The sequence below is a fragment of the Desulfosporosinus burensis genome (assembly GCF_054657535.1).
Map to the genome: position 1 here is coordinate 172,760 of NZ_BAAHYN010000001.1, position 57,671 is coordinate 230,430.

A 57,671-nucleotide genomic window follows, 5' to 3' on the forward strand; every position below is an offset into this window, starting at 1 on the left:
GTAGGTAGTTGCAAATTCGGAATAAGCAGGTCTCCTGGCTCAAGATCTTCGTCAAATCACGTCTTCCCGGATAAATTCCAGTGACAACTATGTGAGTTAACTCCCTTGTACAGTGGCGGGCACCGCGTCAGCTTCAACTGACTTCCCTTTTCAATTCTTTCCCTCGGAAAAGAATCACTCATTCCTATATTTAATTGTCTTTTACAGTAACATAAAATATTGCATCTGTCTATTACTTAAAATATATTCAATATCAGTAGCGTTGCATAAAGCTTTTACGCAAAAGTCAAATTCTATGTTACAAAGAAAACCAACGGAAAATGGCGTAAACTGCAGATATCCCTGATTATTCCTGTCAAAACCATAAAAAAAGCCTTATAATTAGAGTTAGGGTAGTTCTTGCCCAAATCTCTAATCATAAGGAGATAAAAAATGCAAGGCAAGAATACTACAAAATCCACATTTATGCAACTGTTTCAACCGGTTTTTTCTAAAAATATTTGGACTAAAATTCATCAAGAAGTTCCAGACCTTGATAAGCGAGTCCAAAAACTTAAAACAAACCAACTCGCGTTACTTATCAGTAATGCTCAACTCCAAGAATTTAAAGCTTTACGAAAAATCAGTGCCAGTGTTCAAAGTAATGACTTCAGTCGTACCATTGGCTTAGAAAGCATTAGTCATAGTCAAATTTCACGAAGACTTAGAACTCTTCCTGTTAGAGTCTCGGAAATGCTTTTTAAAAACCTATTAAACGAAGTAGCTCAGAAAAAAGGGTTCGGACTGATCCAGCAACGCCTTGGAAACCTGTTCATGATTGATGCATCTACGATAAGCTTGTGCCTTTCTAAGTATCCTTGGGCTGTGTTTAGAAAAACCAAGGCCGGAATCAAAATGCATCTGCGACTAAGTTTCGACGGAATGGCTGTCCCTGACGCAGTGATTATTACTCCGGCAAAGACGGCAGACAAGAAGAAACTGGATGAACTGATTGTCAAAGATACTGACGCCCTTAATATTTTTGACCGGGGTTACGTGGATTACAAACTATTTGATGACTACTGTGAAAAGGGTATTCGATTTGTAACTCGCCTTAAAGAGAATGCTGTGGTTGAGTTTCTTGGACAACGAAACGTTGAAGAAGATGGTCCAATTGAAGAAGACGTTGATGTTATTCTTGGAACGAACAGCCGAAAAATGAAGCATAAACTTCGTGTCATTACCATTGATGATTCGGTCAACGAACCCTTTTCCATCGTCACGAATGACTTTAATCGAAGTGCCGAGGAATTTGGTGAGATTTACCGGTATCGCTGGCAAATAGAGCTGTTCTTTAAGTGGCTGAAACAACACGCTCAGATCAAACATTTTTACGGCACAAGTGAGACATCAGTTATTAACCAGTTACTTTTAGCACTCATGACTTATTGCGCACTCGTTCTTCTAAAACTTGAAATCGAGGATAAAAGAGACTTACTGAATTTGCAAAGAAGCGTTATCTCTTGTTTATTTGAAAGCTATGATTCGTTTCTAGAAAAGCTTCGGCGAAAATGGGGAAACGGTTCTCGGAGAATCAACTATGATCGTATTTACAAAATGACAGAGCATCAGATTATGAATGAAGAGACGGATTGGCTCAATGATTTAACCTACGATCCCGTTATCCCCTAAAGTTATATTATGTAAAAATGTGGAAAAGAACTACCTTCTATGTCAACGCTCCTTTGGCCTATGGGAGGAAAAACCACATGGATGTATACACCAATAATGGTATATTAAGTAATTATAGAGAAAGCATTTTCTTTATTGACATGACTCGATCTAGTTTGATGCAACGCTACTGATTCAATATATTTCTGAGAGTTTAACTGGGCTGCCTCAATTTGATTGCAAAATCACTTTTTTGATAGGGTTATGCTCATAATTCACTTATTTTTTTAGTTAATCTAGTGGTTCAAAGTGGATGTGAACATTCTCCAAACGAGCCACATTGTTTTTCAGTTCGCTTTTTATACTGTTTGATATCGTTTCCAGTTTATCCACAGTAAAATCGCCCCGAACTCCACAATGCAAGAACGTTGAAACCTTGTTCCCCTTGCGGTATAGCTTTATGTCATGGCAGTCTACATTGTCCCTTATTTTTAGGACTGCAGTTTTTATGTTATCGATAATATCCTGCTGTGTTTCAGTAATATCCTCAGTTTCTACCACTTGTTCAGCTCGTTCAAAGTAAAGACTCACATTGTCAACATTGTTTATTGCCTTCTGAACCATGTTGCCAATCCTATGGGATAATTCATGGGAATCCTTTAGGGTTAAGTTTTCCTCCAATTCTATGTGTGCAGTAATCTTCTTTTTTCCTTCAAGTTCATAAACATGTATATTATGAACATTTGTACAATTAGGAATCTGGTTTATTAATTCCTCTAAAGTGCGGTTAAGACTTAAATCAGCATTCCCGACAGCATCAACAGGAAATGTGCTGACCACAATATCACACCTCGGTATTTTCTCTGAAATCCTTTCCCTGATTTCATGAACTATAGTATGAACGCTTCTATGGCTTTGATATGGGTCAACGCCAACATTTATATCAATATACTGAACTGCCCCAGAAGGTCTGAGCCTGATTTCTGCAACCTGAATAACACTGGTGATTTTGCAGATTTCCTCTTCGATCATTTCTTTCATCCCGTTTGGTGCAGTATCTAACAAAACATCGATGGTCTCTCTGCCAAGCTTGATGCTCACCTTAATAACAAGCAGCGCAACCCCCAAAGCAGCTACTGGGTCTGCGTACTTTAAAACAGGTATGTTGAAATAATCACCTATCCAAACACACATCAAGCCCACTATAACTACTGAGGAACTCCATATATCACTGCTAAAATGAAGTGCATCCGCTTCTAATGCCTGACTGCCATGTTCCTTGGCAGCCTTCTTCAACACTCTTACTCTTGAGGCATCAACCATGATTGAAATAATCATGGTTAATACGCCCCACTGAATTCCAATTAATTCCACACTTTTGCCCAAAAACAACTTTTCCACAGCTTCATATATAATCCATACACAGGTTATGAGGAGTAAAGCTGTCTCTATAAGAGCTGAAAAACTTTCTATCTTCCCATGTCCATAGTGATGCTTAGAATCTGCAGGTTTATCGGAAAACTTTACTGCAAAAAAGGTTATAAGCGCAGCGCATAAATCCAATGCAGAATGCAATGCCTCAGATAAGATTCCTAAGCTGCCTGTAAAAATACCCACTACAGTTTTCATTAATGTGAGGAAAACTGCTGCAAAAACAGAACTCAATGCTGCCTTTTGTTTGTCTATAACCAAGATCAGACCACTCCCATTAACTTATTGAATTAATAAGTAACTTGAAAATTCAACTTGTTAATTATACTATCGTAAGTATTCAATTGATTCAACCGTGACAACCAGTATGTCAAGTTCCTCCATTTTATATTTACTGATTTTCAGCATAGCACTTTCTACTTAAATGATGGAAGCAGTATTTCGACCCGAACCCCTCCATCCGTTCTATTCGTCGTGGTTATCTTCCCCCCGTGCTGATCAAGGATGCTGTGCACAACAGATAACCCCAACCCGGTACCTTTTTCCTTCGTCGTAAAAAACGGATCATAAATATAGGGCATGTCGTCCGGTGAAATACCTGGTCCCTCGTCACTGACGGCGAAACCTACAAAGCCAGCTTGTCGAACTCCCTCTAGCTGAATCACACCGCCATCTCCCTGGGCATCGATGGCATTGAGTAAGATATTCAGTATGACCTGCTTAATCTGATCCGGGTCGACCTCAACCACTTGCTCCTCAATTTGGCTTCGCGCTTGTATTAATTCAATATGATGTTGCCCCAGGGCAGGCTGGATCAGGGAAACTCCTTCTTCCAAGAGTTTCCCTAACTCAATCCCACCACGTACAGGCTCTTTAGGACGGGCAAAGGACAGAAACTCGCTCACCAAGCGATTTAACCGTTCACACTCTTCCAGAAGCACCCTACAGTATTCTGAAACAACTCCATCCTCAATTTTCTCCTGCGCCAGTAGTTGGATGCTCACTTTCATAATTCCCAAGGGATTGCGTATTTCATGGGCCAACCCGGCGCTCATATGCCCCAGCGCCGTTAATCGTTCCGTTTGCCGTATCTCACCCTCCAATCGTTTTCGTTCCTGCCCTTCTTGCTTTAACTTCTCCACCAACTGCGTTTGAACTTGCAAGGCGAGCTGATGTTTGCGTGACGCCTTCCGTTCCTGCTCAGTCAAGAATCCAGTTAACCAGCCGATTACGTTTATCAAGCCTATTTCCACCCACTGCGTATACATGGCCGATGGCGCCATTGCCTGGAGATATATCATCAACGGCAGGATGAGGACCGTAATGACCAAGCCGGATATTATCCCCCCAGCAGGGCCAAAACGCATGGCAGCATAAATCACCGGGAGGTAGTACGCGAATTGCAATAAAATGTGATAGTTCATTTCGTAATGGTAATTCGTGTAGTGAATGACCGTCAAAATCACTACAACAATCCCAATCGCGATAAGATCAAAGAGAGTCCGAGCACGATCTTGTGCAGGGGGTTCATGATTTAGCAAAGAAGATCTCCTCTCTATCCTTTTATCCTCCCCTAAGTGGGGATCTATTCTTGTATTTTAACATATACAAGAGTAGGACAGGCACCCATTGTAAGCTGCTTATCCTACTCTACCCTTTTCTCTTTACAATTCCTTGTTACCGGACATATTTAATGATCCTATCCTTTAGCATAATCAAATTTCAGGATTAACCTTTTTTCAAGCACCTTGCTTTCGGCTAATTCGTTTTCATGACACGCATTGCGTTTATGACAGCAATCACCGTTACGCCGACATCAGCAAACACTGCTTCCCAAATAGTAGCGATACCCCCAGCACCTAAAACAAGTACGACAGCTTTAACGCCCAAGGCGAAAAATATATTCTGCCAGACGATGCTTCGTGTCCTTTTGGCAATTTTAATGGCATTCACAAGCTTTGAGGGTTCATCTGTCATGATCACAATATCCGCAGCCTCTATGGCTGCATCAGAGCCTAACCCTCCCATTGCCACGCCAACATCGGCACGAGCCAGTACCGGGGCATCATTAATACCATCTCCGACAAAGAGCAGCTTCCCTTTGGTCTGCTTTTGTTTTTCTATGAGCTCCAGCTTCTCAACCTTCTGATCAGGGAGTAATTCAGCAAATACTTCATCAAGGCCCAACTGACGCCCAATCGCTTCTCCCACTAGCTTGCTGTCTCCGGTAAGCATCACTAGTTTCTTTACGCCAATCCCCCGAAGCTCTCTTACCGCTTTTTCAGCATCATCTTTTATCTCATCCGATATTACAATATAGCCTGCATAGTTGCCATCAATGGCTATATGAACCACTGTACCGGTTTCATCAATTACATTATAGGTTATATTTTCTTTAACCATCAGTTTTTTATTACCGGCTAAGATCCGTTTACCCTTAACCCTCACTTTAATTCCATGCCCCGAGATTTCATCATAGTTCTCTATTTCGCTTTTATTAATTTCTTTCCCGTAAGCTTTCAGGATTGAAGTGGCAATGGGATGGCTGGAATAGCTTTCGGCAAAAGCAGCATACTCTAGCAGATTCTCCTCTGATTCACGACCAAGTGAGTAAATTTTTGTAACCTTAAACACGCCTTTGGTAAGGGTGCCTGTCTTGTCAAAAACAATTGTGTCCACGTTATTTAAGGCTTCAAGGAAGTTGCTGCCCTTGACCAGGATGCCACTTTTAGCAGCTCCGCCAATACCACCGAAGAAACCCAAGGGAATCGATATTACTAACGCACAGGGGCAGGACACAACCAGAAAAACCAAAGCCCTATAGATCCAATCTGAGAAGGTCGCACCTGTAACAACCAAAGGGGGAATAACCGCCATTGCTAAGGCAACAAATACCACGACTGGTGTATAGTATCTTGAAAATTTAGTGATGAACTGTTCAGTTGGAGCTTTCTTGCTATTGGCATTTTGTACCAAGTCAAGGATTTTGGAGACTGTGGAATCTCCAAACTCTTTCGTTACCTCAACTGTTAATAGTCCATTCTTATTGATGGTTCCTGACAGAATTTCGTTTCCTGGTTCAACTTCTCTTGGCACAGACTCCCCGGTTATGGCAGACGTGTCAAGCATAGACATACCCTCAATCACTTTGCCATCAAGGGGGACCTTCTCGCCCGGTTTTATAATAATAATATCTCCAACACTTATTTCTTCAGGAGATACCCTCTTAATATCCTCGCCAACCTTTAGATTGGCATAGTCGGGGCGAATGTCCATCAAAGCACTGATTGACTTTCTCGAACGGTTTACGGCCATAGTTTGGAAGAACTCGCCAACCTGATAGAAAAGCATGACTGCTACTCCTTCAGGAAATTCCTTGATTGCAAAAGCACCTATGGTAGCAATAGTCATTAAAAAGTTTTCATCAAATACCTGACCTTTTAAGATATTTCGAACAGCTTTTAAAACAACTTCTCCACCGACTAATATATAACTTACTAGGAATATTCCAAACTCAGCCCAAAACGGAAACTTGCCTAAGATGGCGACAAAAAAGAGAGCTGCACCTATACCTAAACGTATAACTTCTGACTTGTTAATCCCTCCATCTTCCTTGCTGTCCTCTTTCTTGTCCTCGTTTTCAACTACTTTGATTCCTGATTCTATCTGCACCGCAATTTTAGAGGCTTGCTCGACGACCCTAGGCAAGTCGCGTTTCTGGTCCACTTCAATGGTTAGTTTTCTCGAAACAAAGTCCACAGTGGCGGAACTAACACCATCAAGACTATTAACCTCTTTTTCAATCTTTGTAGCACAATTAGCGCAGTCTAATCCAATTAATAGTAATACCTTTTTTTCCTTTCGTGACAAAGCTTTGTCTTTAATGATAACATCAGGTTCAAGTTTATTAATTATTTGATTAGCTTGAATTAGCACATCCTCTTGATTTCCATTACTGTCCATATTTATCGTAAGAATCTTGGTTACAAAATTCAAAGAAGCGCCGGAAACACCTTCAACCTTTTTGACTTGCTCCTCAATTTTAGCAGCACAGTTTGCACAATCCAGACCCTCTAAAATAAGCTCTTTCTTTGCCAGTGAACTCACATAATTCCCTTCTTTCTGAATCACTTTTATATTGCATCATCATGACTCAACTATTCATTAATATGGATTAATCCTTGGTCGAATATTTGCTTTATGTGTTCATCTTCCAATGAATAAAATACAATTTTTCCGTCTTTTCGATATTTCACCAGCCTTGCCTGCTTCAAAACTCTTAACTGATGGGATATCGCTGATTGGGTCATATTTAATAAAACAGCAATGTCACAGACACACATTTCAGCTTCGACCAAAGCCCAAAGTATTTTAATTCTTGTCGAATCACCAAAGACTTTAAATAGCTCCGCAAGGTCATACAAGTTTTCTTCCAAGGGCATTTTGGCTTTGACCTGATTTACAATTTCCTCGTGTATTACATTGCAATTGCACCTATCGACATCATGCCTTTTATCAACCATCTCGATACCTCTTTTCTGTTAAATCCAAACACTTGAATATCTGAGTATGTGTTCATATATTAACTTTTTTCAGTATATTGCTTTTTACGGTATAAGTCAATATTTTTTATCAGGCAAAATTCACCTATGCTAGTCCAAGACCACCGAACTCGCTGACAAGTCCACTTACTTGTTAATTTGTTAAGTTATGGGCAGAAAAAAGCGGGTTTCTAGCGCAGGCGTTCGGCAATGGAACCCGGAAGTCATTATGACTGATAGAAATGCTGGAATATCGACGAATGGGCTGTCTCTATAGCAATTTGCTTGGAACAGCCCATTCTTTTCGAAAATTTCTTGATTTTATAGTCTTAACGCAAATAATTCAAAGGATTGGTTGTGTCCCCTTTGACAATAACCTCTAAATGAAGGTGAGGCCCGCTAGAGCGTCCAGTTGAACCCACCAGTCCTATCGTTTGTCCCTGAGAAACCGTCTGTCCTGCAGCAACAAGAAGCTTCGAGGAATGAGCATAACGTGTCATAATTCCGTTTCCGTGATCAATAAGAATGCTATTTCCGTAATTCCCATTCCACCCTGCACTGATCACTTTACCCTTGGCAGTTGCTACATAAGGGTCACCTAATGAACCATTGATATCCAGAGCATTATGGAAGCCTCCATTCCTATATCCATAATAAGAATTAATTCTTCCTCTGATCGGCCAAATCAGACCGGATGAATTCTGTCCACTTCCCCGTGAATAAGCAACAACTACCGGTTCACGTTTAGCCCCCTTGGCAACAACTTGGGGAGCTGATTCTTTTATAACCTTCTCGTCCAATATCGTCTTGGTTATTACCTTGTCATTCTTTTGTTCATATGAATACTTGATTTCTTTTTCTCCGTCACTACCTTCTTGGATTATTTTTGTTTGTCCGCTGGCAAGGGTTGAGTCGATTTTCGTAACTTCGTCGAATGGAATGATTTCTTTATCCGTCCGGGTCCCTTTACTCATAACAGTTAAGTACGGAGAAACCTTTTCTAGGTTAATCGTTTGACCGGGCTTCAACACTGTGTCAACAGTTGCCCCCGGGTTAGCAGCTAAAACTTCACTTGTTTTCAGGTCATTTTTGCGAGCAATGAGCCACCACGAGTCATTTGGTTGGATAATATAGTCTTCTTTCTGCACGTTTCCCTGCATAAGCTTTTCCAGTGCCTGTTCATAGGTGATAACTTTTTCCGGAGAAACTCCTACTGAGTTTGTCCCTACCTCTTCCTGAAAGGATACAGAGGTAATCTGATTCGTCTCATCGGGCTTAGCAAACAACTCTTGATAAGATTTTAATAATTTATTGATCTCGTCCTGGCTAGGAAGTACAAAGATAGGATTATTAGCTACCCTTAGCTCGAACCCTTCAATATATACTGCTAATTTTTCTTTTAGATTCTCTTCAGAAAGTAGTTTATAGTCCCCATTCGATAGTCGTACAGAGGAATACTCAATCTTGTCATTAGTTTTAGCTGTGACACCTAAAGAGGATCCCTTATCAGCCAGGATTTTATCGATAAGCTCTTTTGCACTGCTAACATTGGAAACAATTCCTACTGTTTCCCCGTTAATGATGACATATGCCGCCGAAGTTGTAGATTGGTAATAATATGCCCCTCCTCCCAACATCAGCAATAATACCAACGAGCTTCCAATCACTTTCGGTGATTTCCATGGCATTTTTTGAATCCATCGGATAATGTTGTGTCCCTGCATGTTAACCTTCAACCTTTTCATTATGTCCCTCCACTGTTGTTTTAGACCTGTTAACAGTAAGAATATTTAGATCAAAATTTAATAAATATCACTCGATCTAAAGTTGCAAATTCAATATATCCCTAAGTAACCAAAGACAACTTATCATAAAAATAAAAGATGGATGTGAAAAATCTATGAATATTTTGTAATTTTTTTGTACGCCCAATACTATTAACCTGACAACTATCTAAATGTAACTTTCTGATAATACTTCACGGCAACTACCGAGAATTCTGGCCAAAAAGAGCCAGAGAAGCAGCAGGATCCATGGCGACATGACGAGAATAATAAGCAAGATGATAGCAAAGATCACTAGCAGGTAATTTATTAATGATAAAAGACGAAAGCGGTTTGAATTCAAATCAAACCGCTCTCATATTTAGTGCATTATTCCTCATTATCCGATACATAACCGATTTGATAGTTAATCTTGATTTATCCGATCTCTTCCATTTTACTTAAATCCCTTTCCATCTTGGTAAAACTTAGACCTTCAGATGGCAAAATTGAATGAATATCAAGGTTACTCTACTACAAAATTAGATATGTAAATAAGATCCCCAGGAAAAGACCCGTAATAACGCTAGGAAAAAGATGAATTCTTCTGGTACGTTTTATTGCCTGGCCCAAGATCTCGTGCCAGGTAACCATGAAAATTGTACCAATTGCAATCCCAAAGAATATGGCTAATAATTTCGGATTAATTATTCCTAAGCTGGAACCCAAAAAAGACCCTAGACCGGCTGGAAGAGCTACAATGCTGGCTGTAAGAGGAATGGAAATACGGCTAAGCCCACTGAGTGCCAAGGGGAGTAAGATCGCAAAGCCCTCTGGAAAATTATGTAATAACATTGCTGTAGCTAAATCTAAACCGATCTTGTCATAGTTAACTAAACCGATTCCCATGGCAAACCCAACTGGTAAATTGTGAATAGCTACCCCTATCGCGAGTAGTATTCCGGACCGAATAAACATTGATTTACTCGGGTTGTCAGTAATAATCACGACTTTATGAAAAAAAAGCTCCAAACGGATAATTAGGATAATACCCATGATGATACCTATTCCAGTAGCAATTAAACCACCTGTACTGACGCTTTCAGGCAGCAGTTCGAATGTCAGAAGAGAAAATATAACACCCGCTGAACAAGCTAGGATTAGTCCTGATATCCTTTCGAAGTATTTTCCCAATCCGTAAGCCACTATGCCACCTAGGGCAATACCCGAACCACCGACTCCCAATCCCATCAAGGTTGAAAATAACTGACTACTCATCAAAGCATCTCCTCCTATGGTAATTGTTTTACACACTAGCTTTACGCCTTTAGGTGTCGTGGGGTTAGCTAGGTCAAATGAATATTTGCTCATATGTTAAGATAACAGTTATCGATTTAAGTAACAAGTAGTTGCTCGTCCTTTTTCTAACTAAATTATTGCTCATTTTATCTAGCGGGCAAATACTTTTATAAAAATAATATAGTGTAATAGTCCTGTGGCAATCGCAGATAGTCGTTCAAGATTGTATGTCCGAATCACCCAATTTACAACAAACACTTTTGCCTACAGAAGTTGAAATCCCTACTCAATTCGTAAGCAATTGAAACAATAATCTTTATACACATAACATAAAACACAGGGAACCCTAAACGGGTTCCCTGTGTTCGCTCTCTACATATGGATCTATCTAAAGGCAAAGTCTTACCACATTCCTCCATAGTAACCGCCTCCGCCCCAGCCCCAACCACATCCATAACCGTAACCGTAACCGTAACCGTTGCCATAACCTGGAGCATACCCAGGATTTGGCGCAATCTGACCCTGTTGTTGGCTAAACTGTTGACGATATTGTACAGTGGCGTCGATATTGGCTTTTGTGGCATCTGCTTGAGCCTTGGATATCTCTCCTGCCTCAGCGTATTTGTCCACGATCTGCTTTTGAATCTCTGTTATTTGTTTGTTAAGTGCTTCGAGTTCAGCTTTTTGTTGATCCGTAATAGCAGCATATGCAGGAACAGCAACTAAAGCGAGGATAAATACTAAAGAAAGAATAACCAATAACCTTCTTTTCATTTCGTTCACCCCCTTACCAAGAATAGAATAACCTAGACTAAAGTATAACCAAGTTATTTTACAGGAAAATCACAACAGATTAACATTTTTGTAACATTTCAGTCTCTCAAAAAATTCTTTTTAATCTAACACTAACTTGTCTGTTCTTTTAACTTTATGTAACGCAAAAATAACAAAAATGTGACAATCCTGTAACATTCTATATCCATAATGAGAATAGAATGTTTTTTTCTACCCCTCGAAACTGTTTTAGTTTTACGAACTACTAGTAAGTGGAGTGATTAAGGTGCAAGAACAAGTTTTGAGAGATACCTTAATATCAGCCAAGAGCGGTGATCCTCTCGTACGAGAGGAACTTATAAGATCTCATAAAGCATTTATAGCTAGGGTAAGTTCCAAAATCTGCAGTAGGTATTTAACCTGGGATAATGACGATGAGCTCAGCATTGCTCTTTTAGCTTTTAATGAAGCGATTGACAGCTTCGACCCTCATGGAGGAGCTTCTTTTCACAGTTTTGTTCAAATGGTGATCCGCCGAAGATTAGTAGACTATTTTCGCAAAGAAGGCAAGCATCAACATCTTTCCCTCTCGCCCATGAACCTTGAAGATGAAGAGCTGAGCCGCTACGATCTTGATACTTCCCTAGAACATTATCAAGAAAACGAGAACCAAGAGGTCTTTACGCAAGTCGTTGAAAACTACGTTCGTGTGCTCTGTGACTATAACGTAACGTTAGATGATTTAATAAAAGTCTCCCCGAAACATAGTGACAGTAAGCAAACTCTCACAAGGGCGGCCTTAGTTTTAAGCCATAACCCTAGACTTATGGCGCATCTTCAAAAACATAGACTTTTACCCATCAAAGAACTAGAGTTACTGACCGGCATAAAACGCAAAGTCCTAGAAAAGGGTCGAAAATATCTTATCGCCCTGGCACTCATCTTATCCGAACCAGATTTTTATCCGCTAAAAATATTCATGCAGCTTCCAGAAGAACCGGGAGAGAAGGTGTAAGCAAAAATGGAGAAAACCAAAGGGATCGTTATGCGGACTTCGTCAAAGGTTACTGTCATCTTCACGAAAAAAGGTGACTTTTTAGAAATTCCTACTCCAAAAGAGCCACCTGTTGTAGGTCAGACTATTGAAGTTGATTTAAACCCGCAGCGATTATCTGTGTTTCATAATTCCGCCTTGAAGTATGCAACTACAGCAGCAGTATTATTACTTGTTCTGAGCATCAGCGTTTTTTCCCTCTTATTTATTCCGAATATGGCAGTAGCCTCGGTCGCTCTAGATATCAATAAAGGCATCGAGCTATTGATCAACAAAGAGGGCAAAGTTATTAAAGTGCGAGATGTCAATGGTGGGTCAAGTATAGTGGATGGAATATCAATCAAAGGGCTGGACGTGTATCAAGCCGTTGATTTAATCGTGGAAAACGCTAATCATAAAGGAACGCTAAACGAAACTCAAAACCTGGTCTTAGCCAGCGTGGTACCGATAAATAAGTGGGGAACCCACATTATTGATACAGAAAAACTTCGAAACTCCATCCGTGATGAAATGACTCGCAGGAACCTGTCTGGAAGTGTGGTTGTTGGTCAAACGAACCAGAAAATCCAACAAGAAGCCAAGCAACAGGGAATGACAGTTAACAGTTATTTAATATATGATCGATGCGAAGAGAAAGGTATAGCTGTTCAACCTGATACCCTCCGTAATGATGCCCAAAAAGCTCTGGTGGATGCGAATGTTAGTGTAGCCACCCTTTTTCCTGAAGAGAGTTTTGAAGTAAGAGCACAAAATTGGATAGATTACTCCACAGATGCCAAGCAAGAGCCAACTGTTCAAAATGGCCCAGAATACGAACATCCTTCAAATATGGAATCAAACACTACAGAGAACCATAGTTATATGGACCGTTCCGAGAGCCAAAACTGGTCATCCGGCAGTAGCTTCAGCAACTGGAGTGCACCTAAGGCTTCCAGCAGTCCTCCTGTAAATCAACCTTCGCAAGGAACATCCCCTGATTGGAGCAAACCGAGTTCCGGCCAAGTCTCCCCTGACTACAAGATGCCGGAAAGTTCCACACCGCAACAACCTACGAACCCTTCCTATAACGAAGATCGGGATTATGAAAATCCAGATGAGGAAGAGCACGACTATTATAATAATCAAACCCAGTCCAATTGGCCACAGAATTCGGATGAGCAGTCAACGTGGGATAGAAACGGTTCGTGGTAATAAAACCACTCAGATAGAAAAACACGGGGAAGCCTCAATTGGTCCTCCCCGTGTTTTTATTAACTTGACAAAACCGCTTTTACCACATTCCTCCGTAATAACCATTACCGTAATAACCGCAACAGCTGTAACCATAACCATAACCGTTGCCATAACCATAACCTGGAGCCTGCTGTCCAGGTTGACTTGGGGCTGCCGGTTGTGCCGTCCAGTATGTTTGCGGATAGGCTGGCGCTGCAGAGGCAATAGGTGCCCCTACCGTAAGTAAAGCAACACTTACTAAAAGAACTCGGGCTATTTTAGATAACTTCATTCTGTTTCCTCCTTTCTACGTTGCTAAGCAAAGTATAAAGTTGTTATTTTACGCGCACGTCACAGATTCTTAACATTTTTGTTAAATAGTCGGGCATATTGATCACTAAGCTTCTTCATCACCTTCCCCCATCATCTTTGCTTGATTGGAAAAATATATTTTATAACTCCCATTTTATTATGCCGATTTACCAGCATCACCAATCCTTATAGGCATTATTCCAGCCATTATTACGAGGACTATTATACCAATAATATTTAGGCTGATTGTTAGGATTCATCGGACTGTACCACGATCCACTTACATCAGGGTTAGCTGGTTGCCTTACATCCGGGTTAAGTTGAGCTTGATTCGGGCTAGCAGTAGGGGCTAGCTGCCAAGGACTGGGTGCCGCAAATGCTCTTGATAGAAAAAAACCTGTAACAAATAGAGCAATAACAATAACTATCAATAATGCCTTCTTCTTCATTGTAGTCCCTCCATTTTCGATTCATAAATTGATTCTATCTTAAGAGAATTACATGAAGTTAACGGATTTTTAACATTTTTGTTAAATACCCTCTCCTAGCAATCAAGATGACATAATGATAACCTCCTGCATTTAGGTGCAGAAGGTTATCATTTAGCTTAGAAGTGCAAGTATAACCTCTAAATCAAATTTTCATGACGCGCATTGCGTTATTACTGCAATCAAAGTTACACCTATATAGGCATTAAATTCCGCTTCCTTTATTATGAATCTTTCCTAATACCCTTTAAATTTAAGAATTCCGTCATAGACCCCCATTCCTAAGAACAACATCCCTACGAGACCCCATTTTAATTTTGCCATATTATTTATTCCTCCACTTGTTTTACCTCTGCTTCTGCTACCGTGACACTCACGGCGTCACACATATCCATGTCTGGTGCTTCGGCAATGATCGAAAGCACTTTGCCATCGACCAGGATTATGCCGTCGTTTAAGCTTACCAAGCCACGTTCTGTGGTTCTTATTTTTGTCTATAAACCACCCATTTGATCGACCACCGCCCTATACTTAAGCTCACCACTCGCCCAAGCACGAGGCAGATAGATCCACCAGAGCTCATATTTGATGCCATCCGTACTGATCGTATACACTGTTACCTTGTTTCCGCAGACTTTAAACTCAGTACAACAATCTGCGCAGAAATACTGATCCTTGCCGATAATTCTTACCGCCCGGCTTTGACACTGAATGCACTGTGCTTGTTTCTCGAAAGAGCCCCTGATTCGTTTTACTTGATGCGTAATCTTCACTTTTTCCGACTTAGACATCTTTCACACCCCAAAATTCACGTTAGTTCCTGACCTGAATCCAAAACGCCTTTCAATGCAGCCAGCGCGACCTCAAGCTGGGCATCGTCTGGCTCCCTCGTGGTTAATTTCTGTAATAACAAACCTGGAACAATCAGCCAGCGAAACCACGGCGATTCTAAATGCCGTGAAGAGAATTTCAGGATCTCATAAGCTATCCCCGCAACTAAAGGCATAAGAAGCATGCGGGAAAGTATGCGCCACCATAAGGGATGCAATCCTACAAAAGCGAATACTAAGATGCTTACAACAACCACAATCAAGAGGAAACTTGTCCCGCAGCGCGGATGCAACCTGGAAAACCGGCGCGCATTTTCTACTGTCAGCTCTTCCCCTGCTTCATAGGTGAAAATTGCTTTATGCTCTGCCCCATGATATTGAAAAACCCGCTGGATATCTTTGAGCCGAGAAATTACCAAGATGTAGAGGAAAAACACAACGAGTCGTATTGCCCCCTCCAAAAGATTCTGCCATACGACCCCGGTAATCTTTCCTCGAAGCAAGTGGGCCATTCCTGTAGGCAATCCGACAAAAAGCAGAAGACCCAGGCCAAAAGCTAACCCTATGGTCAACGCCAATTCCCAAAATCCAAGTTCTGTTTCACCGTTCTCTTCTCCGCCCTCTTCCCCTCCCATTGAACGGCTAGCTGAAAAGGTCAAGGCCCGCGTTCCTACAATCAGAGAATCTACTAGTGCTACAAACCCTCGAAGCAATGGTAATTTAAAAATAGGTTTTCTCGCCCATGCATTAATCTCCAGGCGCGTAACCTCAATCTCGCCATTTGGCAACCTGACCGCAATAGCACTCTCACGAGGTCCACGCATCATTACCCCTTCTATAACGGCTTGACCGCCATATTGGACCGGCCTACCCATCTCTCGTCCTCCTCATCTCTGAATAGACTCTAGGCAATCGCCGAGCCTGTTGGGACAAAGGTTTCCTGACCCAACCTTGTAGATTCAACCCTTGGTACACCAAGGACTTGTTGACTAACTTGAACGTAATTTTTATAGTCGGCTTTTATATCATCGACTATTTTTTTCTCCTCAGAGTTAATCTTCAATTGGTTCGCTTGTTCGAAAGCATCTTTTATCTTCTGATCAATTGCTTCGATCTTGTTCCTATTCTTAGAGTCTTGAGTCACTATATAGCTCAACTCGGACATCCAGCGTTCCGCCAGACAATGATGATTCAACTGCATAAGTCCCCTACCTTCTTTACCAAAAAGGATTTACCCTCTCCTTTCAACGTTGTTAAACAAAGTATAGAGTTTTTATTTTACGCCCACATCACAGATTCTTAACATTTCTGTTAAATAGTCTGCTAAGTTGATAATTCATGGTTATCTACAAGCCCATACGACCATGATTTTGAGTTCACAAAGCTAGAATTTTCCTCTATTTCGTCATCTATAACCATAAGTGTGATCAACAATTTTATTCGATTCTTGTTCTTTTTCCCTACCGTCTTAAGTGAAAAAGTAGGACAGGCGCTCATTGTAAGCCTTTGTCCTACTCTAGCCTTATCTTTTTACCAGCCATGTTACCGAACATATTAATGGTCCGATCCCTTTAGTATGATTAAATTTCAGGATTGACCTTTTCCTAGCACCTTGCTTTTGGCTAATCCGTTTTCATTACACGCATTGCGTCCATTACCAAACTATATTTCCTAAATTTAACTAGGCTGCCTCAAATTGACTCAGCCCAGTTAAACAATTCAGTAGATTTTACCATCCATGTCCGGTTCGGCTACCAGACCCACCCATATTGGTATGAGAATTCATATTAGCTTGCCATTGTACATCATCATCGCAGTAATATTGACTGTTTTGTCCCGTAGTGACAGGTGCGGGGGTGACAGTTGCAGCTGGGTTAGTTGCAGGAGTAGTGGTTGCTGCCGGGTCAGTTGCAGGAGTGGTGGTTGCTGCTGGGTCAGTTGCAGGAGTGGTGGTTGCTGCTGGGTCAGTTGCAGGAGTGGTGGTTGCTGCTGGGTCAGTTGCAGGAGTAGTGGTTGCTGCTGGGTCAGTTGCAGGAGTAGTGGTTGCTGCTGGGTCAGTTGCAGGAGTGGTGGTTGCTGCTGGGTCAGTTGCAGGAGTGGTGGTTGCTGCTGGGTCAGTTGCAGGAGTGGTGGTTGCTGCTGGGTCGGTTGCAGGAGTGGTGGTTGCAGCTGGGTCGGTTGCAGGAGTGGTGGTTGCAGCCGGGTCAGTTGCAGGAGCGGTGGTTGCAGCCGGGTCAGTTGCAGGAGTGGTGGTTGCTGCTGGGTCAGTTGCAGGAGTGGTGGTTGCTGCTGGGTCAGTTGCAGGAGTGGTGGTTGCTGCTGGGTCAGTTGCAGGAGTGGTGGTTGCTGCTGGGTCGGTTGCAGGAGTGGTGGTTGCTGCTGGGTCGGTTGCAGGGGCGACGGTTGTTACCGTTGCAGTAGTGCTAGGATCCACAGATGTTGCAGATGTAGCAGCACTAACTGCTACGACCGCTCCCATTATCAACCCAAGAGACAATGTACTTACCATTAGCGTATTTTTTAAACTTTTCATCAAAATCATCCTCCTCAAACTAATTACTAAAATTCATAAATCAACTACAATGGGGCTTGCTTTTTTGACTTAGCTTCCTTCGATTCTTTTCCAATGACCACCCCCCGTCTTCAGTAAGTTATTCGCAACAGTTTGTTCTATTTTGAGGGTAGCTTTTAAAAACTAGTAAATTAAAATCACTTATTTTGATATTAAAATAAAGCACTAACAAGATATGGTGCAATTCTTACCACTTTGTTTAGCCTTCAAAAGCGCTTTGTCAGAAGCCACAATAACATCATGAATATAACGCCCATCGTCTGGATAGCTCGAAACGCCTAAGGAAACCGTAATTTGGGGATATGTTTGATTATCAAGTCGACTTATTTCACATCTGATTTTTTCGGCCATCTTCCTCGCGTTCTTTTTATCGCAGTCCATTAAAAGTAGTATTATTTCCTCTCCACCGTATCTATAAACTCGATCGTTCGCACGAACACAAGCCTGGATTGTCTGTCCTACCTTTGCTAGTACGTTATCCCCAATATCATGACCAAAATGATGAGATTAAAATCTGTAGAAGTAATGGCTGATTTTAATCTCTCATTTGTTTTTAGGAACACAAAAAAGAGGATTCTCTGAATCGCTCTAACAATTCGTTATTTAGAGACCTTACTGACAACAATGGATCATGGCTCTACCCAGCTATATCAGGGTTTACCTTACTGATTGGAGCTGAGAAAGTTGAGTTACCTAAGACGTTCTTCATGCCCTTGCTGAAAACAGTTCCAGCGTCCTGATCAGGTGAACACCATTAAAACCGATTTTAAAAATCCAACCTATATGACGGTCAGTCTTCTTAAAAGCATAAATAATGAAAAAATCCAAAGGGCATATTTCGCCATTGCTTCCGGATTTCTCATGCACTTTAACAGAAAAAGGAAATTTAAACTCCGTAAAATTTCCACGGAAGTGGGATGAGTTTCAAGCTCTATTTCACATTAAACTGGGAGCAGTCGACGAATAATCGTTCATAACCTTTTGTCACGCTCAATTCGATATAATCAAAGGCTCTGGCAAGCGTTACCATCTCTTGACGGGTTTCAAGGGACATCAATCCCAGATAAGCCCCTGTTTTTGAGGAATTACCAATATAGGTGATCTTATCTTTGACAGCCTTCGGTAAAATATCCGTCCCGACCAGACTTTCGACAGGAAGATGAGCGCCGAACTGACCGGCCACGATCACCTCATCCAGATCCGAAAGTGTGAGATCCCTAGCATTTACCAGAGCTACAAGCCCTGATAAAATCGCACTCTTTGCCAGTTGGACCTGGCGAATATCCCCCTGGGTAATCAGGATTTTCTTTGGGCCCTCTCCAATACAAATTCGTCTTTTCTTGCCATCGAGGTCGATATAGGGCAGTCTCGGGTCCCCTACCTCGAGCTCCTCAGGCTTAACAATATTTCCACGGGCATTGATGAAATTATGTTTCAACAATTCTCGAATAACTGCCAGTATCCCGCTACCACATAAGCCCACTGGAGTTTTATTTCCAATAACCACCAGTCTAAAGCCCTTCTCTTCATCGAAATGGACTTCCTCGATAGCCCCATCGGCAGCACGCATACCGCTACTGATATTCATCCCTTCAAGGGCAGGTCCCGCTGCACAGGAGCAGGACACTAATTTTCCCCCGTTGGACAGAACGATCTCTCCATTTGTACCGATATCGATAAAGAGCACTTTATCCTTCCTGTCATGGAGCTTTGCCACATAAGCCCCAGCCACGATATCTGCTCCAATATAGGAGGAAACCGCTGGTAGACAATATACCCGACCAAAGGAGGAAAGGGCAGTCAAACCAATATCTAGCGCAGAAATATCTTTCATCTCTACAAAAATTGGTGCATAAGGAGATTTACCAATAGATAGCGAATCCACCCCAAGAACCATATGCATCATAGTGCAATTAGCAGCAATGGCGATTTCATAGATGAAGGAAGGGGAGAGATGTTGCCTTGCACACATGGTCTGGAGCATCTCATTTAAGGAATCGACAATAACCGTCTGTAACTGATCCCGCCCTTTCTTACCATGATCGAGAACATAGGTGATGCGAGTAAGCACATCCTGCCCAAAATTTTTCTGGGCATTGATCGCCGCTTCGCAATCTATTTCTTCTCCTGTCCTTAAATTGATAAGTGATGTTACAACGGTGGTAGTTCCGATATCTACGGCTACTCCGTAAAGCATCTCACGGGTATCCCCTTTTTCGATACCGATAAGCTGATCCTGATTGAATACTGCAGTATAAGTTCCCTCCCCCATGGTGATTTGACGGAGCACATCCCAGGGTAGATGATTGATATCCAATACTTTTTTAAACAGTACTTCGTAAGGGGTTTGGTCTTCCAGAGTAGGCTTTCTGACCTCGATGGTTTTTTTCCAGATCGCCGGATTACGTTGATACTCTGGTACATAGCCTTCTGTCAGAACCGGGTGATTTTCCTCCTGATCGATGATGTCAATCTCCAGATCTGCTGCAGGATAGATAAGACAGGCTAAACGGATACCTTCTTCGATCTCTTTTTTTGTAAGGCTGTTTTCCTCGTCGGCAGATAGAGGTGGAAGATCCCCTCCTAAATGTTTAATCTTACACTTACCACAGCTTTTTCGGCCACCACAGGGGCTTTCAATGAAAATCTGCTGGGCAATAAGAATATCCAGGAGACTGTCCTCTACCCCTATATCATAAGTAAATTTTAAATTCTGTCTTGGTAAAGCAATTGTATGCATTCTAAAAACCTCGTCTTCCAGTACAAAGCCCTCAAAATCCTAAGCTTCCTGACTACTTTCCTGAACGATATTTAACATCGCCTGAATATTTTCCAGAGAGGACTTAGTTCCCAGACCACAAGCAGGCGCGATGATATCTGACCCATCATCCATCACCTTCTGGGTCATAACGCGAATGCGGTCAACATCCGCAAACTCAAGAGCATAGGTACTCACATTACCTATCATAATCTTACCGGGCATCATTTTTTTCGACTCTTTGATACTGACAATAGAGTCGAAGCTGTGAGCATCAGCACGAATTTTATTCAGTTCTTCATAAACTTTATGCATTTGCCCGCAGATATGCACGATGATGGGTAGTTCCGGATTTATCTCATGGAGCCCATCAATCAACTGATTCACATAGGTCACCACAAATTCATCAAATAAACGGGGGCCTAAGATTTCCCCTGTGCCGCTGGGATCAGAGATTGCTATAACATCTGCTCCTGCTTCGATCTGAGCCTTGCCAAAACTAATGAGTGCTTCAGTAACAAACCTCATAAAAGCATGGGCATCTTCTTTATGGCGTTTTAAGGCCTTATAGTAATTTACAGGTTCCATCAGAGAAGTAGCTACACTTACAGGTCCTGCGAGATTACCGATAATAGGCACACGATCATCGTGTTTTTTCAAAATTTTGATGGCATCCAGCACCACTTTTGCCCGTTTGCCATAGGGATCGAAAGGAGTTAATTTTTCCCATTCGGAAGGGTTATCGATGACATAACCTGTGACATGGGGTTCGTAGATGGTGGAACCTAAGTTCACGACGGCACCCATCTGTTCTGCTTCGATGGTCATACAGAAGGGTACGCCATAATTTTCGAAACAACCATAATCATAGACTGCCTTGGATAGTCCCGCCATTTTAATAGGATCTGTATGCGCTTGAGGCCAGTGAATATTTGCCTTTTCCATCAAGGCAGTGACCACCATATTCATCATTCCACCCGGGCAAATACACGGTGAGCGATCGGTATTCGCACCCTTTAAGGCTTTTAGAAGTCTTTCTTTTGAATCCATTGCCCTTCCTTTCTGGTCCTATGTCTAAGCCATTCCAACTAATTTTTTTGCTAAGGAAACCGCCCCGATGGCATTGATGGCATAACCATCAGCGTTGATTTGATCACAATAGGCCTGGGAAATAGGTCCACCGCCGATCATTACTTTTACTTTGTCTTTAAGTCCTTCTTTTTCCAGCATTTCCACTACTTCTTTCATGCCAGGCATGGTAGTCGTCATCAGTGTTGAAAGACAAATTAGTTGCGCATCCACGTCCTTTGCTTTTTCGACGAAACTTGTCAGAGGCACATCTCTGCCCAAGTCATACATTTCAAATCCTGCCGTCTCGAGCATAATTCGTACAAGGTTTTTGCCGATATCATGGGTATCCCCTTCTACGACGCCGATGACACATTTGTAGTTGACAGCGTCAGCATCCTTGTCCTGAGGTAGATGGGGTCTTAAGACTTCCAGACCATTATACATAGCATCAGAACACACCAAAAGGTCGGTTACGAAATACTCTTCTTCTTCATACATTTGACCAGCGCGGTTCATCCCGTCTACAAGCCCTTTAAGGACCCCGTCAAGTGCTTCGTAGCCTGAATCAATATATTCTTTGGCAATATCTGTTACATTTTCATCTTCCATTTCGAATACGCAATCGGATAATTGTTGTAATAATTCTTCTTTTGACTTAGCCATAACCTTCACCTTCACCTTCTTAAATTAGTTCTATTAATCATTAGTTGTCGGTTCATTTAACAACGCTTCATCGATAGGGTAGCGTCCATATTTACGAACCGCTTCCATCATATGGTCAATATTTTCAACAGGAACATTTTGCGTAATATCACAACCGGAAGCGATAATATAGCCTTTCGGGCTGTCTTTTCCCTTGCGGATACAGGTCTTAACGGATTCGAAAATATCCGATCTAGAGCCCAGCATAAGCACATCGACAGGCGGTACATTGCCCAGTATGGGTATACGTTCTCCCACGTGTCCTGTCACATATTCCAGATCCACAAGGTTGTCAATACTGAGCATATCCGGTCCTGTATCCACCATGTCCATCACAATTTTCGTCGTATTACCACATATATGATAGCAACACATCCCCCCCAATTCATGAATATGGTTCATCAGTTCCGTTGCGTAGGGCTTTACGAATTCTATATATTGGCTTTTTCGGAGAAGTGTACCCGATGCAATCGGATCACACATGACAATGATGATGCCCCGTTGGATATATTCTTTGTAAATATCTTTAAGTGCATCGGTACACAGGCGAAGCAGTCGATGGATAGATGCCGGATCTTTACGGGTTGCCCTTAAAAGATTTTCAGTGGGATAGATACTTGATACGGCTGTAAAAGGGCCTGTAATCAGCACCCCTGTTGGGATCTCCTGTCCCATCTTTTCCTCACAGATTTCACAAGCCTCTAAAGTTTTCGCAAACCAAGGATCATTTTCTTTTTTTGTTTTGTCGAAATCCAGTTGATCGATATCCTTAAGGTCTTGTAAAACGTGATTCACAATTGCAGGCAAACTATCCTCAGGATCATTCATTTCTGTCCCCAGTGCGGTTCCTACACCGTGAAGGCCATATTCAATGATCATCAGATCATTCCCATAACGTTTATAACAATCGATTTGCGACTGGGCCTGCTTTGCTGCCGAAGTACGTTTTTCCCGATGGGACATCCCCGAAACTCTGTGAGAGATAGAAACTAAGATAGGCATCGCAAGGATGCGATCCATTCTTTCCCCTTTAATGAAGGCCTGAAGCCGTTCATTGGGTGTCATTTGGTCTTGTTCATGCATAAGTAAATCCTCCTTATTATTCCTGATTTTTTAAATTAGGTGTCAAAAGCTTTAACGTCTTGATCTGAGCTTCTTTAAGTACGCGATTACGGTTATGGATACAAATATTACCTACCAGGTTGACTTTACCGTGAAGTTCTAAACAGGCTTGGGCATAGGACATGGGCTCTGGTATAGTGTAGCTTTCCCACACAGCCATTCCCAACTGCACTAACTGGTATGTAGTCTTGGGACAGAGATGAAATACTACTTGTCCGCCAATTATATTAATTGATTCTTCTACGAAAGGTTTTGAAAAACGACGACCCTGCTGTTCAAAATATTTGGGACCGAGGATATTGAGTCCCCCCACCGGATCTTCAAAGGTAATGAAATCCACCCCGGCTTCTAGGGACTTTTCGATATAGCGTAACAGCTGGAGGCGCATTTTCTCTACCACTGTTTCAATCACTTCCGGCTTTTTTCTCCAGATTTTAAAGAGTGTACCGATATCGATTAAATTGTTTAAGGTGGTCATCGGGCCGCAGATCTGGATGCCAACAGATTCCCTTGCTGCTTTAATTAGTTTAACTGCTTGCAAGGTCTCTTTTAATCTACCTTTCTCAAAATCCAGTTCGGGTAACTTCAACAAATCTTCTTCATCTCTGTACACCGGTGCTTGGCAGCGTGGTCCAATCGTCGCCGTTCCCAGCTTTATATTGCCGCCATAGTTCTCCGCTTCTAAAGTATGACAGAATGGCACCATGCAAAGGGCGCTTCCTTCTGCTTCACGTACGGTTCGAGCAATCTTTGCCATCCCTTCTCCGTAAGTGTAAGCTTCTGGAAAAGGTAAACCTACTTTTTTCACCACTCCCTCTGTAAAACCGCTGGTATCTGACCCTTCAGGACATTTAAAATCTGTAAATACGATCGTCGCTTCCCTCCTAACCATTGTCCAACCCGAGCATTATAGAATTAAAATAATATATCTTTTCGCTAATCTTTATATATAACTAAATAATTATAACATAACTCTTTAAATGTTTATACAGAGATGAAACATGATTTTCTCAATTGACAGAATACATTTCTGCATTCTGCCATTTAAAGAATCTTGCAAGCAACAATCTACAATTCACCAAAGCTATAATTCACCACTCCAATATGCTAATTCTTAATAAATTGATTAATCTTCCACTAAATAATGCACGCAATAAAAAATGACGCTAAATCTATTTAGCGTCAGATTGTCTTTCAAATGATTCGTGGGTTTAACCACCACAACAAGCCGAAGTTCGATAAGGTCAAAGAGAGTCTGAGCACGATTTGTTCATGCTTTAGCAAAAGAAGATCTCCTCCCTATCCTTATATCCTCCCCTCGCACCCCAGCGAGGGTCTATTCCGCATCTAAACACATACAAGAGTAGGACAGGCGCCATTGTAAGCCGCCTGCCCTAAATCGTTAAATCAATTCGCTCTTTAAAAAACTCGACGGGCACCAACATAAACGGATTTCCAGTACGGTCCAATCACATAGACCGTAACCCCTTTAGACGACGAAGCATTGATAAATTGCCCATCGCCGAGATAAATACCGTCATGACTTACTACACCGTCACCAGTAAACGAGAAAAAAACCAAATCTCCAGGTTTCTTCAAAAGCAACCTGGGTCCCTACCGTATATTGATCACGTGAAACCCGTGGCAATGAGATTCCGTTTTGGGCAAACACATATTGAACATACCCCGAACAATCAAATCCAGTTTGAGGTGAAGTCCCACCCCATAGATACTTAACACCAAGATATTGTTTTGCAGTAACGATAAATGGAATCGACTTTATTCTGACGCTGTTTTACTAAATAAGCCTCATTGAGCGACTTTACGGTCAAGGGGCCTACAATCCCATCGCCCACCAAACTATGTGCCTGTTGAAAATTAATCACGCCCTGTTTTGTTTTACTTCCAAAGATACCATCCACTTTCCCTACATTAAACCCCACATCATTAAGTTTTGTCTGTAGCTCTACGACATCTGCCCCCGTGGATCCTACCTTAAGTAATACATTCCCCAGCGCTGCCTGGGCAGGAGTTGACAGCGAAAGTGAAAAGATTATTAATAAAAGCACAAGGATACTTTTGTTTTTCATATTTATGTTCCATCCTTTCAAGATTAAACACCTCACAGGTAACGGAATCTTAGAAAGAAACTGGTATAACCAATTAATTACATTTCCGGTTTCCATTATTGAAATGATTCATGGTGCCACTGTTACAGTAGCAATTCTTTTTTCCGCTTTTGATATTCTCTCAAATCAATCTCACCACAGGCATAACGTCCAAGTAAAACATCTAAAGCCTGATCTTGTTGGATAATCCGACGTATAAGAATCCGGGAAGCTATCCGCCGAAATAAATTAATAATTAAGGCAATCAATACTAACCAAAAAAGCAATTGGATTGCCATCCCTAGTATCCCCATCCCCCAAAATCCGTCGCCAGAAAATGAGCCCCAACCGCCAAGCATAACTCACTCCTCCTTTCCGTGAACTTTCAATCAAAACATCCACAATAAAGCAAGGTCTCTTTCATCGTTGTTAAGCAAAGTATAGAGGTTTCATTTTACGCCCACGTCACATATTCTTAACATTTTTGTTAACGTAGCCTGCTGGGTTGTCAAAACTGCAACTTGATAGATTATCTGCGTACAGCCGTCAGTTGCATTAGAATCTCTTTAAAGGGTTTGTTTAACGTGAGTGTAGCTCGGGTTATATTAATTAGCCGATCAGTAAAACCCCTAAGGAGCAGGACAGGCGCCTATTGCAAACCGCCTGCCCTGCTCTAACCTCATTTCCTTACCAACCCATGTTACCAGACCAGTTACCGTACATTCGGTCATCACCCCAACAATTTCCATTATATCCATTGTATCCATTGTTATAATTTTGCATCGGTTGCTTAGGAACAGTTTGTTGTGTACTGCTTTGCCGTGTTTGATTGTTTTGTTTACCACTTTGTTGAGTCGCTTTGTTAGTACTGGTGGTAGCAGCACTTTCTTTTGACCACTCCCTGTTTTCATTCAGTTATTCGTTAAGGGAGAATATTTTTTGAGGGGTAGCTCATTGTTACCGTAGCAATTCTTTTTTTCGCTTTTGATATTCTTCCAAATCAATCTCACCACGGGCATAACGTTCATTCAAAACATCCAAAGCCGGATCTTGTCCGGTAAACCCTCGTGTATGAACCCGAGAACCTATCCTCCGAAATAAGTATATAATTAATGCTATTAATACTATCCAAAAAAGCAATTGGATTCCCATCCCAAGTATCCCCATTCCCCAAAATCCGCCGCCAAAAAATGATCCACAGCCCCAACCGCTAAACATAAATCTCTCCTCCTTTCCGTGAACTTAGTATAAAGTTATCATTTTACGCCCACGTCACAGATTCTTAACATTTTTGTTAAAATAGTCTGCTAAGACATGAACTACTTGTAGAATTGCCTTAGCCCCAGAATGTTGGCTTTGGCGGCACCCACCTGAACCTTGCAAATTCACAAATGCAACTTTCTTGTAGAGCGTGCTTTTGATTTTGATTTGCTCTCCATAAACATATAAAAATTGGACAGGCCCGCATTGTAAGCAGCCTGTCCTACTCTAACCTTATCTCTTTACCAATCCATATTCCCAGACCAGTTTCCGGACATCTGGTTCCCAGTCCGGCTATTTCTATTGGATCTATAGTTATTTACACTGCCGTCTTTTTGCGCATTTTGCCATTGTTGCTGCATTACTGCTTGATTTTGTGGACTTACACCATATTGCTGCATCATTTGTTGATCTATCTGGACACAGTTATTGATCATTTGGTTATAGAGATCGTTTTGGCTTGCAACCGGGGTAGTAGCCGGTGGAGTAGCCGGAGTTGCTGCCGGAGTGGCAACCGGAGTAGCAACTGGAGTAGCTGCCGGAGTAGCTGCCGGAGTAGCTGCCGGAGTTGCTGCCGGAGTTGCTGCTGGAGTTGCTGCCGGAGTTGCTGCTGGAGTTGCTGCTGGAGTAGCTGCTGGAGTTGCTACCGGAGTTGCTGTGGTATTCATGTTCATGACCATCGGATTAGGATCGTTTGCAATCCAGTCGGCTATTTGTTGCTGATAGTTTGTGGAAGTGGCAGCACCGGCTACACCTACTGCACCTACTATTAAACCAAGTGATAAGGCACTTACCAAAAATGTGTTTTTAATGTTTTTCATGAAATAATCATCCTTCCTTTTTAAACCTTTGTTTACACGATGTTTTAATCCAGTATCATCCCTTAACTTACAAACTTGTGTTAACCACGCTCTTCTTTCTTTTGACCCCCCTCCGTTTTTCATCCAGTTATTCGTTAAAGAAGACTATTTTTTGAAGGGTAGGTCAAAAAACTTTTTTACATTCCCGGTTTTAACCACAAACTGTTATTGACTAGCCCAAATGGCCATGCTTTGAGTTCACTAGCCAGAATTTCCTCAATTTCGTCATCAACATCCATGAGTTTGATCAACAATTTCACACGATTCTTGTTCTCTTTCTCTAACGTCATAATGACTCTATCTCTTTCTTCACGTAAACTTTCTAACCGTTTCATGGTTAGATACCTCCTTAATTGTGACGTATATTTTCATTATTATGCAGCCTCCAATTCATTTTCGAGAAAGACAAGCATTGTTCGAGGGGGGCTATCAATCGTCTGAAATTCAACGAAATAAAGTATGGATACATCATCACTGCCTAATTCGATTTTTTTAATAACACCGGCAAGTCCATTGAAATCTTCGTTGTCCTGATCATTAACTTTCACGATATCACCAATTTTGTAAATTGACATGTTATCACTGCTTCCTTTCTTTCTATTTTCGCAACCCTGAGTTATTAATAGATTCCGTTCACTAAGTCATTCGTTAGAGTTTGATTTGTTTCGAGGGTAGGACATTATGATTTTAGCTTCTGTCATAAGGAAAACCGGGCCTGTAATAGGCTATCTTGGTTTAACCGAAAACTATTCTTTCGTAAAGAAATTGTTCTCAAAAGCTAAAATTATGATTAGCAGTTAATTAAACTATAACTATTTACCATTTTATAAGAAGAGTTTCACAGCAAAGTTACAGGTTTTTAAATTATTTGTTATTTTGAAGTGTTCACCGATTAAAAGCTTCTCTGGAGTGGGAAGCCAACCTATGGACTTAGCCACCAAAGCATACAAATTGACACAGGGTTTGACCGTAAAATCAGGATACAATAAAAAGTGCCCCGGCCTACCATAGCGTTACGCCTGGTAATAACCCGGGGCTATCTTGCAAATTAACGAGGAGAAATGTTCAAAGCAAACATTCCGCTCCAGCTTCTGCCTCAACACCATGTCTGTTTCCCACTCCCTTACGAATTTACAGCAACACTCAACTTTAACTTTGCCAACTCGGCATCAACCACAGAATTGAGACAAATGTACCTGACTTTGCGTTCAACAACATCTTTGCTGTCAGCAAATGTTTCCCTATACCAGCCTTGCTCGATTAACTCGTTAATGGCAAGTACCCGTGCCCGTATGTCTTGAATACGTTCCTCAGCCCGTCTCACGGTTAGCCCAATATTTTTGGATTCCGTTCCTAAAGAAGTTACAAGCTCTTTAACATTCAAATGTGCCTGAGAAGCGCCATAAAATGCTTTCAATTCTTCAATCATGCTCCGAAAGCTTTGAATCTTCAAGCGAAGTTCCTCCTGGTTTTTGACTATAGCCTGGAGTTCTACATCCATAGCCGAAATTTGGGAATCCAACACTTCTACCTGTAGTACAGCCTCTACTTTCCTTATTAGAGCTTCCTTTGCGAGGTCTTCCTGACTCAGTTCCAATGCTTTTCGAGCTTGATCAGCGTACTTACTAATGACTTCCGAGAGGGCATTCCGTTGTAGTTCCAGCCTCTTTTTCATCGTAGCAAGTTCCATTGTATTACCGACAAGGGACTGTAATCTCTCTTCCATTTTAACCATATTGTAATCCAATTTTTCTTTCATTAGATTTCCCCTTCGCTATTTCCTGAGCTTAGTTTATCCGGTTTTCTTTACGAAAAAGTTACGTTTATCAAACAATTTTGTTAAATTTCACTCTCAACGCATCACGTAACCCTCGAATTCCAAAACAGCGACTTCCAGAATTACAACCGGGTTGCCCTAAATCAGGGAACCCGATTGGTGACCTATACATTAACTGAAATAACTGACGCGATCTCTCGATCAACTGCAACTTGTGTGTATCCAACTTGAAAAACGTAAGATGGAAATTTTTGGATTAACTTAATCCGTGTTCCAGGTAGAATTCCCATAGACATGAGCTTCCTCAAAATGCTCCCATTATCCGTTACCAGTTCAGCGACAACGCCCTCTTGTTTGTTGTTCATATCGCATAATGATATAAGATGAGAGGATTTATTCACTTTTCTCCCTCCGTTTCTTCTTAAGCCAGGTAATTAACTTCGGCTCCTTTGGAATCTCAAAACCACAGTTTGGACATTTTACTTTTCCACAGGATTTATGCAGGGGACATCCCTGACAGCCCACTTGACTATCCATCTCTGAAAATTCATAACCGCAAAAGCTACAGGTTATCATGGCAGTACCTTAAAGGTAATAATTACCCAGTTTAAGGCCCAACCTGCTATAAAAGCGAAGGGAAAGATAAAACCTGCAATGGCTATTGCGGTTTTGACCCCTCTCTCTTTTAACATCATCGAAAATTGGGCAATACATGGGACAAACAAGGTTAGTGTCGCAGCGGCTACGACCAATTGTCTGGGGGATAATAAGCCCGCTTGTTGTAAGTCATACAATCCTGCTGCTCCAAAGTCTCGTCTAAAGAAGCCAAAAAGGAATGCCTCAGCTGCCTTGTCTGGTAAGCCGATGAAGTTTACGATCGGCTGCATCCAACTGATAACAACTCCAAATAAGCCAGTAAGATTTCCGAACCAAATTAAAAGACTTGCTAAGATAAACAACGGAACAATCTCAACGAAATACCATTGCATTCTGGTATAGGTTTTTGTAAGCACATTAGAAACCTTTGGTAAGCGTAAAGGCGGGACCTCCATGTAAAAGCTTGGCTTATCCCCTGGAAGGATTTTCGTCGTAAGAAATCCGATCAATAGGAAGATGAACCCTATAAAGGCCAGCCAAACACCTAATGCCCCCGGTGCGCCTGATAATAAGGCCAAGATTACCCCAAGTTGCGCCGAGCACGGGATAGCTAGGGCTAACAACAGCGTAGCTATTACTCGCTCCCTCTTTGTCTCTAGAGTTCGACTCACCATAGTTGCCATCGTATCACAGCCAAACCCCAAGGTCATGGGAATAACAGCTCTACCATTTAAGCCAATTTTCTTAAAGACCCGGTCAACTAACATCGCCAGTCTCGGCAGGTATCCACTATCTTCAATGATAGAGAACATTAGGAAAAATGTTCCGACAATCGGCAAGATAATCGCAACAGCGTAACGAATACCAAGGGTTATAATTCCGTAATCATTCGCTAATAAATCTTGCAGCCAGGTCCAGGGAATATATGTTTGCACAACTCCATTAACCCACGGATTGATAAATACACCAAAAACATGCTCTTCTAGAAAATCGACAACGATTCCCGCGCCAAACTCTCCCACAAATTTATAAAGACCATAATAGAGTACTAACAATAGAATGGGTACACCCGTTAAAGGATTCATGGTTAGCCGACTTAAAAAATCAGCAATCCGGTTTTCTTGGCCTTGAACCTTTGTCATCGTTTCTTTGGCGATGGTATCAACCTTTTTTTGCCTGGAAAGCGAGATGATGTAGTTAAGCGGTCGATTATATTTTTGTTTCGTGCTTTCAATAATCTGAGAGATCTTTACGTAATTGTTTTTCTCCTTTTCTTTGACCATTGCTAAAATATCTTCATCCTCTTGCAATAAAAGTAAAGCAATAGCTCGTTTAGATAGAACATATTGATGCTGGAGTATCTTGCTAATCTCGCTTACCGCAAATTCAATCTGCCGATCATAAGTCACTTCAAGCAGCGTAGACATACTCACCGATCCTTTCCTTCAATACCTCTATTCCCTTATTTAAAGCAGCGACAGTTGATAATACAGGAATCCCAAGCTCAGCTTCCAACTTCTTAAGATCAATTTTAAGTCCCAAGCTTTCTGCCTCATCCATAATATTTAAAACCAAAATAACCGGTACATCTCCCTCAATCATTTGGAGGGTTAATGGCAACATTCTCTGGAGATTCTTCGCATCGACAACATGAACCACAGCCTTAGGTCTCTCTCGAAATAATAGGTTTCGGGTCACTTTCTCCTCCTCTGTAATACATAATAAGGAGTACATTCCTGGTGTATCGATAATCTCATATTCCTTGGTGCCGATTTTTCCTTTCCCACGCGATACTTCAACCGTGGTTCCGGGATAATTAGAAACGGTAACGTAGGCTCCGGTCAGTATGTTAAATAAAACACTTTTCCCAACATTAGGACTCCCGACTAAGGCAATTTTTTCTAACCCTTGAGTCACTTGATTCACTTCACCGTGACAATTTCCTGTACCCAATAATGCAGTTGATAATTTTTTATACCAGGGTACTTTCGTACTGCAGCATTCCATTAGAACCTCACTCCTTTTTTGATAACGATTATCATTTACATCAAGTTAATATTACCGAACTTATTTAACAGAAATGTAACAGGTTTTTAACATTTTTGTGACATAAAACTCTAACAAAAAAGAGCATCCTTTTACAGATACTCTTTACAAAACTAATATACTCTTACATGCCATCATTAAAGTGGTTCATCGCTCCAACAAAATTGATTACAGCAAGAATCTCAATGAGTTGTTGCTCTGTTATTCCCGCTTCTTACAACTGTTTCGCTTACAGTCTTCTACCGTAATCCTTTACCAGCCCCAGTTTCCGTAATAACCGCCACAACAGCCGTAACCGTAACCGTTGCCATACCCATAGCCATAACCTGGAGCCTGTTGTCCAGGTTGATTAGGGTCTGCTGGTTGTGCCGTCCAGTATGTTTGCGGATAAGCTGGCGCTGCAGAGGCAATAGGTGCCCCTACCGTAAGTAAAGCAACACTTACAAAAAGAACTCGGGCTATTTTAGATAACTTCATTCTGTTCCCTCCTTTCTACGTTGTTAAGCAAAGTATAAAGTTGTTATTTTACGCCCACGTCACAGATTCTTAACATTTTTGTTAAATAGTGTAGTATGTTAATCACTAAGCTTCTTCAGTTAAAGGCAAGTACACGGTAAAAACGGCTCCATGACCGGGCTCACTTTCCGCCGATACTTTTCCGCCATGCATTTCAACGATTTTTTTAACAATAGAAAGACCTAAGCCTGTTCCGGTTCCACGCCTCGATCTGGATTTATCGACCTTATAGAACCTTTCCCAAATATTTTCAAGTTCTTCCCTGGGAATGCCGGGACCGGAATTTTTTACAGATATAAACGTATCATTATTCTTCATACCCAACACTACGCGTACTGCACCACCAGCTTCCGAATGTTTAATGGCATTGTCCAATAAATTCGTAAGAACCTGTTTGAGTCGATCAATGTTTCCCCAAACGGTAATAGTTTGCTCTGGCACAGTTAGGGTTAAATTGATTTCTTTAGAATTAGCCATATATTTTAAGCGTTCAACGGTGATTTGGGCGAGTTTATTCAAAACCACATATTCCATTTCATCAAAGGCTTGGGCAGCTTCCATCCCTTTTAAGTCGAGTAAATCATCCACTAAGCGCCTGAGACGCTCGGATTCATCAATAATGTTTGTTAGATAGAGCTGTTCCTGTTCCTTAGACTTGACTAGCCCGTCCAACACTGCCTCGGAAAAGCCTTGGATTACTGTTAAGGGAGTGCGCAACTCATGTGAAACATCAGAAAGTAGTTCCTGCCTTAAACGGTCAAGCCTCTCGATAGCCTCAATTTTTTCTTTAAGCTGATTAGACATACGGTTAAACGAGCGGCCAAGACGCCCGACTTCATCTTCCGAGGTAACCTGAATTTGCCTACCGAACTCACCTTCTGCAATGTGGCGTGCTGTTTCTTCCATTTTTGCGAGGGGACGGATCAGCTTTCGGGACACAAACATACTTAACACAGTAGATAAAACAATCCCTATCAGCGCTCCTATTAGTGCAATTCCCCTAATGCTTTCAACATGCTGCTTCAGGCCTGATAAAGGGCTGCTGATCACGACCGAGCCAATGATCTGATTTTCTCGTCTTAAAGGAACAGCCACAAGAAACAGCTCTTCATGGACCCCCACAACCTTGCCGAAGAAAACGACATTGTCACCACTGAGGACTCTCTCTTTAAAATCTGGCTCTAATAGTAAATTGCTTGGCGACTGATCTTTGGCCGTTTGACCGTACAGAATGTTTCCATCTATATCCATGATGGCCGTATTAGCACTTAAAAACTTAGCTAAGACATTCAATCTTTCGTTGATAACCGATCTCTCAGTGTTTTCATACATCCTTACGACTTCTTCCGCTTCATTGATAAAAAAGCGCGCTTGTTGATTATAGACCAGGGATGTGATCTGCTGAGCTTGTATCACAAGGGAAAACAGAAAGACTCCTAGTACTATCAGTACAATTGTCAACCAAAGCTTACCTACTAAACTATTTCTTAATGACCACTTAATTCGAATTTGTAACCCACCCCTCTAACGGTCTGAATAAAGTCACTGTAACCCACCTGACTTTCGAGTTTGGACCTTAAACGATTGACGTGGGTATCAACAGTACGAGAATCTCCGCAGTAATCGTATCCCCAGACCATGTTGAGCAACTGATCTCGACTATAGATTTGCCCCGGTCGTTTTGCTATGCAATGCAAGAGGTCAAATTCTTTAGCCGTTAAGTTTATATTTATTCCATCAACCTCAACTTCACGAGTAATCTGATTGATCTTTAGACCAGAATAGGAGAGAATATGTTCGTTACTTTGTTCCCCTTCCAACCTTCTTAGAACTGCTTTGACTCGGGCACCGAGTTCACGCGGGCTAAACGGTTTTACGACGTAATCATCGGCCCCTAAATCAAACCCTAACACTCGATCATTCTCTTCTCCCTTGGCTGTTAGCATGATAATAGGAATCCTGGTTTCCTTTCTCAATATCTTGCAGACTGTCCAGCCATCTAATCCAGGCATCATTAGATCGAGGATGACAAGATCGGGATTATCTTTCCGAACCATTTCCAACGCTTGACTTCCATCCTCTGCCTGGTACACGTCAAAACCTTCCGCTTCAAGGTAGAGGCGCACAATTTCGCGAATTCGATCGTCATCGTCTGCTATCAGAATCTTATTGTTCAATGTAGCTCCCCCTTTTATCCAGTCTTCAAGACCTCCACTTCTATAAACTTCTATAAGTGGGGGTGAGTTCTTCGTAAACTTTATTTACCAACACCACCAATCCTCATAGGCATTATTCCAGCCACCGTTACGAGGACTATTATACCAATAGTATTTGGGCTGATAGTCAGGATTCATTGGACTGTACCACGATCCGCTCGCGTCAAGGTTAGTTGGTTGACTAGTATCAGAATTAGGTTGGGCTTGAAAAGGACTAGCAGTAGGGGCTAGCTGCCAAGGACGAGGCGTAGCAAACGCTTTTGATAGAAAAAAGCCAGTAACTAATAGAGCAATAATAATAAATATCAATAACGCCATCTTCCTCATTGTAATCCCCCCATTTTCGATTACCAAATAGATTATACCTTAAGAGAATTACATGAAGTTAACAATTTTTTAACATTTTTGTTAAAATACCCTCTTAGAGTTAAAAACATCTTTTGGATGAATTAAAAGATACTCGGCGTTTATAGCCAATTGTTTTTTTAATTAAAGGGAAACAGTATTTCTACCCGAACCCCACGATCCCTCTGATTCGCAGTGACTATTCTCCCCCCATGCTGATCAAGGATACTGTGCACAACTGATAACCCTAATCCGGCCCCTTTCTCCTTCGTCGTAAAAAACGGGTCATATATGTAAGGCAAAGTTTCCGATGAAATACCATGTCCCTCGTCACTAACGGCGAAGCCTATAAAGCCCTCTTGCCAAACTCCCTCCAGATGAATCACACCACCTTCCCCCTGGGCGTCAATGGCATTGAGTAAAATATTTAGTGTGACTTGCTTAATCTGATCCGGGTCCACCTCGACCTCTTGTTCGTCAATGTGACTTCGCGCTTGCACTAACTCAATATGGTGTTGCCTCAGAGCCGGCTGGATCAAGGTGACTCCTTCATCCAAGAGTATCCCCAACGCAATCCTTTCCCTAACCGGTTCTTTGGGCCGGGCAAAGCTCAGGAACTCACTCACCAAGCGATTTAAACGTTCACACTCTTCCAGAAGTACCCGACAATATTCAGTAACAGCTCCGTCGTCGCTTTTATCCTGGGCCAGCATTTGGATGCTCACTTTCATTATACCCAAAGGATTGCGTATTTCATGAGCCAACCCAGCACTCATATGCCCCAGTGATGTTAAGCGTTCAGTTTGCCGGATCTCCTCCTCTAATCGTTCACGTTTCTTACTTTCTTGCCTTAATTTCTCCACCAACTCTTTTTGAGCCGTCAAAGCGAGCTGATATTTGCGGGTCACCTTCCGTTCCAGTTCAATTAAGAATCCTGTTAACCACCCGATTACATTAATCAAGCCGATTTCCACCCACTGTGTATACATGGCCGATGGTGTCATCGCATTGAAGTTAATCATGAACGGCAGGATAAGGATTGTAATAACCAAGCCGGATATTATGCCCCCAGCGAGGCCAAAACGCATGGCCGCATAAATCACCGGGAGGTAGTACGCGAATTGCAATAAAATATGATAATACGTTTCGTAATGATAATTCGTGTAGTGAATGGCTGTCAAAATTACCACAACAAGCCCGATCGCAATGAGGTCAAAGAGAGTTCGGGCACGATTTTGCGCAGGGGGTTCATGATTTAGCAAAAAAGATCTCCTCCACTTTTTAAGCATAGTATAGATTGTAAAGATAATCATTATTAGAAATGTGCTGATATATGACCGTAAGATGGCCGGAAAGGCTCAGACCGATTATTAACAGCCTGAGCCTTGTTTCCATGAAAACAGCTACAATAAAGTAATGTCAAGCATAGTATAGAATGGTCATTTTACGTCTTTGTCACAGATTCCTAACATTTTTGTTAAAATAGTCTACTATGGCATGTGCTACATTGTCCTTATAAGGGGGCTAGTTCATCGTACATAGTCTCTAGTGTTCATACTATGTGTGTTCTGCAACATCAACGGTAACCACATAAGAAATAGGACAAGCGCCCATTGTAAGCTGCCTGTCCTACTCTAACTCTAACATTTCCAGCTTCTCAACCTTCTGATCGGGGAGTAATTCAACATGTACTTCATTATCAAAAAAGCTGTGTCAATCTTCGATAAGCGATTCAAGTCCTATACTTATAAGGTGGAAAAACGGATCTGTTGAATTTGTCCTAATATTCCTTGCTAAAGCGGGAATCCACATTTGAAGATGATCATTTAAAAATTCATTTCGCCAACCCTCCAGTTCTTGAACTTCTTCAGCAGAACAGTCAATTTCAACCTTGTAAAGAATTCCTCGAGTTAAAAATTCCATAAACTCCAGCTCTGTTGCAGCATGATCATCTGGGATCGTATGAAGTGCTTTCACCACTAGACATAGCGATAGCCTCCATTGCATCCATCTATTGTTGCCAACAACACGCTCTCCAGTTTTTTGAAAAATGTTAAGCGATTAAAAATACACAATTATTCAATCAATTTTTTCTGTCTTAATTTCTTTATCTTCTTTTCTCTCTTCACCCTCACTAGCCGATTTAAATTCTTTTATCCCTTTACCCAATGATTTCCCTAATTCCGGTAACTTTCCTGGTCCAAAAATAACCAAAGCAATAACAAGAACTATACCTGCTGTCATAGGCGTAATAAATCCAAAGGTTGTTAGCATAATTGTCCACCTCCATTATTATACTACCCACAATTCTAAAATTTGTGCGCAACTCTTTATGTTTACGCTACAGTAAGTTGAACTTACTGTAACGTGAAAAAATAATACCCCTGATTTGCCTTAAGGGGCGTTTAAATGAAGCTGTTCATCAAGCTTTGGTATGAAAAATTTATAGACCATAAAAGTCCAAGGCTTCATCGGCCTTGGACTTTATTTGTTTAGTTTTTTATTCACCTCCAAGTTCTCTGAACTAAGCTTTAACAACCTTTACACGGGTATCACTGAAGCAAATACTTCCTCCAGTGAGATCCTGTAGCCCAACATTTTTATGAATAGGATCTACATACAGTCCACGATAATATCGCGAGACCATAGGTAAAGTGGCCAAAACTACATGGAAGGCTACGCTTCCGGGACGAAGGAGGGATAAAGTAATATTATCTCTAGGGTCAAATGGGCAAGATTCTTGTAAAAAAGATTCTTAGCATGTTCATTGATTCGATTTGTGAAATCTCCAATCCACTTGCCAAGGTATTTATTGAGGAACGTTTTCATCTGTACTAGCCATTGTTCATCCCCGGTCTCGAGGTATTTGGCAATAAGATAGTATATAAATTCCAGCTCAGTTACAATATAGTCTGGGGGCTGTTTAAAGTCGTCAGCTAAATTAAGGCCTGCTTGGCGGTAAAACCGTAAGACCTCCATAGTGGAGTCTCCCATGACTTGGCGTTGGTCGTCTAAATAGATCGAGCCATAAGGAGGAGCCAAAAGATCGAATGGGCCAATAAATAATCTCGCATGATCTACTGTTAATTCTTCAAGCTTTGATTCGCTATCAGACAGAGTTTTCATTTCTAATACAATGGGAACTAATTCAGGTCTAAGACTCTGGATGGTTTGCTTTAAATGGGTAAGCACCTCTTCCAGTTCTTCGGTAGGTGGACCATAGAGCAGGGAGAGAAGTTTATAAGCATTTGCTGTTTGGGTTAAATTTTGAGTGTCTACGGAAAAGGTCATTGCTAACCCAACCTTTCTAATTTACATTAAAGAGGAGGACTCTACCCCACTTGGAGTTTACGAAGACCCCCCCACTTACAAGAAGTGGGAGTCTCATAAATTGGATGAATGGAAGCGGATACTGTAAGGGAGAAAGGGGGCGCTTCAAAAAGGAAGCGCTACCCCAAATTCCAGGTGAAAATTAGAGGAGGCTAAAAGTGACGAATATAGTATACTTTAGGTTGTGTTCCGGCATATGGTTTTAACTGTTTGAAACCATATTGAGCAATCAACTTATTGACTTCACTATTAGGATCATCAAAGTCCCCAACAATTCGGGCACCTGCAGGGCAGGAATAGGCACAGTAGGGCTGTTCTCCTTTAGCTAAGCGATGATCACACAAGGTGCATTTTTCAACGATTCCTTTGGGGCGGATCCCGGCATAGGTTGTGGCTCTATCAGGGTTATAGTAGGGAATTTTCTCCCCTACTTCGTTAGCGGTCTCTTGTCCGGATGAGGTTCCTTCATTAATAACCATCGTTTTATCTCTCCAGAAACCATGCGGTTCTTTAGTATTAAAGGAAATCACACCATAAGGACAAGCGAGCATACAACTCTTACAACCGATACATTTATTAGGATCATTTAGGGTTAAGCCTTGACTATCTTTATGCATCGCCTTTGTAGGACAAGCTTTGACACAGGCTGCATTATCACAGTGATTACAAAGGGTGGGTACAAACTCATAATTTACATTAGGGAAGACTCCCGTTGTACGAATTAAGTGGTGAGACCAGAACATATCCCGATCAACGTTATTTTCATTCTTGCAAGTTATTTCACAGGCTCCACATCCAACGCATTTGTGCAAATCAATAACCATTCCGAATCGTGCCAATGTCGTTCACCTCCGTATTTTAAATTTTCGATTATACTTTTTCTATTTTAATTCTCGTTACGCCACCATGACGGGCCGTACTTCCGCTCAATCTCTCAAAGTCAGCAGGAAGAATCTCGTTGTTATTTCCTCCTCGAGGGGTACGCTTACCGTAATCCAGGGAGGCGATTTTACCATATGCCCAGTGGCCTTGGCCATAACACTTACCAATGGTTCCGGGTCTTACCCCTTCCCAGAGCTTAGCGGTACAAGTGATGCTGCCAGTGGGGGAAGTAATGCGGATAGCATCTCCGGTTTTGAGGCCGAGCTTTGCTCCATCGCTAGGATTAATTTTAGCTACGTCATCCCAAGCCTCATCTCCTGGATCGACATCCTTAAATTCTTGATACCACAGAGTATTCGCTGAACGAGCTTCCCGGTTAAGCCTTGAACGATGCTCAAAGAAGATAAAGGGATATTCAGCACTATCTCCCCAACGGAAAGGTTCCTCGTAGTGAGGGACAAAAGCTTGTTCTCCTCGGGCGAGGTATTTTGTGGTTTCCATAATATCGTCGACATTGGTCTTATGCTTTTCTGCATGACCCTCAAGGGCTTTCTTCAGGGTTTCACTGTAGAATTCAAATTTTTTAGATGCAGTGCCAAAATCTTCCCATTTTCCGCGATAAGGATACTCGACTGAATTCCAGACCCCTTTATCCACAAATTCCTGCCAGCCGTTAAGGGCGTCCCCTTTTTTCTCTTTGCTCGGATCCCACAAATTTTGGGTAAACATTTTAAGGGCATACATGTTAAATTCCATTGAGTTAGTGGGGGCCTTACCTGTTTCCGGATCTTTAAACTCATTTTTGAAGTATGCAAAGAGGTTAGGGAATCCTTTTTTGGCCATTGATTCGGCAATCATCCAGGGAATTTCACTTTCGTCAATTCTTACATCCCAGATTGGTTCGACAACCCGCTGTTGGATAGAGGCATAGGCTACTTTATTGGCTTTACTTTTTAAGAAGGCCCATTTTTCAAAGGCACTCATGGCTGCAGGAAGCACAATATCGGCATACTGGGTCATCTCAGATGGGTTAGTCGTAATGTGAGCAAAGAATGGAAGCTGTTCCATAGCTTGTTCCCAACGCTGGGCACCAGAACATGAAAAGGCGAAGTTATTAAAGTAGCCAATAGACACTTTTACTTCGTAGGGGTCTTTAGCAAGCATGGCATCTGCTAGGCGGTTCGTAACAACACCGCCGCCTGATTTTCCACCATTTAAAGCAGGAAATTCCTTTGTACCGCGTTGATCAATTTTCTTATTCTTTGACCCTTTCTTAGCGATATCATCGAGGTAATTTTCATAACTTGGGATCGTCCCAGACGGGACTTTGGAAGCTCTTAAGGTGCCGCCTTTATTGTCAACAGATCCAACCAAGCCGTTAAGAGCATGGGTTGCCATAGCGACATAGCCGCCGCGCACTTGCATGGAGGCACCAGGGGACAGCCAGGAAATAGCATAAGGAGCGGCCTTAGCAAATCCTCTGGCGACTCTGATAATTTGCTCAGCGGGAACCCCGGCACGTTCAGCCGCCCACTCGGGAGAGCGGTCTTTTAATTCCAAGTTCCACCATTTAATGACTCCATTGGTCTTGTTCTCAACAAAGGACTCCTCAGGGACGGTTTCCCCTTTTTTAAAGAGGTTTATTCCTTCTTTGAAATCGCCTACAAATTCTTTATTCCATAACCCCTCGGCGAGAATGACATGAGCGATAGCGACGGCTAAGGCCCCATCTTCACCAGGAATAACCGGTATCCATTCATCAGACTTGGCTGCTGTTGCCGAAAGGCGGGGATCAACAGTGACGACTGTCGCTTGGTCTAAAACCTTACCCCACATACTGATAGCATGAGGAACCTGGCGGTTCGAGGCGAGTGGGTCAGCCCCCCAGAGGAGAACATAACGGGTTTCATCAAGGTCGTAATCCCGATAATCCCAGTAAGCTTCCGTATAATAGGGTCCAAATTTTTCTGCTTCTGCACAAATAGCACTATGGGAAATACCATTTGGAGAGCCAAAAACTTTAGTGGTGGCATCATAGATAATATCCCTAAGATAGGAATAGCGTCCGCGCATGAGTACGTATTTTTCAGGCTCATTATTATTGCGAAGCTCCATCATCTTATCAGCAATCGTATCAATAGCCTCTTCCCAACTGATGGGAACAAACTGAGGGTCTTCATTACGGCCTTTTTTTGGATTCGTTCGTTTCATGGGGACTTTGATCCGATCTGGGTCATAGAGCTGTTGAATGGCGATGTGGGCCCTAGGGCATACTTGCCCATGGCTTGCCTTACTATTCGGGTTACCCCTGACTTTGATAACCCGCCCGTCAACGACATAGGCTTGGATTGCGCACCAGGTTGTACATCCTTGACAGGTTGTACTTAACCATTTTCCTTCAACGGATGCCGATGTATTTTCACCTTCAGCCAAAGCTTGGAGAGCAGGGAAGCCTGCTCCTGCGACAAGAAGTCCTGTCGCTGCTGAAACCTGCAGAAATCCTCTGCGTGTGATTTTCATGGATTCCACCTCACTTATATTTCTTGCCAACAGAAGAAGTTGATCGAACTACAAATCTTTTAGATGAATGCAAAATTCTAGAACGGAATAGGAAGCTTGATTTGACCTGCCAAAAGAACAATATGCTTAAACGTAAATCCTCCGACAATGACGAGAGTAGAAAGAGTCAGTGCCATTCCCTTTGTCATTTCAGCTGTTCTGTCTTTGATCAGGGAGTAGAGACTACCCAAGAGAGGAAGGGCTAATCCACCAATAAGGACTAAACCAGTCCATAACCCACCGAATTGATCCATCATGCCGTTTGTCGCCGTAACCGTTTCCAGCCCTCCACGACTGAGGGAGACTTGCCAGCCCAGTACGAGAATCAGTTGGAGAGCACTTAAGACGCAAAATAAAACGGTGAAATTTAAGCCTTTAGTTTCGGATGCAGAAGCTACTTCGCTTCGAACCTTCTGGGATACTCCGAAGGAAATACCCAATTCTTTAATCAGCAGAAGGAGTGCAGTTCCTCCTAAGAAAGACGATACAAGGAATAAAGCCGTAACCATACCGCCGACCCAGAGCGGACGACCAAGAGAAGCGAGTAAGAGGCCATGATATACCCCAACGAAAAGGGCGGATATCGTACCGATTCCTAGAACTGCTCTGAATAAAGATCCTGAAGTTGAATTTTTGAAGTGAAGCCAGGCGTAAATTAATGAGAGTAGGATAAAGATCGTTTGGAAAAGACCTCCCCAAGAGGTGACCGACTGGGAATTGAAGTTATAAAGGGTTGTAATAAAGCGTTCAGGGCGACCAAGTTCGCTTAAGAGGAAAAGAATCCCTCCTCCGACCAATACCGGAGCCAGATAAGCCCCCATTGCTGCGAGTTTGTGATAACGGTTTTTGTCATAGACCGTGAGCAGGACAGAGAGAAGGAAGATTCCCACTCCCAACCCTCCGAGGAACAGATCCAGAGTTACACGAATGTCCCATGGAGCATGCCATTCCATAAATTTACCTCCTTTATTTTGATACGTTTGCTTTGTACTTACTTTCATTATTACATATAACGGTTTATGTAAAAATCAGTAAAAACCCTAAAATTCTATCAGGGTTTTTGCGAAGGGGAAGATGAAAAACCCCAATACCCTTTTCAAGCAACTAAGGTAGACAAGGGGACGGTTCTTCTGTCTAAATTAATTTAGACAGAAGAACCGTCCCCTTATCTCTTCCCTTATCTCTTCCCTTATCTCTTCCCTTATCTCTTCCCTTATCTCTTCCCTTATCTCTTCCCTTATCTCTTCACTTATCTCTTCACTTATCTCTTCACTTATCTCTTCACTTGTCTCTTCAACGTGGTCTGAAACCATTGCTATTACTAAGTTTGGAAATTTCCGTCTCCAAACTTGGGATCAAATATAGCCTTCTTGCATAGCATAGCGAACAAGTTCCGAACGCCTTTGGCACCCAGTCTTTTCCATAATTCGCGCCTTATGAGTCTCGACTGTTTTAATGCTGACCGCTAATTTTTCACTAATCTCCTTATTCGTATGCCCTAAGGCAACTAGCTTTAAAACCTCTGTCTCGCGACCGGTTAAATTGATGCTCTTTTTTGATTCTTCTCTAGCTTCCGGACGGAAGATGGACTGAATAAGCATGCTCGCCATCGCGGGAGGAAGAAATATCTCTTTCCTCGCGACCGTACGTACTGCCTCTAAGAGTTCAGAATCTGCAGCTTTTTTTAAAACATATCCACTGGCACCTGCCTGCATGGTCTGCTGAAGATACTCTTCTGCCTCGTGCATGGTCAGCATGAGAATCCCGACGTCTGGAGTTAATTGCTTAATCCGGGTAATGGCCTCTATTCCATTCATACCTGGCATGGAAATGTCTAAAATCACCACATCAGGTTGGTGTAATTGTACTTTCTCCAAGGCCTCCTCACCGCACACCGCTTCGCCAATTACAACGATATCCTCCTGAGAATTAAAAAACATTCTTAGCCCGGTACGCAAGATGGTATGGTCATCGACCAGCAACACCCGTGTCTTTTCGCTCATATTTCCTCCCCCTTTCTAGCGGCAACCTGACATAAAGCGTAGTCCCCCGACCCGGTTCGGATTCAATCTCGAATGTTCCACCTAATAGTGCTGACCTTTCTTGCATACCGGCAAGCCCTAGATTTTGACGTCCCTGGTTTCTTTCACCTATAACCTGCTCTACATTAAATCCTACTCCATCATCTTCAACAATCAGATTCACACCCTCAGGGCGTATTTCTAAAACGATACTGACATTTCGAGCCTTTGCATATTTTACTACATTCGTCAGTGCTTCTTGTACAATTCGGTATAGAGTCGTCTCGACCTCACTTGGTAAGCGTTCCATCACTTGATTATGAACTTCAAGATCTACCACTGTCATGTCCTGCTTACGTTTATATTCGGTGACATAACGTTCTAGAGCCGCGACCAAACCCATATCATCTAAAACTGTAGGGCGCAGTTCAACCGCTAGGCGATGCACATCTTCTAACGTCATGTAGGCAACTCTTCTTAAATCTTCCGCCATACCTCTTGTTTGTTCTAAGTCATTTTCTTGACTTAGAAGTTTCAACCCAATGATCAAGGACGTCAAGCTTTGACCCGTCTCATCATGAAGTTCGCGAGCTATTCGCTTTCTTTCCTCTTCCTGCGCTGAAATCACTTTCTTCAGTAATTGTTGGCGAATCTGTTCTTTGTCCATTAACTCTGCCAATAAAGCTTCTCTTTCTTGAGTATACCGTTCCAAGCTCTCCGCCATTCCATTAAACGAATGACCAAGCTGTCCGATCTCATCCTGCCCCCCAATGCTCACTCGTTGGCTTAAATCTCCTTCAGCCACAGCTATGCTCGCGTCGACCAAGCGTTTTATAGGTCTCGTCAAAAGATGAGACATGATAAAGCCACCGAACAAACCTAAGATAGTTATTCCAATAGTTGTGACCATCAGCTTTATCGAGAGAGCATTAATGGTTCGATTCATATTGGCTTCAGACATACCAATACGCACCCAGCCTGTATTTTTCCCCAGCGGGACTAGGACATCAAGTATAACACCCTCCTCGGAATCGACTTCTATTACATCCGCTCCTGTAGAGTCTTTCTCAAGCTGGCGTAATTCCAGTAAGCCCACTGGAATCCCTTGTCCGAAGTTATGCGCAACCAATTGTCCTTTCTCATCTAAAATAAGAACATAGCGAACATCTTCATTATGCAATGCAACCGTTTTTGTCTTCTCATAAAGGCCGATTAAATCCCCCACGAGTATCAGATCCATGCTTTCAGCAGCTACTTCGTTCCCAATCGTAACCGCTCGTTTCCTTATTTGATCATTTAAAATTTCGGTCATATTAGACCGCATATCAATAATAACCGTTAAGCCCAATAAGCATATAAATACTCCAACAATCCCCATAATTTTGACAGAAAGAGGAACCGCCTCTTGGATTTCTTGAAGTGTTTGAGCCGTTAAATACTTAGTAATTCGTTTCGTCTTATTGTTCATTTAAACTAAACCCACTTCTTGTGCCATTACCTGTATTTTTTCATAGATTCCTTGGTCTGGATGCACAAAACGATCAAAATGCAAAAGTGCCATGGCTTTCCGTCCCTGTTCATCCATATGCATGGTCAGCAAAACATTCTTTAAAGTTGCTATTAGTTCCGGATCGGCTTTATGTGAGACAACTACCGGAGGGTTCCCCATCGCTTCTGATTGATCAATCACTTTAATCTTTCCCATGATGCTTTTATCACGTGCCATGGTTAGGTCATAAATCAAACTGTCAACGGCGGCTCCATCAACAATCCCTTCAGCCACCGCTCGAATCGACTTATCATGACTATATGTAAAAATCGTCTGCCTAAAAAAATCATCTGGTTGATATCCCTTTCGTTTCAGCATTACTTGGGGTGCAATACGACCTGAAAACGATAATGGATCCATGTAGGCGAAAGATTTTCCTTTCAAGTCTTTAAGCGACGATGCTTTAGACGATGAAGGAGCGACGATGTAGGAACTATACGTAGTAGACCCGGCAATTTGCGGAGTAACAAGAATTTGTTTGATTTGATTAGCCCCGCTGTCCCCCATAAGAGCCCCGGAACAAATAAACCCTAACTGTACCTCCCCAGCTTCAATCAGACGATTCGTCTCACTATAGTTTTGCCGTTGAACCATCTTGACCTTCATATTGACTCGCTCTCCGATGATATTAAGCAAATCCCCATAAAGATTAACATTTTCCATCGGCGAAATGACAGAAGCGACCGCAATATTTAACACGGCCTTCCCTTCCAATTCAGGTTCCTGTTTTGGAGGAGTCTTTAGTTGAGAAAGCTGAATCTTAGGACGTTCCGGCTTTTTCTTTATGTTCCAGAAACCAGAGGCTGCCGTGGAGAGAATTCCTAGCTGAACAACCCCTAAAGCACCCATCCAAATCACTTCTCGACGTGTAAACTCTTTGTTTTTGGACACTTTAACGACCCCCATTCAGCGATTGCTTATTATTAAACTCTCCTATATTCTACCTTGTTTTACTGCACCGTGTCACGGAATAGATCTAATTTTCTTTAATCCATCTTTTGGATTTAGATTATCATCTTAATCTAGCAAGCATTTTAGCTTGTTCCAAACAAGGTAAAATGAAGAAACTAGCACTTGCTCAAAGAAAAGCAAGTGCTAGTACAATAATACATTGATGTTTTTCAATTTTTACTATGTTAAACCCACCCATCCCCAAAAGCAAGAACCTTTCACACAATGGCGAAAGACTCTTAGAAATTTACAATATTTATGGGGTGGGGATGCTATGCTTTTATCGGCTCTCCCTTTTTGTTAAAGTACTTCCTCCCGAAGTACAAACTAACATTAACTAAGGCGATCATGACAGGCACTTCGATGAGTGGACCGATGACTGCCGCGAACGCTGCTCCAGAATTTATTCCAAACACTGCGACAGCAACAGCAATGGCCAGTTCAAAGTTATTGCTCGCTGCCGTAAAAGCTAAGGTGACTGTTTGACCATAAGGAAGTCCCTGTCGCCAAGCCATATAGAAAGAGACTAAATACATAACTGTAAAGTAAATCAACAGAGGTATCGCAATTCTTACAACATCTAATGGTACGTTAACAATAGTTTGGCCTTTGAGCGAGAACATAATGACAATTGTAAAGAGCAAGGCAATAAGCGCAAGTGGGCTAATCTTGTGGATAAATTTCTTCTCGTACCACTCTTTTCCTTTCATAGGCAAAAGTATAAAGCACGTAAGCATCCCCGCAAAAAAGGGAATTCCCAAATAAATAAGAACACTTTGGGCGATCTCCCAAATACTGATGTCAACGTTAATATTCAGAGCGAAACCGAGCCAGCTTGGTAGGACGGTAAGAAAGATGTAGGCATAGATTGAATAGAAGATAACCTGAAAAACAGAATTCAGAGCAACCAACGCGCAGCATACTCTGAGTCTCCTTTAGCCAGACTGTTCCAGAGAATGACCATGGCAATACAACGGGCTAGGCCAATCATAATAAGTCCAGCCATATACTCCGGGTAATTATGCAAAAAAATTGCAGCTAGAGCAAACATTAAAATAGGTCCGACAATCCAGTTTTGAATTAACGATAAGGTCATGACTTTACCATTTCTAAAGACACGTCCGATTTCCTCATATTTTACTTTTGCTAGAGGCGGATACATCATCACGATTAAGCCAACGGCAATCAGAATATTAGTCGTTCCCATCTGAAATTGGTTAATAAAATCAGAGGTACCCGGGAATACATACCCTATCCCAACACCCACTGCCATCGCCAAAAAGATCTACAAGGTTAAATAGCGATCCAACGTTGAAAGCTTACGACTTACTGACAATTCAACACTCATACTTTATCAACTCCTTATATTGTTATCTAATAGTTATACCCAGCCCCATTCTTAAGTTTTACATCCTTTGGCAAGCATTAGCCGTTCCTCGTCTTCCTCAACCTTGGGAAACATAGGCAAAAGTAAGGTTAACAGCGGATTTCCCATATTCAGTGAATAATAAGTCCAATGTCCTCCGCGACGTTCATTCACAAATCCCGTTTGTCTAAGACGCCTCATATGTTGGGACACGCCCGGCTGGCTTATTTCAAACACTTCTGTTAAATCACAGACACATAACTCTCGTCCCTGAAGTAATGATAAAATCCTTAACCGCGTTTTATCTCCTAATACCTTGAATTCTTCGGCCATTGCCTCAATACGCGGTGTAATACTCAAGTGCTTAACTCCTTTCTGTTAAACTATATCGTTTTATAGTAAGATATTCCTATATAATTATATCATTATATATTCTGTAAGATTTCAACTACGATTTTGTTATTTACATAAAAAAGGGCCTTATCCCTATATGAATTTTACCTTACACAGAGACCGTTAATCGGTCTCTGTGTAAGGCGTCCAATTAAGTATCACAAGGTAAGCAACTTATCCCCTTTGATTTCATCGGCACTCCAAGCTATGACGGCAAAGTTTCCATCCGAATGTTCATCGACTTTGTTGATCCACTCAATCTCGTTGCTTGCCTTGGCAGACAGTAGTTGATTCGTTGTACCAGTGTGATATAGTGAAGAATTGATGACCCACCATTTGGTCGCAATACCTGCACGTTTCAAATCTTCTTCGAGACGCATTGCCTCATACACGGGCGTGGCTTCAGCAAGCGTAACAATGATGACCTCGGTCTCGTTTGCATTGCGGAGCCTAGGCAGCAGATTTTTCACAGATTCGGGAATGTCACCTTGTGAACGCTGAATTTCCTTATGATAGCTTTGCGTGGAATCAAGCAGCAAGAGTGTGTGACCTGTCGGGGCAGTGTCGATGACAACGACTTGATCTTCTGCCTTTTCCACAATCTGGGCAAAAGCTCTGAAGACAGCAATTTCCTGCGTACAAGGGGAGCGCAAATCCTCCTCGATATAGGCAATATCCTCCTCAGACATGGTTTCTCTCGCTTTGGAAAGCACTTCTTCTTGATATTTTTCCAGTTCAGCCTGCTCGTCAATATGACTCACGGTGATGTTACTGGTTTCGTCGATCACGAATTTAAGATGTGCCGCGGGATCAGTGGTGGTAAGGTGTACCTTTTTACCTCTCGCGGATAATCCCATCGCAATTGCCGCCGCAATGGTCGTCTTACCCACACCCCCTTTGCCCATGGTAAAGATGACCTTTTTATTGGTGTTGTACAGATCCTCAATGACATCATTAAGGTGTGGGATTGCCTGAGCCTGTACCGTTTCATCACGGAGGATATAATTATCCTTAGTCAGCAATGCTCTTACATTGTCCATACCTGTAATGTTATACGCTCTGAGCGGTACCGTATAAGTGATAAGGGTTTGTAAACCCTGCGGCATTTCAGCAAGCGCTTTCTGCTGCTTTTGATAGAGGCTCTTAGAAATACTATCATCATACGAGGTTAGTACACCATTAATAACCATTACCTGATTGTTTACGCCTATCTCCGCAAGCTCTCTGGACGCTCTTTCTGCCTCCTTGAGAGGTGCTGCTTCGGGACGTGAAACCAGAATGAGGGTTGTCAATTTGCTATCGGCTAAGGTTTCCACAGCCTTTTTATAAATCTCTTTTTTACTTTCCAATCCGGATAGTTGTCCTAAGCAAGATGCACCGTGGGTGCTTTCACTAATGAAGTTGCTCCATGCGGATGGCAGTTGTAGCATTCTAAGTGTGTGACCTGTCGGAGCAGTATCAAAAATGACATGGTCATAGTCTATTTGGGTTTTATCATCGGTTATGAAGTTGGAAAACTCATTGAAGGCAGCAATTTCCACCGTACAAGAGCCAGAAAGCTGTTCTTCCATGTTATTTAGGACTGCATCGGGCAGTTTGCCACGATAGGGAGCGATGACACTTTCGCGATATTCCGCTGCTGCCTGGATGGGATCAAGGTTGGCAACCACAAGATTCGGAACTTCTTTGATGGGAACACCCTTATTCGTCAACTCAATGTTAAAAACGTCCTGCAAGTTTGATGCAGGATCAGTACTGATGAGAAGCACCTTCTTACCACTGTCCGCAAGGGTGACTGCAGTAGCACAAGCGGTAGAGGTTTTACCGACGCCGCCTTTACCTGTATAAAACAAATATTTTGTAAGCGTTATCTTCTGTGGATTGAAAATCTCCATACTTAATTTACCCCCGTTTATTATTGGGTCATTGGTCATCTTTAACAACTTCCGTCGGAACAGCCACAGCCTGAGTTTTTAGGATGAATATTAAACGTCTTATCTTCCTCACCCAAAAAGCTTAGCGAAATATCGAGGAGCTTCGCAAATTCTTCATTGCTAGGATATCTCCCAGTGATTAATAGCTCACCCTCTAAGACAGTAGCTGGCAGTTCATCTACCCCTTTAGTTTGGAGAAGATCGTTCACCGCCTTATTGTTGACAAATTCCATCGGTGCATTTGTAAGATTGAAACGGTCTACCTCAATTCCGTTTTTCTTTAATGAATTGAGAACGGTAGAAATTCGAAGCAATTCAGTGTCAACTCCTACACCACATAGACCCGTAGAACAGCACATAGCGGGTTCGAAAATCTGCATTTTTTTCATAAAAGTCACTCCTCATTATATATTTATAAAACAACTTACTTTAAGAGGAGTCTTAAACTCCTTCTGAAGTAAGTTGGACTTAATCAAACATCTTAGTGTAAGATCTTTCTCATTATGCCTTATCGTTATAATTTCATTAAAAATACTGCTATAGGCTGCCATCAATATGCCAGCCTATTTATGTTCCCATGCTCCGCAAAAATATATATCTAAAGAGCGCACGACAAGTGAGCTTGTATGAATCTCTTGTTAAAGGTAGTACCTAATAGTCAGGTAAAAATAACCCCCGAAGTCACTAACTTTGGAGGTTAAAGACCAACAGTTTTGTCAGACTGTTACATTCTCAAACCATTATTGATACTTACTTTCATTTTTCGCTTTCCTAATTCTTGCTCTACTAAAATAAGGTGTTGTACAGGGGGCAAAAGTTCGCCGTCTTCAATAATTCTCTCGATAAAATATAGGCAGTTGGGTTTCTCATCTTGGGAATTGCTCAAACTTTTGTACTTAAAACAGCGTATAACATCGTTGTCTTCTTCGATACCTAAACCGCAGCAATGACATGTCTTCATGTTACAACACCCTTTCTTCCAGGTACGTACATAACTCAAATACGTCATCAATATAATAATCGATTGAACGGTCCAGTACAACGGGTAGTCTTTTTTCAAAACCTTAAAATCTTTTTATCTTTTCCCAATGTCGCCTTATCGCCCGTTTAGTAGTTATTTAAAAATAGTTAAATCAAACCATCTTATTTCTGATTTCTTCATAGATCCTGGAGTTGCTAATACCACCGTTAAAGCATACCTTTCCCTCAATCGCGACCAAAGGTAAGGCATATCCGGTTTTGAACATCATGTGGGCAGTATCATAACCACTCAAATCATCCTCAAGCACATCAAGGAATCGCACCCGCACTTTTTCAACCAAATCACTTTGCATTATAAAGCGTTTCAAGTCCTCAAACATTTCCCCCATAGTTTTTTGAGAACTTGAGCCACAGGAACCGCCACAACTACAAACCCCTGTCGGTTCCTCGTCTCGAATTCCAAACACCTCAATCTCGATCATACCTCTTCCCCCTGAATATTCTTGTCGCCCTTACTTTACTTATTTTTAGCTGGATTTAACTAAATATTGTTTATATGCCTCAAGCAAGGCTATCTTATAGTCTCTTTTAGCACCTTCCACAATATAATTTTTCCGTGCCACTATTTCCAATAGTTTTTCGGCAGCCTCATCATTCACTAAGTCGAGGCTCTTTACATCCAGAAAAGCCTGTTCAAGTCCTATTAACCCCACTAGTGAGCCACCAATGTTTAGAGTAGATACTTTGGGTGCTTTAGGATCACAACATTGACTCATATCGTAGATTCTGTCCTCCTTTCGTTTTAATTTACCACAAATTGTTTATTCTTCCTTTTAAGTCCCTAACCTTCTGTTCGATTAATTGGGCAGTTTTTATAAATTCATGTTTATCCTTCCCCGTAGGATCATCCAGTCCCCAATCCTCCCTGTATTTACACGGCAGAAACGGACACTCCACGTTACATCCCATGGTAATGACAACATCGACAGGAGGGATGTCAGATAGTAATTTTGAGCTTTGAGTTTGGTTCATATCTACGCCATAGAGTTCATTAATCACTGCAACGGCAGCTTGATTAATCTGTGGCTTGGTTTCAGTCCCTGCCGAATAGGCTTCAAAGTCATCCGCTGCGATTAGCTTTGATATCGCCTCCGCCATCTGTGACCGACAGGAGTTATGAATGCAAATATAGGCGACTTTTATTTTCTGAGTCATATATCAAATCTCTCCTTAAAAGCCATGCTTTGGTAGGCCATTTTTATCAAAATACTTGCCCTTGAAGAAGAGCGCTGAATTTACCAGAGCAATCATGACCGGCACTTCAACTAAAGGACCAATTACCGCCGTGAAAGCAACATCTGAAGCTATACCAAAGACAGCTACAGCAACTGCTATGGCTAGTTCAAAGTTATTACTTGCGGCTGTAAAAGCAAGGGTTACCGTTTGGTCATATCTGAAACCGCCCTTAAAGGACATATAAAAGCTTACAAAAAACATAATGGCGAAGTAAATTAACATGGGTATGGCAATTCTAATGACATCGCCTGGATTATTAATAATCTGTTCTCCTTTGGTGATAAACATAATGACAATTGTATAAAGCAGGGCTATCAAAGCTAGGGGAGATATCTTTGGAATGAATACCTTATCGTACCACTCTTTTGTTTTAATTCGTATTAAGCTAAACCGTGTCATAAAACCTGCAGCAAAAGGAATACCCAAGTAAATAAGGACGCTCTTTGCTACTTCCCACATGGAAACATCTACGACCTGGCCTCCCCAGGAAAGTCCCAGCCACTTAGGTATAAGAGTGACAAAGATATAAATATAGACAGTGTATAACAGAATTTGAAAGATCGAGTTAAGGGCTACCAAAGCAGCACAATACTCGTTATCACCTTTAGCCAGGGTATTCCAAACAATAACCATGGCAATACACCGAGCAAGCCCAATGATAATAAGTCCAATAGCAAACCCAGGTTTATCTCCAAGCAGCAATACAGCCAGCACAAACATCAAGATAGGACCAATAATCCAGTTTTGGATCAGCGAAAAGGAAAAAATCTTTTTATTTTGTGTCACTTTTCCGATCTCTTCATACTTCACCTTAGCAAGAGGTGGATACATCATGATGATCAGACCTATTGCTATCGGCCAGGATATTGTTCCAGTGCTGAACTCACCCAATGACTTTGCTAAGTCAGGAAAGAAATACCCACCAAAGACACCGACTGCCATTGCGATAAATATCCATAGTGTCAAGAATCTGTCTAAAAACGACAACCTAGCTTGTTCAATCTTTTCCACTTCAATCATCCTCCATAGATTTATTCACAGTTCATCGTCTTGCGCTTTAACCAATCCTTTAAGTTTTGCAGATCATTTTGATATAGTTCTAGATTCCTCAAATTATCATAAACCAAACTATCTATAAACTTTATACGCTCATCGATAGCCAACGAATAGTAAACCCACTGGGCGTGTTTGCGGTCTTTCAGCAAATCAGCATTCTTAAGATAAATTAAGTGCCTCGATGCTTTGGCTTGTGATATTTGTAAGGTTTCCATGATATCGCAAACACAGAGTTCTTTTTCGTACAACAGGTTAAGAATCCTCAACCGAGTTTCATCGGATAGAGCCTTTAATGCATCCAACAGCTTTTCCATTGATTCACCTCTTTTCTAACCTTATATACATATATTCGTTTAAGCGATTATATGTATATAATACACCACAATCCCCTAAAAGAGAACAAAGTATTTTGGAAATTTTTTTTAGAAAGCTTGTCTAGCACCAAGCCACAGAAGAAAAAAGAAGCCTTTTCAGGCTTCAATTTAGCATTACCGGTTAACAGCATTTACCCGTTAAAGAAGGAGTACAGCAGGGTTTACTAATCTCACGTTCTTCTTTTGTTGCTTCAATGATATAAGAAGCAACAAACTCTTCAATATTCTGATCGGGTGCCCAGGACTTTACAATCTCCTTGCTGTTATCCTTGGGAGTCAATCGGATATCCTTAAAGCCCACTTTCTGCAACATTGCATGGATGTCTCCGACGTATTCGGCACCACCAATACAACTTGCAATCAACGCTAAATCTTCCTTAATAGTTTGAGGTAATTGTGCAGTAGCAACGACATCCGATGTTGATAATCTTCCACCAGCCTTAAGAACCCTTAAAGCGTCTTTAAACACCTGCTCTTTATCTAGAGAAAGGTTGATGACACAATTAGATATGATCACATCCACTGAACTATCGGCTACCGGCAAATGTTCAATTTCACCCAATCTAAATTCTACATTGGTATACCCACTTTTCTCGGCATTATTCCTCGCTAGCTTAATTATATCGGGGGTCATATCAACCCCTATCACATGTCCGGTTTCCCCCACTTGCCTTCTGGCAAGAAAGCAATCAAAGCCACCTCCGCTGCCAAGGTCAAGGACTACTTCCCCCTCTTTTAAAGCAGCAATAGCGATAGGATTCCCGCACCCAAGTCCCATGTTGGCTTCCGATGGCACATTTAAAAGATCCCCTTCGGTATAACCAATTTTGGCGGATATTTCACTAATATCTACCAGAGAACCACTGCAACTGCATCCACCACCACAGCAGCCCCCTTCAGATCCTTTCTGAGCAACTTCTGCATAGTTGTTTCTAATAAATTCTCGAATCTCTTCCTTATTGTTTGTCATACATACCCTCCATACCGTTTTCATTCAATAGGTCTCCACTTATAAAGACGTAGAAAAAGAAAAAAGGACGCATACTACGTCCAGTTTCTTAACAATAATCGCATTCACTATTCTTATGCTTATAGTCAATGATATTCCCTCTTCTATCAACTTCCAACTGACAGCAGCCCAACAACATTTCTTTTAACAATTTCCTCCCACGCTGAACTCTTGATTTGGCCCCTGATATCGAAATACCCAGCTTCTCACTTAATTCTTTCTGAGTCATGTTTTGAAATTCTGTCAGAAGAATTGCCTGCTTATAGGTCTCCGGTAAACTGTCTACCATGACTTTTAGGCAAGCTGCTATTTCAGTATTTGTCGATAGTTCCTCATCTTTACTGCTTTCCAGATCTTCAGTGAGATCTGTGACTTCAAACTTATTATGATTTCTCCTATAGTAGTCCGTCATAGTGTTACGGGCTACTCGGTATATCCAAGCATGAATTTTATCTTCATCCAAAACGCTACCGATATTTTTATGGATTTTTAAATATATCTCCTGAAAGATATCCTCGGCATCATGCTCATTGACAACCCGTTTCTTAATAAACCTTTTGAGGGGTAGACTGAATTCCTCCCAAACACAGTTTATACAAGTACTCACAGCAAACCACCTCATTTTAAAGAAGCTATTCCATAGGATATTTAGGGAATCTATCAATTTCTACTTATAAGTTTCTAGAATCTTAGCGATATCTTTCGGCTTCAAAACCTTACCAACAGAGACAACCTTCTCATCAATGACTAAGGCCGGGGTCGACATTACCCCATAGGCCATAACCTCCTGCAGATCGTTAACTTTAATTATTTCCGCTTCTATGCCTGTCTCTTTTAATGTTATCTCGGTATTTTCTTTCAACGTCTCACAGTATTTACATCCGGAACCCAAAATCTTGATGATCATCATAATCCACTCCCTAACTTTTATCTTAGAATCCCAAATAAAACATATAAAAGGCGATTAACACAATGAATGTGCCCATTAAAATTCTTAGAATTTTACTTACACCGCCATACTTCTTACTTGATGAAAGCTTATGTACAAAACCCACAGAGGTTCCTGCAATCAACACCAGGAAACTATGTCCTAAAGAGTAAAGCAGGAGTAGCAATATTCCCAATAACAAGCTTCCCTCTTTGGCGACCATTGCAAGTAATACAACCAAAACAGGTGTTGCACAGGGCGATGAAAAAAAACCACCTAAAACTCCGGCAAAAAATGCTCCCATAAAGCCACGTTTAGTACTTATGCTGATAGCATGAGTAGCAGGAATGAAATTAAATATCTCCCAGGTTTGTAAAGCCATTAGAAGCATAAGTACACCAAGGAGTATATACCACCAAGAGCCGGTTCCTTGCATTAGCCTACCAAGAAGCGAAGCAACTGTCCCTAAAATGGTAAAAGTAACAGCCATACCCGCTGAAAACACAACAGACAACCAAAAGGTCTTTTTGGCGTCCCTTTGTCTTGTTCCTCCAACATATCCTATGACAAGTGGTACACTTGTCAACGAGCAAGGAGTAAGGGAAGTAAGTACCCCTGCCAGTAAGGCTAAAAACGGTGCCAACCATAGATTAGTGGAAATAGTTGCTGAAATAGCTTCAAGCCACTGGTTCGTTATAATATCCATTATTTCAACCCCATTTCCTTCAAAACGCTCATTAATTGTTCTTTGGTTAACCCTCCTTCATGAGCTGTAAAGACGTGCTCCTTTGATTCTCTCAACGAATAAAGTTTCATCTGCATAGCCTCAGGATCCGATGGATTGTAAGGATTACCTTCTGCATCAATAAATATCTGTGTTGGTATCAGACTGATTGGATAACCTTCAGCAAGTTTCTGGTACTTCCAGACATCGACAAACTTAATGATTGCTTTTCCTTGAAGCTCCTCATTTAATCCTTTTAAAACCGGAGCCATTTCTTTGCAGGGAATACAAGAGTCTGCACCAAAATCAATCACCATAGGGAGTCCATAGGATTTCAATTTTTCAAGATCTAAGGCTTCCGTTACATGTAGTGCAAAGTCAGAGTTGTTGTTACCGACGAGTTCAGCATCTTCTTTATTATTTTTAATGACCCATATACCGACTATAACACAAATAAGCAGCACCGGAATTATAATTTTAAGCGCTCTACTTTTAAAATGTTTGGTATTTTCAGCATTCATTCACAGCATCCTCCATTATCATTTCCCCATGAACAAATTATATTTCCACCCCTCTCTCCATGGTCACCCCCATAACTAATAGCTTCCACAGGACAAAGCTTTCCGCATCCATGACATCCTTGGATGCAATTTTCCGGACTAATTACAACCGGTGTAGGTAGTTTTTTGAGATCATACACCCCATGTTTACATTTGTCCGTACATGCACCACACTCAATGCACTTTTCATAGTCGATTACCGGATACCAAGTTTCTGACATATATTTGACCTCCTTCTCAGTTTTTAGTTATAAAAAGCTGTTAAGCCTACATCAATAGATAACCAAAGGCATTGAAGGAGTATCCAATGATCAGAATCCCCAGAGTAACAATCCCCGCAAAGATCACTAAAAGTTTCATCTTCACAACTTTCTTTAACAAGATCATCGAGGGCAGTGAAAGTGCTGTTACGGCCATCATGAAGGATAAAGCAGTTCCAAGTCCTACACCTTTT

Annotated in this window: 63 protein-coding genes, 3 pseudogenes and 1 riboswitch (1 of these 67 cut by a window edge); of the genes and pseudogenes, 4 read left to right on the forward strand and 62 right to left on the reverse strand. The window is 41.7% G+C overall.

Features of this window, described 5'->3' with window-relative positions:
- Positions 1-7: 7 nt before the first annotated feature.
- A riboswitch (cobalamin riboswitch) is annotated at positions 8-197 on the reverse strand.
- A 235-nt stretch (positions 198-432) separates the two neighbouring features.
- Positions 433-1,671 (forward strand): IS4 family transposase, encoded by a 1,239-nt coding sequence (locus tag ACYQ3Q_RS00965; protein WP_459926809.1) that lies wholly within the window; start codon positions 433-435, stop codon positions 1,669-1,671.
- 270 nt (positions 1,672-1,941) lie between these two features.
- Here the strand turns inward: ACYQ3Q_RS00965 and ACYQ3Q_RS00970 are convergent, their stop codons facing one another.
- The 7 genes from ACYQ3Q_RS00970 to ACYQ3Q_RS01000 all read right to left on the reverse strand — a co-directional run bounded on the left by ACYQ3Q_RS00970 (position 1,942) and on the right by ACYQ3Q_RS01000 (position 11,458).
- Positions 1,942-3,342, reverse strand: a complete 1,401-nt coding sequence (locus ACYQ3Q_RS00970) for a cation diffusion facilitator family transporter (RefSeq protein WP_459926810.1) — start codon at positions 3,340-3,342, stop codon at positions 1,942-1,944.
- Positions 3,343-3,497: 155 nt separating this feature from the next.
- Positions 3,498-4,622 (reverse strand): two-component system sensor histidine kinase NtrB, encoded by a 1,125-nt coding sequence (locus ACYQ3Q_RS00975; protein ID WP_459926811.1) that lies wholly within the window; start codon positions 4,620-4,622, stop codon positions 3,498-3,500.
- A 217-nt stretch (positions 4,623-4,839) separates the two neighbouring features.
- Positions 4,840-7,188 carry a heavy metal translocating P-type ATPase gene (locus tag ACYQ3Q_RS00980; protein WP_459926812.1) on the reverse strand — a complete coding sequence of 783 codons (2,349 nt, stop codon included), beginning with the start codon at positions 7,186-7,188 and terminating at the stop codon, positions 4,840-4,842.
- Positions 7,189-7,238: 50 nt separating this feature from the next.
- On the reverse strand, positions 7,239-7,604 hold the full coding sequence (locus ACYQ3Q_RS00985; protein WP_459926813.1) for an ArsR/SmtB family transcription factor: 366 nt from the start codon (positions 7,602-7,604) through the stop codon (positions 7,239-7,241).
- A gap of 347 nt (positions 7,605-7,951) precedes the next feature.
- Positions 7,952-9,367 (reverse strand): peptidoglycan DD-metalloendopeptidase family protein, encoded by a 1,416-nt coding sequence (locus ACYQ3Q_RS00990; RefSeq protein ID WP_459926814.1) that lies wholly within the window; start codon positions 9,365-9,367, stop codon positions 7,952-7,954.
- A gap of 552 nt (positions 9,368-9,919) precedes the next feature.
- Positions 9,920-10,663 (reverse strand): ZIP family metal transporter, encoded by a 744-nt coding sequence (locus ACYQ3Q_RS00995; RefSeq protein ID WP_459926815.1) that lies wholly within the window; start codon positions 10,661-10,663, stop codon positions 9,920-9,922.
- Positions 10,664-11,086: 423 nt separating this feature from the next.
- Entirely contained in the window at positions 11,087-11,458 is a 372-nt protein-coding gene (locus tag ACYQ3Q_RS01000) for a YckD family protein (protein ID WP_459926816.1), read from the reverse strand.
- 286 nt (positions 11,459-11,744) lie between these two features.
- Here ACYQ3Q_RS01000 and sigI point away from each other — a divergent pair, with 286 nt between their 5' ends.
- Both sigI and ACYQ3Q_RS01010 read left to right on the forward strand, forming a co-directional pair.
- Entirely contained in the window at positions 11,745-12,473 is a 729-nt protein-coding gene (gene sigI / locus ACYQ3Q_RS01005; RefSeq protein WP_459926817.1) for an RNA polymerase sigma-I factor, read from the forward strand.
- A gap of 6 nt (positions 12,474-12,479) precedes the next feature.
- The gene (locus ACYQ3Q_RS01010; protein WP_459926818.1) at positions 12,480-13,703 is read left to right on the forward strand and encodes an anti-sigma-I factor RsgI family protein; all 1,224 of its coding nucleotides are present in this window, start codon (positions 12,480-12,482) and stop codon (positions 13,701-13,703) included.
- Positions 13,704-13,782: 79 nt separating this feature from the next.
- Here ACYQ3Q_RS01010 and ACYQ3Q_RS01015 read toward each other — a convergent pair whose 3' ends face one another.
- From ACYQ3Q_RS01015 to ACYQ3Q_RS01040, 6 genes are all read right to left on the reverse strand, one after another.
- A complete protein-coding gene (locus tag ACYQ3Q_RS01015; protein WP_459926819.1) occupies positions 13,783-14,016 on the reverse strand; it encodes a hypothetical protein in 234 nt (77 codons plus the stop codon).
- A 196-nt stretch (positions 14,017-14,212) separates the two neighbouring features.
- On the reverse strand, positions 14,213-14,485 hold the full coding sequence (locus ACYQ3Q_RS01020; RefSeq protein WP_459926820.1) for a hypothetical protein: 273 nt from the start codon (positions 14,483-14,485) through the stop codon (positions 14,213-14,215).
- Between the two features lie 368 nt (positions 14,486-14,853).
- Positions 14,854-14,991 (reverse strand): hypothetical protein, encoded by a 138-nt coding sequence (locus tag ACYQ3Q_RS01025; protein WP_459926821.1) that lies wholly within the window; start codon positions 14,989-14,991, stop codon positions 14,854-14,856.
- 27 nt (positions 14,992-15,018) lie between these two features.
- On the reverse strand, positions 15,019-15,315 hold the full coding sequence (locus tag ACYQ3Q_RS01030; RefSeq protein WP_459926822.1) for a hypothetical protein: 297 nt from the start codon (positions 15,313-15,315) through the stop codon (positions 15,019-15,021).
- A gap of 17 nt (positions 15,316-15,332) precedes the next feature.
- Entirely contained in the window at positions 15,333-16,229 is an 897-nt protein-coding gene (locus ACYQ3Q_RS01035) for a DUF1385 domain-containing protein (protein ID WP_459926823.1), read from the reverse strand.
- A 29-nt stretch (positions 16,230-16,258) separates the two neighbouring features.
- Positions 16,259-16,549, reverse strand: a complete 291-nt coding sequence (locus tag ACYQ3Q_RS01040) for an MCP four helix bundle domain-containing protein (RefSeq protein WP_459926824.1) — start codon at positions 16,547-16,549, stop codon at positions 16,259-16,261.
- Positions 16,550-17,195: 646 nt separating this feature from the next.
- On the opposite strand from ACYQ3Q_RS01040, the gene ACYQ3Q_RS01045 reads away from it, so the two are divergent.
- Positions 17,196-17,960, forward strand: a complete 765-nt coding sequence (locus ACYQ3Q_RS01045) for a hypothetical protein (protein ID WP_459926825.1) — start codon at positions 17,196-17,198, stop codon at positions 17,958-17,960.
- Between the two features lie 131 nt (positions 17,961-18,091).
- On the opposite strand, the pseudogene ACYQ3Q_RS01050 reads toward ACYQ3Q_RS01045, so the two are convergent.
- The 49 genes and pseudogenes from ACYQ3Q_RS01050 to ACYQ3Q_RS01290 form a co-directional block, all read right to left on the reverse strand.
- Positions 18,092-18,415: pseudogene (locus ACYQ3Q_RS01050) on the reverse strand (GGDEF domain-containing protein); the annotation flags it as partial.
- 442 nt (positions 18,416-18,857) lie between these two features.
- Positions 18,858-20,666 (reverse strand): ASKHA domain-containing protein, encoded by a 1,809-nt coding sequence (locus tag ACYQ3Q_RS01055; RefSeq protein WP_459926826.1) that lies wholly within the window; start codon positions 20,664-20,666, stop codon positions 18,858-18,860.
- Positions 20,667-20,705: 39 nt separating this feature from the next.
- Positions 20,706-21,734, reverse strand: coding sequence for a uroporphyrinogen decarboxylase family protein (locus ACYQ3Q_RS01060; RefSeq protein WP_459926827.1), 1,029 nt, complete (start codon positions 21,732-21,734; stop codon positions 20,706-20,708).
- A gap of 24 nt (positions 21,735-21,758) precedes the next feature.
- The gene (locus ACYQ3Q_RS01065) at positions 21,759-22,418 is read right to left on the reverse strand and encodes a corrinoid protein (RefSeq protein ID WP_459926828.1); all 660 of its coding nucleotides are present in this window, start codon (positions 22,416-22,418) and stop codon (positions 21,759-21,761) included.
- A 33-nt stretch (positions 22,419-22,451) separates the two neighbouring features.
- A complete protein-coding gene (locus tag ACYQ3Q_RS01070; RefSeq protein ID WP_459926829.1) occupies positions 22,452-23,540 on the reverse strand; it encodes a uroporphyrinogen decarboxylase family protein in 1,089 nt (362 codons plus the stop codon).
- Positions 23,541-23,556: 16 nt separating this feature from the next.
- Entirely contained in the window at positions 23,557-24,471 is a 915-nt protein-coding gene (locus tag ACYQ3Q_RS01075; RefSeq protein WP_459926830.1) for a uroporphyrinogen decarboxylase family protein, read from the reverse strand.
- Positions 24,472-24,998: 527 nt separating this feature from the next.
- A pseudogene (locus ACYQ3Q_RS01080) lies at positions 24,999-25,669 on the reverse strand (C40 family peptidase).
- A 122-nt stretch (positions 25,670-25,791) separates the two neighbouring features.
- Entirely contained in the window at positions 25,792-26,046 is a 255-nt protein-coding gene (locus tag ACYQ3Q_RS01085; protein ID WP_459926831.1) for an SHOCT domain-containing protein, read from the reverse strand.
- A 270-nt stretch (positions 26,047-26,316) separates the two neighbouring features.
- Positions 26,317-26,598 (reverse strand): hypothetical protein, encoded by a 282-nt coding sequence (locus ACYQ3Q_RS01090; protein WP_459926832.1) that lies wholly within the window; start codon positions 26,596-26,598, stop codon positions 26,317-26,319.
- Positions 26,599-26,644: 46 nt separating this feature from the next.
- Positions 26,645-26,905 (reverse strand): SHOCT domain-containing protein, encoded by a 261-nt coding sequence (locus ACYQ3Q_RS01095; RefSeq protein WP_459926833.1) that lies wholly within the window; start codon positions 26,903-26,905, stop codon positions 26,645-26,647.
- A 284-nt stretch (positions 26,906-27,189) separates the two neighbouring features.
- Positions 27,190-27,768, reverse strand: a complete 579-nt coding sequence (locus ACYQ3Q_RS01100) for a hypothetical protein (RefSeq protein WP_459926834.1) — start codon at positions 27,766-27,768, stop codon at positions 27,190-27,192.
- A 176-nt stretch (positions 27,769-27,944) separates the two neighbouring features.
- On the reverse strand, positions 27,945-28,142 hold the full coding sequence (locus ACYQ3Q_RS01105; RefSeq protein WP_045691224.1) for a hypothetical protein: 198 nt from the start codon (positions 28,140-28,142) through the stop codon (positions 27,945-27,947).
- A gap of 39 nt (positions 28,143-28,181) precedes the next feature.
- Entirely contained in the window at positions 28,182-28,382 is a 201-nt protein-coding gene (locus ACYQ3Q_RS01110; protein ID WP_459926835.1) for a hypothetical protein, read from the reverse strand.
- Positions 28,383-28,930: 548 nt separating this feature from the next.
- A complete protein-coding gene (locus ACYQ3Q_RS01115) occupies positions 28,931-29,566 on the reverse strand; it encodes a PspA/IM30 family protein (RefSeq protein WP_459926836.1) in 636 nt (211 codons plus the stop codon).
- 182 nt (positions 29,567-29,748) lie between these two features.
- On the reverse strand, positions 29,749-29,985 hold the full coding sequence (locus ACYQ3Q_RS01120) for a FeoA family protein (protein WP_459926837.1): 237 nt from the start codon (positions 29,983-29,985) through the stop codon (positions 29,749-29,751).
- Positions 29,986-30,156: 171 nt separating this feature from the next.
- Positions 30,157-31,608 carry a nucleoside recognition domain-containing protein gene (locus tag ACYQ3Q_RS01125; RefSeq protein WP_459926838.1) on the reverse strand — a complete coding sequence of 484 codons (1,452 nt, stop codon included), beginning with the start codon at positions 31,606-31,608 and terminating at the stop codon, positions 30,157-30,159.
- Positions 31,592-32,188 (reverse strand): FeoB small GTPase domain-containing protein, encoded by a 597-nt coding sequence (locus ACYQ3Q_RS01130; protein ID WP_459926839.1) that lies wholly within the window; start codon positions 32,186-32,188, stop codon positions 31,592-31,594. Before ACYQ3Q_RS01130 ends, ACYQ3Q_RS01125 begins: the two co-directional genes overlap by 17 nt.
- Before the next feature lie 291 nt (positions 32,189-32,479).
- Positions 32,480-32,704: a hypothetical protein gene (locus ACYQ3Q_RS01135; protein ID WP_459926840.1), complete on the reverse strand. Its 225-nt coding sequence runs from the start codon at positions 32,702-32,704 to the stop codon at positions 32,480-32,482.
- Between the two features lie 105 nt (positions 32,705-32,809).
- The gene (locus ACYQ3Q_RS01140; protein WP_459926841.1) at positions 32,810-34,204 is read right to left on the reverse strand and encodes a sensor histidine kinase; all 1,395 of its coding nucleotides are present in this window, start codon (positions 34,202-34,204) and stop codon (positions 32,810-32,812) included.
- Between the two features lie 26 nt (positions 34,205-34,230).
- Positions 34,231-34,920, reverse strand: coding sequence for a response regulator (locus ACYQ3Q_RS01145; protein ID WP_459926842.1), 690 nt, complete (start codon positions 34,918-34,920; stop codon positions 34,231-34,233).
- Positions 34,921-35,004: 84 nt separating this feature from the next.
- Positions 35,005-35,286, reverse strand: coding sequence for a hypothetical protein (locus tag ACYQ3Q_RS01150; RefSeq protein WP_459926843.1), 282 nt, complete (start codon positions 35,284-35,286; stop codon positions 35,005-35,007).
- A 158-nt stretch (positions 35,287-35,444) separates the two neighbouring features.
- Positions 35,445-36,566 carry a two-component system sensor histidine kinase NtrB gene (locus ACYQ3Q_RS01155; RefSeq protein WP_459926844.1) on the reverse strand — a complete coding sequence of 374 codons (1,122 nt, stop codon included), beginning with the start codon at positions 36,564-36,566 and terminating at the stop codon, positions 35,445-35,447.
- Positions 36,567-37,017: 451 nt separating this feature from the next.
- Positions 37,018-37,284 carry a molecular chaperone TorD family protein gene (locus tag ACYQ3Q_RS01160; RefSeq protein WP_459926845.1) on the reverse strand — a complete coding sequence of 89 codons (267 nt, stop codon included), beginning with the start codon at positions 37,282-37,284 and terminating at the stop codon, positions 37,018-37,020.
- A gap of 99 nt (positions 37,285-37,383) precedes the next feature.
- Positions 37,384-37,578, reverse strand: a complete 195-nt coding sequence (tatA, locus tag ACYQ3Q_RS01165; protein ID WP_075363807.1) for a twin-arginine translocase TatA/TatE family subunit — start codon at positions 37,576-37,578, stop codon at positions 37,384-37,386.
- 402 nt (positions 37,579-37,980) lie between these two features.
- On the reverse strand, positions 37,981-38,595 hold the full coding sequence (locus tag ACYQ3Q_RS01170; protein ID WP_459926846.1) for a TorD/DmsD family molecular chaperone: 615 nt from the start codon (positions 38,593-38,595) through the stop codon (positions 37,981-37,983).
- A 191-nt stretch (positions 38,596-38,786) separates the two neighbouring features.
- A complete protein-coding gene (locus tag ACYQ3Q_RS01175) occupies positions 38,787-39,473 on the reverse strand; it encodes a 4Fe-4S dicluster domain-containing protein (protein ID WP_459926847.1) in 687 nt (228 codons plus the stop codon).
- A gap of 31 nt (positions 39,474-39,504) precedes the next feature.
- The gene (locus ACYQ3Q_RS01180) at positions 39,505-42,036 is read right to left on the reverse strand and encodes a molybdopterin-dependent oxidoreductase (protein WP_459926848.1); all 2,532 of its coding nucleotides are present in this window, start codon (positions 42,034-42,036) and stop codon (positions 39,505-39,507) included.
- A 77-nt stretch (positions 42,037-42,113) separates the two neighbouring features.
- A complete protein-coding gene (gene nrfD / locus ACYQ3Q_RS01185; RefSeq protein ID WP_459926849.1) occupies positions 42,114-43,028 on the reverse strand; it encodes an NrfD/PsrC family molybdoenzyme membrane anchor subunit in 915 nt (304 codons plus the stop codon).
- A 186-nt stretch (positions 43,029-43,214) separates the two neighbouring features.
- Positions 43,215-43,388 carry a hypothetical protein gene (locus ACYQ3Q_RS01190; RefSeq protein ID WP_459926850.1) on the reverse strand — a complete coding sequence of 58 codons (174 nt, stop codon included), beginning with the start codon at positions 43,386-43,388 and terminating at the stop codon, positions 43,215-43,217.
- Positions 43,389-43,430: 42 nt separating this feature from the next.
- Positions 43,431-44,078: a response regulator transcription factor gene (locus ACYQ3Q_RS01195; RefSeq protein WP_459926851.1), complete on the reverse strand. Its 648-nt coding sequence runs from the start codon at positions 44,076-44,078 to the stop codon at positions 43,431-43,433.
- Positions 44,044-45,564 carry a HAMP domain-containing sensor histidine kinase gene (locus ACYQ3Q_RS01200; protein ID WP_459926852.1) on the reverse strand — a complete coding sequence of 507 codons (1,521 nt, stop codon included), beginning with the start codon at positions 45,562-45,564 and terminating at the stop codon, positions 44,044-44,046. The genes ACYQ3Q_RS01195 and ACYQ3Q_RS01200 overlap by 35 nt, the downstream gene beginning before the upstream one ends.
- Positions 45,565-46,536, reverse strand: a complete 972-nt coding sequence (locus tag ACYQ3Q_RS01205; protein WP_459926853.1) for a substrate-binding domain-containing protein — start codon at positions 46,534-46,536, stop codon at positions 45,565-45,567.
- 332 nt (positions 46,537-46,868) lie between these two features.
- Positions 46,869-47,869: pseudogene (gene arsB, locus ACYQ3Q_RS01210) on the reverse strand (ACR3 family arsenite efflux transporter).
- Positions 47,870-47,995: 126 nt separating this feature from the next.
- The gene (locus ACYQ3Q_RS01215; RefSeq protein WP_459926854.1) at positions 47,996-48,322 is read right to left on the reverse strand and encodes an ArsR/SmtB family transcription factor; all 327 of its coding nucleotides are present in this window, start codon (positions 48,320-48,322) and stop codon (positions 47,996-47,998) included.
- 191 nt (positions 48,323-48,513) lie between these two features.
- Positions 48,514-50,250 (reverse strand): arsenical pump-driving ATPase, encoded by a 1,737-nt coding sequence (gene arsA / locus ACYQ3Q_RS01220; protein WP_459926855.1) that lies wholly within the window; start codon positions 50,248-50,250, stop codon positions 48,514-48,516.
- Positions 50,251-50,291: 41 nt separating this feature from the next.
- The gene (gene arsD / locus ACYQ3Q_RS01225) at positions 50,292-50,678 is read right to left on the reverse strand and encodes an arsenite efflux transporter metallochaperone ArsD (protein ID WP_459926856.1); all 387 of its coding nucleotides are present in this window, start codon (positions 50,676-50,678) and stop codon (positions 50,292-50,294) included.
- A 335-nt stretch (positions 50,679-51,013) separates the two neighbouring features.
- The gene (locus ACYQ3Q_RS01230; protein ID WP_459926857.1) at positions 51,014-51,250 is read right to left on the reverse strand and encodes a hypothetical protein; all 237 of its coding nucleotides are present in this window, start codon (positions 51,248-51,250) and stop codon (positions 51,014-51,016) included.
- Between the two features lie 172 nt (positions 51,251-51,422).
- Positions 51,423-51,752 carry a hypothetical protein gene (locus tag ACYQ3Q_RS01235; protein ID WP_459926858.1) on the reverse strand — a complete coding sequence of 110 codons (330 nt, stop codon included), beginning with the start codon at positions 51,750-51,752 and terminating at the stop codon, positions 51,423-51,425.
- A gap of 45 nt (positions 51,753-51,797) precedes the next feature.
- On the reverse strand, positions 51,798-52,046 hold the full coding sequence (locus ACYQ3Q_RS01240; RefSeq protein WP_459926859.1) for a hypothetical protein: 249 nt from the start codon (positions 52,044-52,046) through the stop codon (positions 51,798-51,800).
- Between the two features lie 31 nt (positions 52,047-52,077).
- Complete coding sequence (locus tag ACYQ3Q_RS01245) at positions 52,078-52,485, reverse strand: arsenate reductase ArsC (protein ID WP_459926860.1); 408 nt, start codon at positions 52,483-52,485, stop codon at positions 52,078-52,080.
- A 15-nt stretch (positions 52,486-52,500) separates the two neighbouring features.
- A complete protein-coding gene (arsB, locus tag ACYQ3Q_RS01250; protein ID WP_459926861.1) occupies positions 52,501-53,586 on the reverse strand; it encodes an ACR3 family arsenite efflux transporter in 1,086 nt (361 codons plus the stop codon).
- Positions 53,587-53,597: 11 nt separating this feature from the next.
- Positions 53,598-53,936 (reverse strand): ArsR/SmtB family transcription factor, encoded by a 339-nt coding sequence (locus ACYQ3Q_RS01255; protein WP_459926862.1) that lies wholly within the window; start codon positions 53,934-53,936, stop codon positions 53,598-53,600.
- 181 nt (positions 53,937-54,117) lie between these two features.
- Entirely contained in the window at positions 54,118-54,966 is an 849-nt protein-coding gene (locus ACYQ3Q_RS01260; RefSeq protein WP_459926863.1) for an arsenite methyltransferase, read from the reverse strand.
- Between the two features lie 88 nt (positions 54,967-55,054).
- Positions 55,055-55,612 (reverse strand): RNA polymerase sigma factor SigZ, encoded by a 558-nt coding sequence (sigZ, locus tag ACYQ3Q_RS01265; protein WP_459926864.1) that lies wholly within the window; start codon positions 55,610-55,612, stop codon positions 55,055-55,057.
- A gap of 60 nt (positions 55,613-55,672) precedes the next feature.
- Positions 55,673-55,912, reverse strand: coding sequence for a thioredoxin family protein (locus ACYQ3Q_RS01270; RefSeq protein WP_459927180.1), 240 nt, complete (start codon positions 55,910-55,912; stop codon positions 55,673-55,675).
- A 25-nt stretch (positions 55,913-55,937) separates the two neighbouring features.
- Positions 55,938-56,639, reverse strand: a complete 702-nt coding sequence (locus ACYQ3Q_RS01275; protein WP_459926865.1) for a cytochrome c biogenesis CcdA family protein — start codon at positions 56,637-56,639, stop codon at positions 55,938-55,940.
- A complete protein-coding gene (locus tag ACYQ3Q_RS01280; RefSeq protein ID WP_459926866.1) occupies positions 56,639-57,178 on the reverse strand; it encodes a thioredoxin family protein in 540 nt (179 codons plus the stop codon). Before ACYQ3Q_RS01280 ends, ACYQ3Q_RS01275 begins: the two co-directional genes overlap by 1 nt.
- The gene (locus ACYQ3Q_RS01285; protein WP_459926867.1) at positions 57,175-57,438 is read right to left on the reverse strand and encodes a 4Fe-4S dicluster domain-containing protein; all 264 of its coding nucleotides are present in this window, start codon (positions 57,436-57,438) and stop codon (positions 57,175-57,177) included. The genes ACYQ3Q_RS01280 and ACYQ3Q_RS01285 overlap by 4 nt, the downstream gene beginning before the upstream one ends.
- Positions 57,439-57,484: 46 nt before the next feature.
- Positions 57,485-57,671: the final stretch of a permease gene (locus ACYQ3Q_RS01290; protein WP_459926868.1), read on the reverse strand. Its footprint extends 818 nt past the window's final position; the window shows 187 of its 1,005 coding nt (coding positions 819-1,005); the start codon falls outside the window, past its right edge; its stop codon occupies positions 57,485-57,487.

Bases quoted from the DNA above. Each gene is read 5' to 3' on its own strand.
- ACYQ3Q_RS01135 (WP_459926840.1), bottom strand. From the start codon at position 32,704: ATGAAGTTATCTAAAATAGCCCGAGTTCTTTTTGTAAGTGTTGCTTTA.
- ACYQ3Q_RS01065 (WP_459926828.1), bottom strand. From the start codon at position 22,418: ATGGCTAAGTCAAAAGAAGAATTATTACAACAATTATCCGATTGCGTA.
- ACYQ3Q_RS01070 (WP_459926829.1), bottom strand. From the start codon at position 23,540: ATGCATGAACAAGACCAAATGACACCCAATGAACGGCTTCAGGCCTTC.
- ACYQ3Q_RS01095 (WP_459926833.1), bottom strand. From the start codon at position 26,905: ATGTTTAGCGGTTGGGGCTGTGGATCATTTTTTGGCGGCGGATTTTGG.
- ACYQ3Q_RS01180 (WP_459926848.1), bottom strand. From the start codon at position 42,036: ATGAAAATCACACGCAGAGGATTTCTGCAGGTTTCAGCAGCGACAGGA.
- ACYQ3Q_RS01020 (WP_459926820.1), bottom strand. From the start codon at position 14,485: ATGAAGAAGAAGGCATTATTGATAGTTATTGTTATTGCTCTATTTGTT.
- ACYQ3Q_RS01085 (WP_459926831.1), bottom strand. From the start codon at position 26,046: ATGCTTGGCGGTTGGGGCTCATTTTCTGGCGACGGATTTTGGGGGATG.
- ACYQ3Q_RS01055 (WP_459926826.1), bottom strand. From the start codon at position 20,666: ATGCATACAATTGCTTTACCAAGACAGAATTTAAAATTTACTTATGAT.
- ACYQ3Q_RS01075 (WP_459926830.1), bottom strand. From the start codon at position 24,471: ATGGTTAGGAGGGAAGCGACGATCGTATTTACAGATTTTAAATGTCCT.
- ACYQ3Q_RS01260 (WP_459926863.1), bottom strand. From the start codon at position 54,966: ATGACAAACAATAAGGAAGAGATTCGAGAATTTATTAGAAACAACTAT.
- ACYQ3Q_RS01190 (WP_459926850.1), bottom strand. From the start codon at position 43,388: ATGGTTTCAGACCACGTTGAAGAGACAAGTGAAGAGATAAGTGAAGAG.
- ACYQ3Q_RS00965 (WP_459926809.1), top strand. From the start codon at position 433: ATGCAAGGCAAGAATACTACAAAATCCACATTTATGCAACTGTTTCAA.
- ACYQ3Q_RS01245 (WP_459926860.1), bottom strand. From the start codon at position 52,485: ATGACTCAGAAAATAAAAGTCGCCTATATTTGCATTCATAACTCCTGT.
- ACYQ3Q_RS01105 (WP_045691224.1), bottom strand. From the start codon at position 28,142: ATGAAACGGTTAGAAAGTTTACGTGAAGAAAGAGATAGAGTCATTATG.
- ACYQ3Q_RS01285 (WP_459926867.1), bottom strand. From the start codon at position 57,438: ATGTCAGAAACTTGGTATCCGGTAATCGACTATGAAAAGTGCATTGAG.
- arsD (WP_459926856.1), bottom strand. From the start codon at position 50,678: ATGAAAAAAATGCAGATTTTCGAACCCGCTATGTGCTGTTCTACGGGT.
- ACYQ3Q_RS01150 (WP_459926843.1), bottom strand. From the start codon at position 35,286: ATGAGGAAGATGGCGTTATTGATATTTATTATTATTGCTCTATTAGTT.
- ACYQ3Q_RS01110 (WP_459926835.1), bottom strand. From the start codon at position 28,382: ATGTCAATTTACAAAATTGGTGATATCGTGAAAGTTAATGATCAGGAC.
- ACYQ3Q_RS01275 (WP_459926865.1), bottom strand. From the start codon at position 56,639: ATGGATATTATAACGAACCAGTGGCTTGAAGCTATTTCAGCAACTATT.
- ACYQ3Q_RS01010 (WP_459926818.1), top strand. From the start codon at position 12,480: ATGGAGAAAACCAAAGGGATCGTTATGCGGACTTCGTCAAAGGTTACT.
- arsB (WP_459926861.1), bottom strand. From the start codon at position 53,586: ATGATTGAAGTGGAAAAGATTGAACAAGCTAGGTTGTCGTTTTTAGAC.
- tatA (WP_075363807.1), bottom strand. From the start codon at position 37,578: ATGCTAACAACCTTTGGATTTATTACGCCTATGACAGCAGGTATAGTT.
- nrfD (WP_459926849.1), bottom strand. From the start codon at position 43,028: ATGGAATGGCATGCTCCATGGGACATTCGTGTAACTCTGGATCTGTTC.
- ACYQ3Q_RS01240 (WP_459926859.1), bottom strand. From the start codon at position 52,046: ATGAGTCAATGTTGTGATCCTAAAGCACCCAAAGTATCTACTCTAAAC.
- ACYQ3Q_RS01015 (WP_459926819.1), bottom strand. From the start codon at position 14,016: ATGAAGTTATCTAAAATAGCCCGAGTTCTTTTAGTAAGTGTTGCTTTA.
- ACYQ3Q_RS01125 (WP_459926838.1), bottom strand. From the start codon at position 31,608: ATGTCTACGCTGCTTGAAGTGACTTATGATCGGCAGATTGAATTTGCG.
- ACYQ3Q_RS01100 (WP_459926834.1), bottom strand. From the start codon at position 27,768: ATGAAAAACATTAAAAACACATTTTTGGTAAGTGCCTTATCACTTGGT.
- ACYQ3Q_RS00995 (WP_459926815.1), bottom strand. From the start codon at position 10,663: ATGAGTAGTCAGTTATTTTCAACCTTGATGGGATTGGGAGTCGGTGGT.
- ACYQ3Q_RS01035 (WP_459926823.1), bottom strand. From the start codon at position 16,229: ATGGGTAGGCCGGTCCAATATGGCGGTCAAGCCGTTATAGAAGGGGTA.
- ACYQ3Q_RS01270 (WP_459927180.1), bottom strand. From the start codon at position 55,912: ATGATCATCAAGATTTTGGGTTCCGGATGTAAATACTGTGAGACGTTG.
- ACYQ3Q_RS01235 (WP_459926858.1), bottom strand. From the start codon at position 51,752: ATGATCGAGATTGAGGTGTTTGGAATTCGAGACGAGGAACCGACAGGG.
- ACYQ3Q_RS01195 (WP_459926851.1), bottom strand. From the start codon at position 44,078: ATGAGCGAAAAGACACGGGTGTTGCTGGTCGATGACCATACCATCTTG.
- ACYQ3Q_RS01030 (WP_459926822.1), bottom strand. From the start codon at position 15,315: ATGTCTAAGTCGGAAAAAGTGAAGATTACGCATCAAGTAAAACGAATC.
- ACYQ3Q_RS01280 (WP_459926866.1), bottom strand. From the start codon at position 57,178: ATGAATGCTGAAAATACCAAACATTTTAAAAGTAGAGCGCTTAAAATT.
- arsA (WP_459926855.1), bottom strand. From the start codon at position 50,250: ATGGAGATTTTCAATCCACAGAAGATAACGCTTACAAAATATTTGTTT.
- ACYQ3Q_RS01090 (WP_459926832.1), bottom strand. From the start codon at position 26,598: ATGAAAACAGGGAGTGGTCAAAAGAAAGTGCTGCTACCACCAGTACTA.
- ACYQ3Q_RS01170 (WP_459926846.1), bottom strand. From the start codon at position 38,595: ATGACCTTTTCCGTAGACACTCAAAATTTAACCCAAACAGCAAATGCT.
- ACYQ3Q_RS01060 (WP_459926827.1), bottom strand. From the start codon at position 21,734: ATGGATTCAAAAGAAAGACTTCTAAAAGCCTTAAAGGGTGCGAATACC.
- ACYQ3Q_RS00990 (WP_459926814.1), bottom strand. From the start codon at position 9,367: ATGAAAAGGTTGAAGGTTAACATGCAGGGACACAACATTATCCGATGG.
- ACYQ3Q_RS01000 (WP_459926816.1), bottom strand. From the start codon at position 11,458: ATGAAAAGAAGGTTATTGGTTATTCTTTCTTTAGTATTTATCCTCGCT.
- ACYQ3Q_RS00985 (WP_459926813.1), bottom strand. From the start codon at position 7,604: ATGGTTGATAAAAGGCATGATGTCGATAGGTGCAATTGCAATGTAATA.
- ACYQ3Q_RS01230 (WP_459926857.1), bottom strand. From the start codon at position 51,250: ATGAAGACATGTCATTGCTGCGGTTTAGGTATCGAAGAAGACAACGAT.
- ACYQ3Q_RS01255 (WP_459926862.1), bottom strand. From the start codon at position 53,936: ATGGAAAAGCTGTTGGATGCATTAAAGGCTCTATCCGATGAAACTCGG.
- ACYQ3Q_RS01115 (WP_459926836.1), bottom strand. From the start codon at position 29,566: ATGAAAGAAAAATTGGATTACAATATGGTTAAAATGGAAGAGAGATTA.
- ACYQ3Q_RS01130 (WP_459926839.1), bottom strand. From the start codon at position 32,188: ATGGAATGCTGCAGTACGAAAGTACCCTGGTATAAAAAATTATCAACT.
- ACYQ3Q_RS01200 (WP_459926852.1), bottom strand. From the start codon at position 45,564: ATGAACAATAAGACGAAACGAATTACTAAGTATTTAACGGCTCAAACA.